Source organism: Bradyrhizobium sp. B039 (assembly GCF_038965675.1).
Classification (GTDB): Bacteria; Pseudomonadota; Alphaproteobacteria; order Rhizobiales; family Xanthobacteraceae; genus Bradyrhizobium; species Bradyrhizobium diazoefficiens.
In genome coordinates this window covers 3,917,118-3,973,756 of the sequence record NZ_CP152416.1, presented here as the reverse complement: position 1 = coordinate 3,973,756, position 56,639 = coordinate 3,917,118, and the positions used below count along the sequence as shown (strand labels likewise).

The window sequence follows — 56,639 nt, the reverse complement described above, 5'->3', positions numbered from 1 at the left end:
TGCCGACCATGTAGTTTCGATAGCCGTGCACCCGCAGCATCTCGGCGAGCGTCCCCGCCTCGCGCGCGATCTTGCCGCGATAGCCGGGATAGCCGGAATCGAAATTGGCAAGGCACCCGACGCCGACCGAATGGTGGTTGCGCCCGGTGAGCAGCGCCGCACGCGTCGTCGAGCACATCGCCGTGGTGTGGAAACCGCTGTAGCGCAGGCCCTCCGCGGCGAGCTTATCGATGGCCGGCGTCTTGATGGACGATCCGTAGCAGCCGAAATCGGAGAAGCCGACATCGTCGAACAGCACGATGAGGATGTTCGGCGCGCCCTCGGGCGGCCTCGGTGCCTGCGGCCACCAGGGTTTTGACTCCGCAACCGTCTTGCCGACGGTGCCGCGGAACGGCGTGCCGCTGCCTGCGCTCATCTGCCTCTCCCTGCTTGTTGCGTGAACCGGACGGTTGACCCGCGGTCTGACCACGCTTAAATTATAATCAGAATTATGATTATGATTTAAAACGGATGCAAGCGCGGATGCGAGCACGTTCTGAAGAGCCCGGATTTCGCGATTTCGACCTGCCGGGCGTCGCCCCGTCGCGCCAGAAGCGCAGCCGGGAGACGACGCTGGCGCTGCTGCGCGCCGGCGCCGACATGCTGCGGGCGCGCAGCCTTGCCGAACTCTCGATCGAGGCGCTCTGCGCCGAGGTCGGCGTCACCGTCGGCGCCTTCTACAGCCGCTTCGAGAGCAAGGAGGCCTACTTCAACGCCCTGATGGCGCTGGCCACGCGCGACGGCGAGCAGCGGCTGGGCGAGATCAGGCGCCCGTCACCCGACACCGGCCTCGACAAGCTCTGCCATGTCATCGTCGGCGGCATCATCGCCTGGATGCGCAACCACGAGGGCGTGCTGCGCGCGGCGCTTCAGCATGACGACACCCGCCCGGACAAATGGACGCCGTTCAAGGCGCTCGCCCAAGCCACCACGATGCGCGCCACCCCTCTCCTGTTGCCAGCCATGGGCAAGGGAATGGGCAAGGGACGCAAGGCCGCCAAGACCCGCACCATCGCCTTCGGCTTCCAGGTCGTGCTGGGCACGCTGGTGAACGCGATCCTCAACGATCCCGGACCGCTGTCGCTTTCGTCGAAAGAGATGGAGAGGCGGCTCGCCGGTTGCCTGTTGCTGCTGCTTCAGGCGGAGATGGGTCACCCGACGCCGAGATAGGCCTTCTGCACCTGCGGGTCCTCGGCGAGCGCGGCCGCGGTGCCCGACAGCACGCTTCTGCCGACCTGGAGCACGGACAGCGGACCCGGATTTCGCTTACGCTCCATCCGAGCCACGAGCCTCCCTGCTCGACCTCACTCAACTGATAACATCGCTCGCCCGCAGCAGCGTCGTGAAGCCGCCATAGATCATGCGCTTGCCGTCGAACGGCATGCCGTCCAATTTCAGCCGAGGGTCCGCCATCACCTTCTTGTTGACGGCATCGCGCGTCTCGCGGTCGCGATAGACGATCCAGGAGAACACCACGAGCTCATCCTCCTTCGCCATCACCGCGCGCGGAAACGATGTCAGCTCGCCATAGGGAACGTCGTCGCCGATGCATTCGACATAATCGAGCGCGCCGTGCTCCATCCAGACCGCGCAGGCGGTCTTCGCCAGCGCCTTGTAGGCCTCGATCTTGTCCTTCGGCACGGCCAGCACGAAACCATCGACATAGGGCATCACGGATCTCCTTGGGTTGTGTGTCCCAAGGACGATGGAGCGCACCGCGATCCGACGCCTCAGATGTGCTTTCAGATGAGGCAAACCGTCGCGAGCGGCGGCGCGGCGAGCGGGGCGCGGCCGCGGGGCGGGTCAATTATGGCTTGGGAAAAGCGCCTGAACTGGCTGGGGAACCTGGATTCGAACCAAGACAAACAGAGTCAGAGTCTGTTGTGCTACCGTTACACCATTCCCCACCGAAGCTCTTGATATAACAAGACTTTCTTCGGAAGTTTTGCAAACCGCAGCAAAAGTTTTGCAAGTCAGCGGCGCGCTGGCGCTCATATAGCCGCGTCGGCGTTCGCGGTCCAGCCCCTCTGTGACTATCGCGGCTCGTTCTCTTTACGTTCTCACCTTATGACTCGGCGCCATGTCCGCCGCCCGCATCATCAAGGCGCCACCGCTTTCCGGCGGCGATCGCAAATACCACGCCCGTGAGATCCGCAAGGCGGAAGTCACCTTCCGCACAACGTCTCGAGGACGCGCGACGACTCACGCAGCCGCGCGATCGGCAGGTCGCGCTCATGCGTAACTTCTGTACGGCAGTCCGTGCCAGCGAAGAAGCGCCGGCCGGATTTGATCGTCCTGCGTCAGGCCGGCGATCCGCAACCCGCCGCACCATCTCGCCGCATCAAGAAGGCCTCCTGACGATGTGCAATCTCTAGAGCGTCACCGCCAGCCAGGCGGCGATCAGCGCGCTGTTTCGCGTCGTCAATCGCTACGTCGGCAACCTGGCGGCGATGCCCTCGGCCTTCCAGGACAATCCGGCGCCCGTGGTGCGTGCCGCCGACAACGGCGAGTGCGAGCTTGCCATGATGCGCTGGGCATGCCGTCGCCGCCGAGCATCAAGGGGCCCCCCGTCACCAACGAGCGTAACACGACGTCGCCACACTGGCGTCGCTGGTTGAAGCCGGAGAGCCGTTGCCTGGTGCCGGCGAACAGCTTCTCCGAATACGCGCCGGAGCTGAACCTGGAAACGGGCAAGGCAGCGAGTTCGGCACCGGCATCAAATATGCTGTGGAGAACGATTGCCTTGAGTTACATGAGCGCGGGCCGTATGACCGGATACTTGCTGACGCTCCATAAAGCACGAAGCCGCCGCGCAGATCAAAATGTTCAGCCTCGATCGAACGAAGAACGATACTTCCACATTGCTGGATCTCCTCCGCGCGCTCGCCGCCCAAATGGTTTGCGTCGGGCACACTTGGAATTTGACTTTCACGTTCTTCGGCGGGGCTACGCAGACGCTAATCCCCGATATCGGCGTTCTTCTGTTTTTCGTGCTGTCCGGCTTCGTCATCGCATTCACTCTCCACGAGCGAACCAAAGCTGATGATTATTCCCTGCTGAACTATGCCGTCGAGCGCTTCGCCCGCATATACTCCGCATACGCGCCGGCGCTGATCTTGATCGCCGTACTGGACTATTCCGCCTGGGCGCTCGGAGTTGAGCGGTTTCGACTCGACAGCGCGGCAAGCTTTTTGAAGAACTTGGTGATGCTGCAGGGTTATCCTGGTAGGTGGGGCGGAGACACATTCGGCTCAGCCGGCCAGCTCAGCACGCTCGCCATCGAATTTCACATCTACTTCTTCGTCGGCGGCCTGTTCTTCTTCTGCAAAGGTCGCGACCAGATCGCTGGCCTCGTGCTGGCAATCGCAACCGCCACCGTTCCACTGTTCCATTTTGCTGAGAGGCCGGACGCGTCCCACGGCCTCTTCGTGCTCTGGTTGCTGGGCTTCGGCGGGTACTTCGTCGCGATCAATATGAGGATCGATCGGCTGGTGACAGTCGCCTGCGCCATCCTCTCTATCCTGTTGTTCTGGAAGTGGCGCGGCTCTCATGTGCGCGGCGACGAGTACGCGCTAGCTGCACAACCCTATTTGCGCTGTGTTTTGTGAGTCTTGCGATCGCAGCGCAGGGCCAAAACCGGCTCCGAAGATTTCAATCAATCGTCGGGTTCTTCGCAGGTTATTCCTATAGCCTGTTCTTAATCCACTTCACGATAGTGAAGATCGTCGTTTGGCACTTGACGTCGCCGCTCTGGGTGAGATTCGTGCTGGCGATCCTCATCTCAAATTTCGTCGCTTGGCTCTTCGCCATGGTCACCGAAGCCCGACACAAACAACTCGCTCGCTGGATACTGCGGAGAATGGCTTCGTTTCGAACCGTAACCGCTCGCCCCTGAAGACGACGGCAATCCGCCAGTAACGCTGTCGGAGGGCTTGGAGGTTAGTGGAGCCAGCTCATTCCCCACTTGGCCCCCTCAATAACCTCGATGAGCCGATCATGCGGCTCTTCGGAATGCCAATAATGAAACGTCCGGTAGAGAACGAATTACAGGACGGCCCCTGAGGCTATCCCTAAAATTGGCAATTCTCAGTCCCATCGGCTTCGCGGCGCGCTCTAACGGTTTGCCCGAGGGCCGGAAATTGGTTGACTGAACGTCTTGCGTCAATAGAGATCGAGAAATCTCACAATCCAACGTAGCAGCTGAACGGCTGGTGAATGCCCCATTCAATAAGCGTTGCATATCATAGGCGTAATCTGCCTATTGGAACCCGTATCCACGCCCTTCGTTGAAGATCAATCAAAAGGAGAGAACAGTGTTTATTCGTGCTGCAATTCTGGCGCTGGCAATCCTAGGATCAGTCTCATCGGCCATGGCCCAGTTTCCAGGCTCGCCAAGTGGCGGGTGTCCGCACGGCTATGATTTCAACTACTCCAATGGGCGGTGTTATCCTAACGAATACAAGGCGCCAGGTACCTATGCCCGACCGCAGCCGGACTATCAAGGCTATAGAGCCTATGGGTACGGATCCTGCCCCGATGGGTACGACTTCAACTATGACAACGGACGCTGCTATCCAAATTGGAGGCGCGCGCCCGGGCGATACCGCTACTGATCTGGCCACAACTCTGACACCGACCATAGGCTTTGGCGTTCAGCTTGGCGCCTGCGATATTCCGGAGGCGCTGCGCGATTTCATCGAAAGCCAGCTGGGCCGCGCGATCGGGGTGCAACTGGCGCTGCCGCTGCGAATCGCCGGCCGTGGCTAAGTGCACGGCCTGTGACGATCTCGGCTGCGTATGCGAGAACCACCCGGACTACCCATGGGACGGCCCGCGCGCATGCGGTTGCGGCGGCGCCGGCGCACCCTGCCCAGCCTGCAACATCCCGGCCGACGGCGACGCGCCGCGAATGCCGGACGGCTTCCGCCTGGAGGTCGATCGCGCTGGTTCTCGCGTGCGCGGTACAGCTTGGTCGGCGACACGCGCCAGCCAAGCCTTGGGGTGAACGCCTGCCCCCTACTCCAGCTTGATGTTCGCGGCCTCGATCACCTTCTTCCAGCGCGCCGTTTCTGCGGTGATGTAGGCTGCGAACGGCTCCGAATCCACCGCGACCGCAGCCGCGCCGAGCTCGGCCATCTTCTGTACCGTGTCCGGCTGCTGCATGAAGGCGCGGATCTCGGCCGAGAGCTTTTCGACGATCGGCTTCGGCGTGCCCGCAGGGACGAGGAAGCCGTGCCAGGCGACCGCCTCGAAGCCCGGTAGGAATTCGGCGACGGCCGGGACTTCCGGATCGAACGCGGCGCGCTTCGGCGTTGCTGTCGCAAGCATCGCGAGCTGGCCGGTCTTCACCTGCGGCAGCAGCAGCGGCACGTTGTCGAAGGCGAGATCGATCTGACCGCTGAGGAGATCGGTCAGCATCTGGCTGGAGCCCTTGTAAGGCACGTGCACCATCTTCGTGCCGGTCATCTGCTGGAACAGCTCGCCGGCCAGATGCTGCGAAGTACCGACGCCGGCCGAGCCGAACGAGACCTTGTCCGGATTCGCCTTCAGATAGGCGATTAGCTCCGGCACGGTGCGCGCCTTGATCTTGTTGGGGTTCACGACGAGAACGTTGGGCACGACGCTGATCTGGGCGACCGGCACCAGATCCTTGTCCGGCTGGTAGCTGAGCTTCGGCCCATAGAGCGAGGGGTTGATGGCGAGCGCCGACGTGCTGGCAAGCCCGAGCGTGATGCCGTCAGGCGCCGATTTCGCCAGCCGTGTCACGCCGAGGATCGAGCCGGCGCCGCCGACATTCTCCACCACGAAGGGCTTGCCGAGCTTGACCTGCAAATGGTTGGAGACCATGCGCGCGAAGATGTCAGCGGTGCCGCCGGCGGCGAAGGGAACGATCACCGTCACCTGCTTGGACGGATAGCCGTCCTGCGCCTTCGCCGGCGACGTCGCCAGCAGCATCACTGAGGCAAGAACAAGCCACATCGATCTCATCGAAGTTTCCTCTGTTTTCACTGTGTTATTGATTGGCCGCCGCGCGCGGCGGGTGTTTTAGAACGCGACCTCATACATCCCGTGGATCGCATCCCGGCCGAGATCGCGCGGGTTGTTGTCGAGCAGGCGGCGAATGGCGTGCGCCTCGTCGGCCATCACCCCGAGGTCGTCCTTGGGCACGCCGAGCGCGGACAGCCGCATCTCGATCCCGAGATCCCTGCAGAACTCGTAAGTCGCGTCGAACGCGCGTTTCGCATCGCCCTGCTCCGGCAGTCCGAGCGCCTGGAGCACTGCGCGCGTCTTCGCCTCGACCGCCGGCATGTTGAAGGCCAGCGTGTGCGGGAAGATCACCGCGCAGGCGAGCCCGTGCGCGACATGATGGCGCGTGCCAAGCGGATAGGCCACCGCATGGCCGGCGGTGGTGTTCACCGGTCCAAGGCAGTAGCCACCATAGAGCGAAGCCAGGGCAAGACCGGCGCGCGCCTCGCGGTCGCCGCCGTCGGCCACCGCGCGCTTGAGATAGCGCCCGACCAGCCGCGCTCCCTCGAGCGCATAGAGATCGATCGTCGGATGCGCCTTGCGGCTGGTATAGGCCTCGACGCAATGCGCGAGCGCATCGACGCCGGTGGCCGCAGTGACCTCCTTCGGCACGGTCATCGTCAAGTCCGGATCGACGATGGCGATGTCGGCGAGCATGAAACGGCTCTGCACGGCCTGCTTGTTCTGGCTGACGGGATCGGTGACGAGCGCACGGGTGCCGGCCTCGCTGCCGGTGCCCGACGTGGTCGGGATCTGCATCAGCGCCACGCTGCGGCCGGCCACCTTCTCTGGCCCGACGATGTCGGCAAAGGCCACGTCGGACGTGCAGAGCACCGCGACCAGCTTGGCGAGATCCATCGCGCTGCCGCCGCCGAAGCCGACCACGAGATCGGGCTTGGCCTCGCGCGCCATCGCCACCGCCTTCTCGAGATTGGGCAGGTCCGGCTCAGGCTTGACGTCGCCGAACACCTTCACCGCACCCGGCAACGCCAGCATGTCGATGCGGCGCGCATTGAACGCATCGGAAATCACGAGCGGCCGCTTGGCGCCGGTCCGCTCGGCGAAGCGCGCCGCGGCCGTGATCGTGCCGTTGCCGAATTCCAGGATGGTGGGACGAAGGATTTCGATGGGCGTGAAGGCGTTGGTCATCGTGCGGTCGATCTCATGATTTGGATGCGGAGGCGCCAGCGGCCAGCCGTTCGGCATAGTCGATGGCCTCGATCAGGCTGTGCTCGTTGGCGATGCCCTTGCCGGCAATGTCGAAGGCTGTGCCATGATCGACGGAGGTGCGGATGATCGGCAGGCCCAGCGTGATGTTGACGCCGGAGAGCTCCTGCCAGCGGCCGGTCGCGGGATCGACCTGGAAGCCGAGCAGCTTGACGGGAATGTGCCCCTGGTCGTGATACATCGCGACCGCCGCGTCGAACTGGCCGGCGCGCAGCTTGACGAAGATGGTGTCGCCGGGCACGGGACCGATGACATCGAGGCCGTCGGCGACCGCTTTGGCGATCGTCGGCGCCGACACGTCGATATCCTGCCGGCCGAACAGGCCGCCCTCGCCCGCATGCGGGTTGAGCGCGGCGACCGCGATCTTTGGTTTGGCAATGCCGAGCCGGCGCAGCGCATCGTTGGTGAGGTCGATCACCATGCGCAACCGCTCCGGCGTCAGACGCTTCGGCACGTCTTCCAGCGCGACATGGGTTGAAACATGGCTGACGCGCATGTTGCCATGGGCGAGCAGCATCACCGAGCTGCGCACGCCGGTCAGATGGGCCAGCATCTCGGTATGGCCGGGGAAATGATAGCCGGCCTTGTTGAGGGCCTCCTTGTTGAGGGGGGCCGTGACGATGGCCGCGGTCCGGCCCGCCTGCGTCAGACGCACGCCCTGCTCGATCGCCTTATAGGCGAAGCGGCCGCCATCGGCGCTGAGCACGCCCGGCTTGATCGGGTCGCCCTCGGCGTCGGCTTGCAGGTAGCAGAGGTTGAGCCATTCGCGATCGTCCGCCGACACCCGTGGGATCGCAACGTCGGTGCCGAGCGCGGCCTTCGCGCCGTCCAGCGCCGCGCCGCTGCCGATGATCAGCAGACGCAGATCGCCCGTCGCGATCCGGTCCTTCAGCCCGAGGCAGGCCTTGACGATGATCTCCGGCCCGATCCCGGCCGGATCGCCCATGGTGATAGCAAGATGACGAGAGGTCATGTCGGACTCTCCATTCTGAGCAGATGATTGGCCCGGAGCAGATCACGCCAGAGATCGCGGGTTCCGAACGCTCCGGACTTCGAGACGACGTCAACGCCGGCCCAGCGCCCGCCTTGCAGCACTGAACGCGGCAGCCCCGGCACGATGCGTCCTGTCACCTGAAGGGCATGCGCGCCAAGGGCAACGCATGCGGCCTTCAGGGTCTCGCCGCCGGCGACGATCAACGTGCCAGGTCGATCGAGCGCCGCGATCAGCGCCGTCATTTCGCGCGCGATCCGCCGCGCCGCCTCGACGCGCGTCAGGCCTTCGGCGAGAGAGAATTTGACCAATGCGATTCCGTCACCGGCCAGCTTGCGCTGGACACGCATCGCGCCCTCACCTTCCGCAAGGGCGATGGTCGCCTCGCCGCATGCGGCGAGCTGCGGCGCCGTGGCAGCCTGGTCCGAGCCGAACAGTCCCAGCACCGGCAGCTTCAACTGGCTCGGCGCGTCGGCACGATGGCTGCGGGCGAGCGCCCCGGCCAAGCCGCCGCTTCCGCACCACAGCACGGGCCCCGGCATGCGCCGTCCCATCTCCACCACACGATCGAGATCGATGTCGCTCTCGGCATCGAAGACCTGAACGCTGGCCTGCGCCAGCGTGTCGGCCTGCCCCTGCCGCGCCTCGATGCCCTCGAGCTGCAATTGGGCGAGGAGATTGTCGCCGACGCGATGCCAGTCGCCTTGCACAGTGCGCGCGAATTGCTGGCCATCGACGGTACGGCGTCCCTGATAGTCGAAGGCGGGCGCGACCACGCAAGATGCCCAATGGCCGCTGCGCAGGCAGGCGCCGAGCTCTGCCGCCCATGCGCCACGCAGGAGGCTATCGACCTTCTTGTAGCCGATCGTCGCCCCGTGGAGCTGCGGCGCCAGCCGCCCGACGATCTCGACGCTCTCGGCCTTGGAGCGCTCCCGCGTGCCGCTGTCGATCGCAAGGCTCCGGGAGCCCTGCGTCGCGGGCGCTTCCGGCCAGGTAACGTCGAACGATCCGCACAGGCCGACGAACTCCGCCGCGGTGTCAAGCGCACCGGTGAGATCGTCGGCAAGCAGGCGGACACTCGTCATCGGCGCACGCCTCCTGCGTCGAAAATCTTGCCCGGATTCATCAGGCCATTCGGATCGAGCAGATGCTTGATATCGCGCATCAGCTCGATGTCGAGCGGATCGGCGACGCGGGCGAGCCGGCCGCGATTGGTGATGCCGATGCCGTGCTCGGCGCTGATGGCCCCGCCTTGCGCCGCGGTTTCGTCGTCGACGATCTCGTTGATCTCGGCCACCAGCTCGGCCGTCGCATCCGGGTCCTGACAATGCGCGCGATCGATCAGTGCCACGACATGGATGTTGCCGTCACCGATATGGCCGTGCATGACGACGTTCGCATGTGGCACGGCGGCCTTGATCCGGGCCTCGACATTGTTGACGAAGGCCGCTTGGCGCTCCAGCGGCACGACGCTGTCATGCGACACCACGTAACCGCTGCGCTTGTTGCCTTCGGACACGCTGTGCCGGACCGCCCAGATCGCCCTCGCCTGCGCCAGGTTGGAGGCCAATATGGCGTCTTCGGCAAGCCCCGCCTCCATCGCCTCGGCAAGCACCGCGGCCAGCGGCTCGCTCAGGTCCACGCCTGCGAGCGTGTCGGTCAGCTCGACGATCAGATACCACGGCGTCGTCAGCTCGAAGGAGATCGTGACATGCGGCACCGTCTTCGCGATCGCCTCGATCTGCGACCGCGACATGATCTCGAGGCTGCCGAGCCGGTCGCCGACGGCACCGCGCAGGCGCTGCATGATCTCGAGCGCCTGCTCGACGCCCTGCAACTTCAATAGCGCCAAAGCCGAGCTGCGCGGTGGCGCGAACAGTTTCAGCACCGCTGCGGTGACGATGCCGAGCGTTCCTTCGGCGCCGATGAAGAGCTGCTTGAGCGCGTAGCCCGTGTTGTCCTTGCGCAGCGCGCGCAGGCCGTTGAAGACGCGCCCGTCGGGCAGCACGACCTCCAGCCCGAGCACGAGATCGCGCGTCGGCCCGTAGCGCAGCACGGCCGTGCCGCCGGCATTGGTCGAGATATTGCCGCCGATCTGGCAGGAGCCCTCGGCACCGAGGCTCAGGGGAAAATAGCGATCGACGTCCCGGGCCGCGTTCTGCACCTCGGCGAGGATGCAGCCGGCCTCCACGGTGATCGTGTTGGCGAGCGGGCTGACGTCGCGCACGGCCCGCATGCGGTCGAGCCGGATCACGACATTGCCCGCGCGATCGTCCGGCGTCGCCGCCCCGCACATGCCGGTGTTGCCGCCCTGCGGCACGATCGCGAGCCGCCTTGCCGCGCAGAACTTGACGACGGAGGCGACCTCGGCGGTCGAGCCGGGCTTCACCACCGCCACGGCGCGGCCGTGATAGCGCCCGCGCCAGTCCACCACATAGGGCTCCTGGTCGGGCCCGGACGCGATGACGTACTTGTCGCCGACGATATCAGCGAGCCCGGCCAACGCACCCTGGAAAGAATCGGACATCGGATCGCCTCGTCGCCCGCGCCAAGTCTAGACGGCGGCGGCAGCGAATGCAGCAGCATCCGCGAGCAGTTCTTTCATTTGAGCCGGCGGCAGCGACTCCAGCGGCGGCCGCAGCCGCTGCCATCCGGCGTGACCGGTGCGCTCGGCCACCAGCGCCTTCAGCGATGCCATCTGCGGGAACCGCGAGACCAGCTCGCGCGCCTTCACGATGCGCGCCTGCGCCGCCTTGAGGGCCGGATCGTCATCGCCGTCGCGAAAGTGCTTGTAGACGTGGGCAAGACTGCGCGCGACGAGGTTGGACGTCGCGGTGATGCAGCCTGCGCCGCCCTTGCGCAGCAACGGCAGCATCAACGGGTCCGCGCCGCCCAGGACCGCGAACCCGGGGAAGCGCTCCACCATTGCGGTCATGTTGGCGAAATCGCCGGACGAATCCTTGATGCCGGTGAAGACGGCCGGATAGGCCTTGCGCAGCCGTTCGATCAGCGCATGCGAGATCGGCTGCGCCGACATCTGCGGATAGTGGTAGAGCACGACTTTCAGGCGCGCATCACCGATGCGCTGCACCACTTCGCTGTAGGAGGCGTAGATGCCGTCATCGCTGACGTTCTTGTAGTAGAATGGCGGCAGCATCACCACGGTGTCGACGCCGACCGAAAGCGCGTGACGCGTCAGCGCGATGGTCTCGGTGAGCGCGGCAACGCCGGTGCCGGGCAGAAGCCGCTGCGGCGCGATGCCGGCGGCCACCACGGCTTCAAGCAGCGCGGTGCGCTCGGCCGCTGAGAAGGAGTTTGCCTCGCCGGTCGTGCCGAGCAGCGCGATGCCGTTGCAGCCCTCATCCAGAAGGTAGCGGCAATGCTCCACGAAACGCGCGTGATCGGGCGCGAGCTCGGCGTCGAGCGGGGTCAGCGCGGCGGAGAACACGCCATGAGGGTGCAGCGATGATGTCGACAAGCTTCCTCCGATCGTCAAATCGATATTGTTCGGAATGCGAACATTTGTTATTTACTGATACTGTCAGTAAAATCAGCGCACCCCTGCGTCAAGGGTGATGCTGTCATGACGGGGGCATTCGAGCATGGCCAAGGTCCAAAGGAAGGCCGCGAAGCGCAAACCTGAAGCTAGCCCAAAGAATCCCAGGAATTATGTCGCTTCCGTCGGCAAGGCGTTTGCCGTGCTCAGGAGTTTCACCAGCGAGGCCTTCGAGCTCACCTTGAGTGAAGTCGCCGCACGCGCCGATCTCGATCGCGGGACCGCGTTCCGGCTGATCCAGACCCTGATCGAGCTCGGCTATCTCCAGCCGGTTCCGCAAAGCCGCCGGTTCCGCCTCGGGCTCGCCTGTCTCGACCTCGGCTACACGGTGCTGTCGCACGGATCGCTGCGAGCCATCGTCGAGCCGCTGCTGCGCGACCTCGTGCCTGACGTGGGCGATGCGGCCTCGCTCGGCATCCTCGACGGCGGCGACGTGATCTATCTCGCGCGCGTCGGCGCCGGCCTCGACCGCCACAAGATGGATCGCCGGCCGGGTTCGCGCATTCCCGCCTACAGCGCCGCGCTCGGCCATGTCGTGCTGGCGCATCTGCCGCGGGACGAGCAGATCGAGCGACTGGAAGCGCGCCCTCGCGTCAAGCTGTCGGAGCGAACGCTGACCGATCTCGACGCCCTGCTCGCCCGGCTCGACCTGGTGAAGAAGAAAGGCCACGCCATCTCCGACGGCGAGAACGCCTATGGCTTGCGGACACTGGCCACGCCGATCTTCGACGCCCAGGGTGTCGCGATCGGGGGATTGAGCGTCACCATCGACGCGATGCGCATGGACATGCCGGCCTTTCGCGACCAGGCGCTGCCGCGACTGATGCAGGTGACGCGCCAGGTGCAGGATATCGCGATCAAGTCGGGATTGTCGGGCTGAGGGCGGCGGACTAGACGACGATGTGATCGAAGTCGGCGGCGATCCGGCTGTTCGGGAAGATCCTTGCCGCCTCGGCCAGGATCTCTTCGTCCTCGTAGCGTCCCGACATATGGGTCAGCACGAGCTGTCCGACATTGTTCGCGGCCGCAAAGGCGGCTGCTTCTGCTGCGGTGAGATGGCCGTAGTCGCGCGCGGTCGACGCGTCGCGATCGAGGAACGTCGCCTCGATCACCAGCATGTCGGCGTCAGCGACATATTGCGACAGCCCCGCGGTGGCCTCGGTGTCGCCGATCACGACGAGCTTCCTGCCGCCGCTCGGCGGCCCCAGGACGTCCTCCGGATCGATCGTCCGGCCGCCTTCGATCACGACCGGCCGTCCTTGGGCCAATTCGCCGCGCAAGGGACCGTCGGGCACACCGAGCGAGGCGAGGCGATCGGACAGAAGGTGACGGCGCGCGGGGCTTTGGAATACGAAGCCAAAGCTGTCGGTATCGCGATGGCGGACCGGAAAGCAGTCGATGGTGAAGTCGCCGGCATCGATGACCTGGCCTTCGGTCAGCGCTGCGAACTCCACGGGGATCGGCGCCCTGCCCGCGCCCCACAGGCCCGCCAGCATCCGGATGACGATGTCGAGTGTGCCCGGGCCGCCATGAATGGTCATCACATCGGAGGATTGCCGCAAGCCCAGCGTCGAGAAGAGACCGGGGATGCCGAGCACGTGATCGAGATGAGCGTGCGTCAGCAGGATGCGGTCGAGCCGCCGGAAGCCGGCGCCGCTGCGCAGCAACTGGCGCTGCGCGCCCTCGCCGCAATCGATCAGGATGCGCTTGCCCGCGGCCTCCACCAGGAGGGCCGGATGGTTGCGTTCCGCCGAGGGAACGCTGGCCGAGGTCCCGAGAAATGTCAGGGCGAACATGCTCGTCAGTGTCCAGAGACCGCCGCTCTCCCCGACAGCACCGGAGCGGCGCGCAAGGTGGACGGTCTCACCGCCCCAAATGCCACGCGAGCAGCAGCGCGTACAGACCCATCGACGCGGCGTAGAGCGCGCCAAGCAGTGCGTAGCCCGCGATCTGGCGACCGAGCGTCGCCTTCGGCGTCACCCACCAGTCCAACGCCCTGAAGGCGGCCGGCACCAGCCACCAGCCGAGCAGCTGGGTGCTCACGAGATTGCCGACGAAGAGCGACAGCCAGACCGGCACGCCGTGGCTGTCGATCAAGGGCGCGCTGACGAAATAGCCCCAGAGGTAGACCACGGGATAGAGCACCAGGAGGACGATGAGGTTGCTCTTCCAGATCAACGCAGGCCCCTGCTCCGGAGCCTGCGTCTTGCCGGCCGGGAACCAGAAATTGAAGCCGTAGCTCGCCCGCTTCACGTTCATGCCCGCGTTGAAGCGCGCGCCCTCCCTAAGCAGTGTCTGCCGCAACGGCGAGTCGAGCCATGCGCTGAGGTTGGCATCGCTGTCGAATGACAGGATGACGATCCACTCGTCGTGCAGGCCCGGAATGGGCCGCTCGATCTTGTGCCGCAAAAATCCTTTGAACTCGGCTTCCGCGGCCTGGATGCGCTGCTGCCAGGTGAGGAAAGCGTCCTCCAATCCTGCCGGCACCTTGAAGGAGATCACGGCGGAGACCGCGCTGTCGCGCTGCACTCCGGTGTCGGGCAGGATATGGACGTCCTCCGAGCCAACGAAGAAGCGTTGTATCTCCGCAATCAGCTTCGCCCGCACCTCGCTCTGAAGCCAGGCGCGCGCCGCCGCCGGACTCGCGAAGCGCACGATCGTCACCCAGTCCACATGCGCCGGCGGCTGCGGCGGCACCACCTCCTGGCTGAGAAAGCCGGGCCAGGTCTTGAGCACCTCGCCGACCTCGCCGTTCCACCGCGCAAACGCCGCAAAGCCGTCGTCGGCGATGCGCCGCTGGATGACAAGGGCGACCGGCTGGCCGGCCGTATCGGGTGATCCGTTCATCGCGTCCGCTTCAGCTCTTCTTGTAGAGACGCTTGCCCATCACCCAGGTCTCGTCGACGCAGCGATCGTCGCCGACCATCATGACGGCGAACAGCATGCTCGCGGCCTCATCGACCGTGCGCGGACCAGCACCGTCGGCGACCAGCGACTGGTGCCAGGGTTGAGCGACCGGGCCGCCGTTCGGATCGAGCGCGACGAAATCGGCCTCCTTGCCGGGCTCGAAATTGCCGAGCTTGTCGTCGATGTAGAGGCCTTCGGCGCCGCCGAGCGTGACCGACCAGAAGCCACGATAGGGCGAGAGCTTGTTGCGCTCGGCTTCCGCGAGGTCCTTGCGCGACGGATCGATGCTGCCGTCGAGCAGCGTGTTGTTGCACATGCCGACCTTGTAGGCGTCGTCGAGCACGGAGATCATCGAGAAGCGGTTGCCGCCGCCGACATCGGTGCCGAACGACATCTTCACGCGGTGCTCCGGATCGGTGGCGCGGCCGAGACGGAACAGGCCGCTGCCGAGGAACAGGTTCGAGCACGGGCAGAACACCACCGCCGCGCCTTTCTTGGACATGCGGCGGAATTCGTTGTTCGAGAGATAGACGCCGTGGCCGCCGGAGAACTTTGGGCCGACCAGATCGAACTTCTCGTAGACGCCGAGATAGTCCTGGCAGTCCGGGTGCTCGACCAGCACGCCGCTGCACTCGGCCGGATTCTCGGAGATGTGGGTATTGACCCAGCAGTCCGGATGCTCATGCTTGAGGCGCTGACACGCCTTCAGCAGTTCGGGCGAGGCGCCGAAGGCGAAGCGCGGCGTGATAGCGTAGAGGTTACGGCCCTTGTCGTGATACTGCGCGATCAGCCGCTTGCTGTCGCGATAGAAATTCTCGGGCGTATCGATGAATTCGGCCGGCGCGTTGCGGTCGATCCCGGTGAGACCCGCGATCACGCGCATGTTGCGCCGACTTGCCTCCTCGAACAGCTCTTCGGTCGCGACCGGTGAGGAGCTGGTGAAGGCCTGGCAGGTGGTGGTGCCGGCGGCGAGCAGTGCATCGAGAAAACGCTTCACGCCTTCGCGCGCGTAGTTGCGATCCTTGTACTTGATCTCCTCGGGATAGATCGACTTCTGCAGCCACGGCAAGAGCTGCTCGCCATAGGCACCGAGCACGCGGGTCTGAGGCAGATGGATGTGGCCGTCGATGAAGCCCGGGACGATGATGCGGTCCTTGATATGGGTGATCTCAACGCCCGGATGCGCGGCGGCGATCTTCTCGTACGGACCGAACGCCTTGATGACGCCGTTGGTGACGACCATGAGGCCGTCCTGATGAAAGCGCGCAGCCGCCTGCTCGTTGCCGATGTGCTTCCAGGGATCGTCGACGAAATCGAAGAACGTGCCGCGAATACCGACGGTGGTCATGAACTGGTTCCTTCCCTAAGTCTGTGTGGCGTGGCGCGCCGCGGGCAGCGAGATCGCGAGCAGCGTGCCCGCAACAGTGCAGAGGCCGAGATAAAGCCAGCCGATCGGCGCCTGCGTTGCTTCGGGCAGCACCGCCGCGATCGCCATGGCGCCGCTCACCGCGAGATAGCAGAGTGCGCTGATGAGGCCGCCGATCAGGCCGTGGTCACGCTCGAACAGGCCGAGCGCCATGCCGTACATCATCGGGCACAGGACTCCGCAGCCGCCGAGCACCAGCGCGCCGCCGATCGTGATCGACGCGAAATCGAGACCAATGGTCATGCCTGTTACGGTCAGGACCGCGGAGCCTGCAAGAAACAGCGCGAAAGCGCCAAACCCCAGCATGCGGGCCGGCATGAAGCGCGCGAAATGTGCGCAGCCGAGCTCGCCGGCGAGATTGACGCCGCCAAGGCCGAGCGCGACGAGGCCGTAGATCGCCGCCGAATAACCGAGGCCGGTCTGGTAGAAGAAGGGCGCGACGACGCCGAACGCCAGTTGCGCGCTCGCCGCCGCCGCAAAGACCAGCACGAAGGCCAGGAAGCCCGGACGGACCAGCGCCTCGCGGAGGATGCCGGCGGTCCGGCGCGGATCGAACGGTGCCCGCCGCTCCGCCGGCAACGTCTCGGGCAGCAACAGCACGACGATCGCGGCGACGATCGCCGCGGCAATGGCGATGATGACGAACACTCCGCGCCACGACGTCAGCTCGACGATGAAGCCGCCGGCCGCGGGCGCAAGCACCGGTGCAAGTCCCCAGGCCGCGCCAAGCAGGCCGGAGATTGCGGTGAGCTCGCGGCCACGAAAGCAATCGGCCGCGACCGCATAGGCAACGACGAGGCAGGTGCAGCCGCCGACGCCTTGCAGGAAGCGCAGCGCAAGCAGCAGCGATGCGCTGGTGGCGAGCGCGCAGGCTATGCTCATCGCGATGAGCACCGACAGCCCCGCGAGCAGGACGTTGCGGCGACCGAGCGTATCGGAGGCGATGCCGAGCGGCACCAGTGCGAGGCTCATGCCGAGCATGTAGGCGGTGACGGTGTTCTGCATCGACGCCGGATCGGCGGAAAGATCCACCACCATCTGCGGCAGGCCGGGCGTATAGGCATCGAGCGGAATCTGGCTGAACGGCACGACGCACAACAGGATCGGCACGATCCCGCCCTTCGCACGACCGGCGTCCGAAGTAAGTGCAGTCATGGGTAACGCCCCCTCGATGCCCGCGGGTTCCATCTTTTCGTGCGCGCAATGAGACGCGACGATGCGGGGTGCGGATATGGACGCGCGGAGCGTGCCAGAACTGTGTGTAAAAACTCTTAGGACTACTGGTTCAATGCAGACGGCTGACGTGCCGATCGTCGCTACCTGGGGGTCCAAACAAAAACGCGAAAACAACCCCATGCACAGTACAAATCAATGAGGAATTTCCTGCCGCGCGGGCTCGCGCCTTGCCCGCGAGGACGTTTGACACGTCGGGCAAGACAGGCGCAGGATTGCACGATCCCCAAAGCTGAATTCGCCGCCGAGCCGAACCATTAACCGTTCGGAAGGCATCGCTGCGTCTTCAAAGCAGGAAGCCTTGAAGAGCTCCGAGAAACTGTCGCGGCGATTGAAGCTGCGGCACGTGGGCGCAGCCCGGGATGACCTTGAGCTCGGCGCGCGGCAATCCGGCGGCCAATTCGCGCGACATCGGCGGCGGCGTCGCTTCGTCGCGCTCGCCCACGAGAACGAGGACCGGAACTTTCACCGCGGCAAGCTCGGCTCGGAGATCGAGGCTCGCCAATGCATCGCACGCGGCGCGGAACACGTCGGGATCCGCCCGCAGAAACGCGGCACGACGATCCTGCATCAACTCCGGATGCTGCGCCTGGAACTCGGGCGCAAACAGGCGACGCATCGCGACGTCGGTGATGGCCTCCAACCCCTTCTCGCGCGATGCCTTCGCCATGTTGCGAAACGCCTCGCGGCCGGGCTCCGAGAACGCTGCGCCGCTGTCGGCGAGAATGAGCTTGCTGGCGATCTCTTGATGCCGGATCGCCATCTGCAACGCGACGAACCCACCGTAACCATTGCCGAGCACGATCGCCGGCGCGCCGCCCGCGCCTTCGCGCACGGCCTCGGCCATCCGGTCCGCGACCGCAGCAAGGCCGCCGTCCACCGGGCGTGAACGGCCGAACCCCGGCAGCTCCGGCACGATGGTGCGAAACGACCTCTGAAGCTCAGGCACGATCGCATCGAAGCTCGCGCGATCCGACAACAGCGAGTGAAAGAGGAACAGCGGCGGCCCCTCGCCCGATTGCGCGGCGTTGACGGTCCCGTTGGCAAGAAGCCTGTCCATGTCCGGTCTTTCCCTCACTTCGTCGGTCGTTGGCGCGCCGCGGAGGCGCTGATTGATAAATCAACTGTCAGGGAATTCAAGCATTTGGCCCTTGACGTGAAATATCACGATTGAGATATTAATGCCAAGGAGACCAAACATATGATGCTTTTGCGCGAGAATATCTACGACCGTCTCAGGTCTGATATTTTAGCTTGTCGCTTCGCGCCGGGCGATGAAATGCGCGAACAGGACCTTGCCGAGCGCTATGAAGTGAGCCGGCAACCGGTCCGGGATGCGCTTCTGCGCCTGCAGCGCGAGCATCTCGTGACGGTGCAGCCGCGCCAGGGCTACCGGGTCACGCCGATCTCGCTGGCGGACGCCCGCGACCTCCTGCGCTTCCGTCTTGCGCTGGAGCCGGCCTGCGTTGCCGAGGCGATCGAGAGCGCGCCCGACAGTGTCCTGAAATCGCTCGATGAATTTCGCCGCTTCGCCGGCAACCACGAGGACTTCATCGCCTACAATCGCGCCTTCCACTCCGCGCTGGCGCATGCGTCCGGCAATCGCCGGATGGCGACGGCGCTATGCGACCTGATCGGCCAGGCCGACCGGCTGGTCCGCGTCAGCATCTCCAACCTTAGGGGGCACGACCCCGCGAAGCTCGTCGCCGAGCACGTCGCCCTGATCGACGCCATGCAGAGCCGCGAGACGCGAACCGCGGCGCGCATCATCAAGGCTCATATCGGGGCCACCGAAAAACGCGTTCTGCCGGCGCTCAAGCGCAACGCCGTCATCGTCGAGGAGAGGTCATCATGAACATTCCTTCAAAACCTGCGTCGATCGACGTCGAAACCCACGGCAATTTCATCGACGGGCGTGAAGTCGAAGCCGGCAACGGCGCGATGCTCGATGTCCGCAATCCCGCGACCGGCGACGTGATTGCCCGCATTCCCAATTCCACGGCGGAGGACATCGACCGCGCCATGAAGAGCGCGCGCGCCGCGTTCGAAGGCAAGGCCTGGGGCGGCTTGGATACGCGCGCCCGTGCCAGACTGGTCAACAGGCTCGCCGATGCCTTCGAGGCCAATCTCGACAGCCTGTACCGGCTGGAAACCCTCAACAACGGCCGCCCGGTCAACGAGACCCGCGCGCAGCTCTCCCGCCTGCCCGATTTCTTTCGCTACTTTGCGGGCGTTGCGCTAGCGCGCCGCGACTCCGTGATCCCCGTGGAAGGCGCGTATCTGAACTACACGCTTCGCACGCCGATCGGAATCGTTGCCAACTGCACACCGTTCAACCATCCGCTGATGATCCTGTGCAAGTCGCTGGCCGTGGTGCTGGCGACCGGATGCGTCACCGTGGTCAAGCCGTCCGAATATACGCCGCTGACGACCTTGAAGCTCGCGCAGATCTTCACCGAAGCCGGCCTTCCGCCGGGTGTCTTCAATATCGTGCTGGGCCTCGGCCAGAGCGCCGGCAAGATGCTGGCCGAACATGGCGACATCAACAAGCTGGTCCTGACCGGCGGCACCGAGGCCGGCCGCATCGCCGGCAGCGCGGCGGCAAAAGTGTTCGCACATCAGACCATGGAGCTCGGCGGCAAGACGCCGGTGATGGTGTTCGACGATTTCGACGTCGACCGCGCCGTCAATTACGCCGCGTTCGGCGCTTTCATCGGCGCCGGACAGACCTGCGTCTGTGCCTCGCGCCACATCGTCCAGGCCACCATCTATGACGAATTCGTCGAGAAGCTGCAGGCCAAGACCCGCACGATCCGCGTCGGCGATCCCTTCGATGCGAGCACCCAAATGGGCCCCGTGATCTCCGCCCGGCAGCGCGACCGCGTTCTCACCTACGCGGGCTACGGTCACGAAGACGGCGCGCGTCTCGTCACCGGCGGTGTTGCCGCGAAGGTGCCGGGCCACGACAACGGCTATTTCGTCGAGCCGACGGTCTTCGCCGACGTCACATCCGACATGCGCATCTTCCAGGAGGAGGTGTTTGGTCCCTTCACGTCGGTAACGCCGTTCAAGGACGAGGCCGACGCGCTCCGGCTTGCCAACGACTCGCCGTTCGGTCTCGCCGCCGCGATCCGCACGCGCGACGTCGCCCGTGCGCATCGTGTCGCCGCCTCGGTCAAGGCCGGCATCGTCTGGATCAACGATCACCATCGGCTCGATCCGGCCTCGCCCTGGGGCGGCGTCGACGATTCCGGCATCGGCCGCGAATGCGGCACCGAGAGCTTCAACGACCATTTCAACACCAAGAGCGTGATGGTCGCGACCCACGAGCAGCCGTTCGACTGGTATCGCGACACGGCCAATCAGAAGCGACTGAACTAGCAGACATTGCACGCGGCAGATCGCTCACAGAAGGCGGGCCGCATCGATCAGAATAACAGTCAAGGGAGAGCGTATATGTCGACATCGGTGAACGCAGGCAGCCGTCTTGATCGGCTGCCGATCGGGCCATTCCACCGCCGCATCATGCTGCTGATCGGCATCGGCATGTTTTTCGACGGTTTCGACATCTACATCGCCGGGACCGTGCTCAGCGTGACGCTGAAGACCGGCTTTTCGACCCTCGCCCAGAACGCGGCTTTCATCTCGGCGACCTTTGTCGGCATGATGCTGGGATCGTTCGGCACCGGCTTCCTCGGCGACCGCTACGGACGCCGCTTCACCTATCAGTTCAATTTGCTGCTTTTCGGCATCGCCTCCCTCGCCGCCGCGTTCTCGCCGAACATGGCCTTCCTCATTGCCTGCCGCTTCGTGATGGGGGTCGGCTTAGGGGCGGAGAATGTCGTCGGCTATTCGACGATGACGGAATTCGTGCCCGCGCGCACCCGCGGAAAATGGCTCGGCTTCACGGCCGTCTGCGTCGTCACCGGTCTGCCGGTCGCCCTGCTGGTCGCATCGGTACTCGTGCCGCAGTTCGGCTGGCGCTCCATGTTCGTGCTCGGCGGCGTCGGCGCGCTCGTCGTCTGGTACATGCGCAAGTCGTTGCCGGAATCCCCGCGCTGGCTGGAAGCGGTCGGTCGCACCGCTGAAGCGGAAGCGCTGATGCAGGCCATCGAGAAGGAGGCGGCGCAAGGCCAGCCCTTGCCTCCTCCCGCAGCTACGGCACCGGCCCCAGTGTCCCCCGATCTCGGCACGCTGTTCACTGCTCCCTTGCTGTCGCGGATGATCGTCGGCGCCGTCTGCCTGATCACGATCAACACCCTGCTCTATGGCTTCGTGACCTGGCTCCCGGTGTTCTTCGTCAAGCAAGGGCTCTCGATCGCAACCTCGTTCGGCTACTCGCTGCTGATGGCGCTCGGCGCTCCCGTTGGCGCGGCGATCGGCGCATTGACCGCCGACCGCTGGGGCCGGAAGCCGACCATCATCGGCGCGTCGCTGATCGCAGTGGCGCTCGGCGTCCTCTACCCCATGATCTCCGATCCGATCCTGCTGCCGGCCGTGGGCTTTGCGCTGACGGTGCCGATCTACGTCCTGGTCGCGCTTCTGTTCGGCATCTACATCCCCGAGCTGTTTCCGACCGAGGTCCGCCTGCGCGCTTCGGGCATCGTCAACACGCTCGGGCGCGGCGCCACGATCGTCACACCATTCCTCGTGGTGTCGCTGTTCGAGACGCGCGGCGTGGCCGGCGTGATGGCGCTGATGATCGGACTGCTGGTGGTGCAGATCATCACGGTCTGGGCGCTCGGCATCGAGCCGCGGCATCGCAGCCTCGAGGAGCTCAAGGCCGAGGAATCGGCTTCGCCGGTGCTCAAGGAAGCTTCCTGAGCATCACTGTTCGCTGGTCTGCGGGCGCCCCGGCATCGACGTCGGGACGATCGCATAAGAAGGCGTGGCGGGAAGCTCGCCCGCGGCCCATCCTTCGAGACGCCCGCCTACGGCGGGCCCTCAGGATGAGGTCGCGTTTTGCGGCGGGATGTCTGCCCCTCATGGTGAGGAGCCCGCCAAAGCGGGCGTCTCGAACCATGCAGGCCGAGTTCGTCCGGCAGTCTCCTGGCTCCCAAATGCGACCAGCCCCCGCCCCGACCGGCGGGCAGATCTGGTTCCCGTTGCGCTGCCTCCTCATCACGCTCCCAACATTGCATGTTCCATCCCCGGATCGGTTCGCCGAGACGATGAGATGCAATGGAGTTCGTGATGACCGCAGATGCCGCTGCCTTGAACTACGGCTCGATCAGCGCACTTCTGAGCGCTCTGCACGCCCGCAAGATCTCTGCGTCAGAGCTGCTCGAACATACGATCGCGCGCATCGAGGCCCTGGACGGCAAGATCAATGCCGTCATCGTTCGCGATTTCGATCGCGCAAGGGACGCCGCGCGCGCTGCCGATGCCGCGCTTGGCCGCGGCGAGCGTCAGCCATTGCTCGGCATCCCCGTGACCTTGAAGGAACCGTTCAACGTCGCCGGCCTGCCGACGAGATGGGGCTTTCCGCATTTCAGGGATTTCAAGCCGGAGGAAGATGCCCTCGTCGTCTCGCGGTTGAAGGCGGCGGGCGCCATCATCATCGGCAAGACCAATATCCCGATCGGGCTGCGGGATTTCCAGAGCTACAACGACATCCACGGGACGACGAACAACCCGTGGGACCTCGGCCGCTCGCCCGGTGGCTCCTCGGGCGGATCGGGCGCGGCGCTGGCCGCGGGCTTCGGTCCGCTCTCGATCGGCTCGGATATCGGCGGCTCGATCCGGGTCCCTTCGCATTTCTGCGGTGTGTTCGGACACAAGCCGAGCCTCGGCCTGGTCCCGCTGCGCGGATACAGCCTGCCGCCGGCGCCGCCCGTCCCCGGCCAGGGCGATCTGGCTGTCGTTGGACCGATGGCACGCACCGCCTCCGACCTTGCGCTGTCGCTCGACGTGATTGCCGGACCCGACGAGACGCGCGACGGGATCGGCTATCGCCTTGCGCTGCCGGCGCCGCGACATGACCAGCTGAAGAATTTCAGGATCCTCGTGATCGATACCCATCCGCTGATGCCGACGGGCGACGCGGTGCGTTCCGCGATCGGACGGCTGGCGAAACGGCTCGAACGATCCGGCGCGGGGGTCGCGCGCGCGAGCACGTCGCTGCCCGATCTCGCCGAATCCGCGCGGCTCTACATGAAGCTGCTCAACGCCGCGCGAAGTCCGCGCCTGACACCGGCCGCCCTCGCGGAGGCGCAAGGACTTGCCGCCGCACTCTCGCCGGACGACCGCAGCCTGCAGGCCGAGCGCGCCCGCGGCTGGGGCATGATCCATCGTGAGTGGCTGGCGACCGATGCGGCCCGCCTGCAGTTGCAGCAGCGGTGGCAGCTCTTCTTCCGCGAGTTCGACGCGGTGATCTACCCGACGGCCGCCGTGCCGGCCTTTCCGCACGACCAGTCCGAACCGTTCGACGCTCGGCAGCTCGACATCGATGGAAAGCACTACAACTACTCCGATGCGTGCTTCATCTGGGCTGATCCCGCATCGACCTGCGGCCTGCCGGCGACCGCCGTTCCGATCGAGCGCACGGCGACGGGCTTGCCAATCGGCGTCCAGATCATCGGGCCTTAACTCGAGGACCGCACGACGATTGCGCTGGCCGGGCTGATCGAGCGCGAGTTCGGCGGCTTCGTCCCGCCGCCGTCGCTCCCTGCCATGTAGTCCACAAGATGACAGAAGCCGGCGACGCTGGCAGCCGTCACGTTCTCCCGGCCGATTGCGCCTCGACCGCCTGCACGGCCACGCTCGCCACCTGCCGCAGCGCTTCGCGATCTGCGCCCGAAGACGCCATCACGCCCATGCCGACGGAGACCGCAGAGACGTAGCGCGCGAGCGCGGCGGGATCAGAGCTCGGCTTGAGATCACCTTCCGCCTTGGCGCGAACAAAACGGTCGCGGAGCTGATCTTCGTTCTGAGCGCGGCGGGCGGCGAGTTCGAAGGGGACATTCTCGGAGCCGCTGCCGCAGGCGATGCCGCCCTGCACGAGCAGGCATCCGGGCGGATTGGCGGGATCGGTCTGCTTGTCGGCGATGCCCATCAGCATCCGCTCGGCGACCTCGCGGGCGGTCGGCGCCGAGACCACGCCGTCCATCCAGACATTACGCAGCTTGGTGTAGCGGTCGAGCGCGGCCTTCAGCAGGCCTTCCTTGTTGCCGAAACAGGCGTAGAGGCTGGGCGGATTGATGCCCATGGCTTCGGTGAGCTGCGCGATGGTGGCGCCCTCATAGCCGTGGCGCCAGAACACTTCCATCGCTTGGTCCAACGCCGTTTCGGCGTCGAATTCCCGGGGGCGTCCCATGCCCATGTGCCTGTCTCCTCGGAATTCACGTTCTGCGTGAAGCTTAACGTCAAATCCTATCTATTTGTTCTAGCTTTATTTTCTCTTCCGCCTTCCAATGCTTGCGGTAAGCGGCTACAATTTTCTTAGCAAACGGTACATAAGTATCTTGCGCTGCGGTATCCAGCTCCACATCTGTAGTGAACACTACATATCTGGAGCGCGCAAATGCCCCCCTCCCAAAATACCTCTCGCCCTGGCCGTATCCGCCGCCTTCTCGGCGGCGCCGCCATCGTGGGCGCCCTCGCCGTGGCCGGTTCGATCGCGACCGGCCATTACTTTCGTGCTGCGCAGGCGACCGCAACGGCTGCCGCGGCCGAGCAGGCCGTCTCCGTCACGGTCGCGATGATCGAGCCACGGCCGACCGTGCTGTGGGATGATTTCTCCGGCCGGCTCGAGGCCATCCAACGCGTCGAGCTTCGTCCGCGCGTGGCCGGTGCGATCCTGTCGACCAACTTCACCGAAGGCGCGTTGGTGAAAGCCGGCGACGTGCTGTTCAAGATCGATCCGGCGCCCTACGCGGCCGAGGTCGACAAGGCCAACGCCCAGCTCGAGGCGGCGAAGGCGCGCGTGGTGTTCACCCAGAGCGAGCTCGAGCGCGGTGCGCAGCTCGTCGGCAACGCGGTCGTCACGCGGCGCGACTACGACCAGCGCGACAACGCCAATCGCGAGGCCATCGCCAACGTCAAGGCGGCGGAAGCGACGCTGCAGACCGCGAAGCTCAATCTCGATTACACCGAAGTGCGCGCGCCCGTGGACGGCCGCGTCGGCAAGATCGAGGTCACCGTCGGCAATCTCGTCGCCGCCGGCACCGCCTCCCCGGTGCTGACCTCGCTGGTTTCCGTCAATCCGATCTACGCGTCGTTCGATGCGGATGAAGAGGTCGTGCTGCACGCGCTGAACTCGATCGCGGACGCCTCCGGCAAGCGCGGCAATCTCGACCAGATCCCGGTGGAGATGGCGACCTCAGGCGGCCTTTCGGCGAAAGGCCATATCCAGCTCATCGACAACCAGGTCAACGGCCAGAGCGGCACCATCCGTGTCCGCGCGGTGTTCAGGAACGAGGACGGGCGTCTGATCCCCGGCCAGTTCGCCCGCGTGCGCATGGGCCAGCCGAAGCAGCAGACGCTGGTGATGATCGACGAGCGCGCGATCGGCACCGACCAGGACAAGAAGTTCGTGATGGCGGTCGGCGACGACAGCCGCGCGGTTTACCGTCCGATCACGCTCGGTGGTGCGGTCGACGGCTTGCGCATCGTCACCGCGGGCCTGAAGCCCGGCGATCGCATCGTCGTCAACGGCCTGCAGCGCGTGCGTCCCGGCGCCCTCCTCAAGACGGAGGTCGCGGCGATGGGCGCGCGGGGGCAGCAAGCGGCCAACCGCAGCAACCAGGACGTGGTGCAACGTTGACATCTTCCGTCATTCCGGGGCGCGCGTCGCGCGAACCCGGAATCTAGAAGTTACTGAACTCCGATCACCTCACCTCCGGATTCCGGGTTCGCGGGCTTCGCCCGCGCCCCGGAATGACGGTGGAGCTGTCCGGAGACGAGCAAGATATTGCCCAGGGGCAAGGCCATGAATCTCTCAAAATTCTTCATCGATCGTCCGATTTTTGCCGGTGTGCTGTCGGTCCTGATTTTCCTCGCAGGGCTCATCTCGCTGTTCGCGATGCCGATCTCGGAATACCCGGACGTGGTGCCGCCCTCCGTCCTCGTGCGCGCGACCTATCCCGGCGCCAATCCGAAGGTGATCGCGGAGACGGTGGCGACGCCGATCGAGGAGCAGATCAACGGCGTCGAAGGCATGCTCTACATGTCGAGCCAGGCGACCACCGACGGCGCGATGACGCTGACGGTGACGTTCCGCCTCGGCACCGACCCCGACAAGGCGACGCAGCTGGTGCAGAACCGCGTGCAGCAGGCCGAGCCCCGCCTGCCCGCCGTGGTGCGCCAGCTCGGCATCATCACCAAGAAGTCCTCGCCCGACCTCACCATGGTGGTGCATCTCTTGTCGCCCAACGGCCGCTACGACATGACGTATTTGCGCAACTATGCGGTGCTCAACGTCAAGGACCGGCTCGCGCGGATCGACGGCGTCGGTGACGTCCAGCTCTATGGTGCCGGCGACTATTCGATGCGGGTCTGGGTCGACCCGCAGAAGGCGGCCGAACACGGGCTGACCGCGAGCGACATCGTCAAATCGATCCAGGCGCAGAACGTCGAGGCCGCGGCCGGCGTGGTCGGCTCCTCCCCGAACGTCAAGGGAATCGACCTGCAACTGTCCGTCAATGCGGAAGGACGGCTCGCGAACGAGGAGCAGTTCGGCGACATCGTCGTCAGGACCGGCGCGCGCGGCGAAGTGGTGCGCTTGCGCGACGTCGCGCGCATCGAGCTCGGCGCGTCGGAATACGGCCTGCGCTCGCTGCTCGACAACAAGCAGGCGGTCGCGATCCCGATCTTCCAGGCGCCCGGCTCCAATGCGCTGCAGATTTCCGACCACGTCCGCGCCACCATGGCCGAGATCAAGAAGAACATGCCCGAGGGCGTGTCCTACCAGATCGTCTACGATCCGACCCAGTTCGTGCGCTCCTCGATCGAGGCGGTGATCCACACGCTGCTGGAGGCAATCGCGCTGGTGGTGCTGGTCGTGATCCTGTTCCTGCAGACCTGGCGCGCCTCGATCATTCCGCTGCTGGCGGTGCCCGTGTCGATCGTCGGCACCTTTGCCGTGATGCACGTGTTCGGCTTCTCCATCAACGCGCTCAGCCTGTTCGGCCTCGTGCTCGCGATCGGCATCGTCGTCGATGACGCCATCGTTGTGGTCGAGAACGTCGAGCGCAACATCGAGGCCGGGCTGTCGCCGCGCGATGCGACCTATCAGGCGATGCGCGAGGTCTCCGGCCCGATCATCGCGATCGCCATGGTGCTGATCGCGGTGTTCGTGCCTCTCGCCTTCATCTCCGGCCTGACCGGGCAGTTCTACAAGCAGTTCGCGTTGACGATCGCGATCTCGACCGTGATTTCCGCCGTCAACTCGCTGACGCTGTCCCCGGCGTTGTCGGCACTGCTGCTCAAGGGCCACAATGAGCCGAAGGACCGGCTGACGATCGTCATGGAAAAGGGCCTTGGCTGGTTCTTCCGCGGCTTCAACCGTGCCTTCACGCGTTCATCGGAGAATTACAGCGGCACCGTCACCAAGGTGATCTCCGGCAAGGCCGCGGTGATGGGTCTCTACGTCGTGCTGGTCGGCCTCACCGCCTTCCTGTTCCAGCAGGTGCCGAGCGGCTTCGTGCCGGGCCAGGACAAGCAATATCTGGTCGGCTTCTCGCGGCTGCCTGACGGGGCAACGCTCGACCGCACCGAAGAGGTGATCCGCAAGATGAGCGACGTCGCGCTGACCCAGCCAGGTGTCGAGAGCTCTGTCGCCTTCCCGGGCCTGTCGATCTCCGGCTTCACCAACTCGTCCAATGCCGGCATCGTGTTCTCGACGCTGAAGCCGTTCGACGAGCGCAAGGGTGCAGCCCTGAGCGGCAATGCCATCGCAGCCGAGCTGAACAAGAAATACGCCGGCATCCAGGAAGCCTTCATCGCCATGTTCCCGCCGCCGCCGGTCAACGGCCTCGGCACCATCGGCGGCTTCAAGCTGCAGATCGAGGATCGCGCCGGCCTCGGCTATGAGGCGCTGAACGAGGCGACCAAAGCGTTCATGGCGGCGATGCAGAAGGCGCCGGAGATCGCCGGCGTGTTCTCGAGCTTCCAGGTCAACGTGCCCCAGCTCTTCGCCGACATCGACCGCACCAAGGCGCTCCAGCTCGGGGTGCCCGTGACGGAGGTGTTCAACACGCTCCAGATCTACCTCGGCTCCTACTACGTCAACGACTTCAACAAGTTTGGCCGCACCTATTCCGTCCGCGTCCAGGCCGACGCGCCGTTCCGCGCCCGGGCCGACGACATCCGGCAGCTCAAGGTGCGCTCGTCCTCCGGCGACATGGTGCCGTTGTCCGCACTGCTCAAGATCCGCCAGAGTGCGGGTCCGGAGCGCGCGATCCGCTACAACGGCTTCCTGTCGTCCGACATCAACGCGGCGGCCGCGCCCGGCTTTTCATCGGGCCAGGCGCAGGAAGTCGCGACGCGGATCGCGGCGGAAGTGCTACCGCCCGGCTTTGCCTTCGAATGGACCGACCTGACCTATCAGGAGTTCATCGCCGGCAATTCCGGAATCTGGGTGTTCCCGCTGGCGATCCTGCTGGTGTTCCTGGTGCTGGCCGCGCTCTACGAGAGCCTGACCCTGCCGCTCTCGATCATCATGATCGTGCCGATGGGTCTGCTCGCGGCGATGTTCGGCGTCTGGCTCTCCAAGGGCGACAACAACGTCTTCACCCAGATCGGCTTGATCGTGCTGGTCGGCCTCTCCGCCAAGAACGCGATCCTGATCGTCGAATTCGCGCGCGAGCTCGAATTCGCCGGCCGCACGCCGATCCGGGCAGCGATCGAAGCGAGCCGGCTGCGGCTCCGTCCGATCCTGATGACGTCGATGGCGTTCATCATGGGCGTCCTGCCGCTAGTGCTCTCGACCGGCGCAGGCTCGGAGATGCGACGCGCGATGGGTGTCGCGGTGTTCTCCGGCATGATCGGCGTCACCGTGTTCGGCCTGTTCCTGACGCCGGTGTTCTATGTGCTGCTCAGAACCATCACCGGCAACAAGCCGCTGGTACATCACGGCAGCGACATCAGCGCCGCGCCGGTCCAGGGGCTTCATCACGAAGGCGCAGGCCACTAGATCAGTGATATCCCCGACACCAGCAGCAGAACGAGCACGGTCTTGCGAAAGACCGTCTCGTTGACGCGGTGAAAGGCGATCACACCGAGCGCGGAGCCGGCGAACAGCGCCGGCAGACTGACCGCGAGATCGACGAAGACCTTTGACGAAAGGTCCCGATGTCCGACCAGCAGCGCGATGGCGAAGACCTGCATCGCCGCGATGAACGGCTGCACCAGGCCACGCTGCTCGCTCTTGGGCATGCCGCGCATGTCGCACCAGATCGTCGGGATCGCGCCCGGCATCGCCGTCAGCCCGCCGACCAGCCCTCCCCCGAATCCGATCAGCGCCACCCAGTGCCGGCCGACGGCCTCGCCGGCCGTCACCAGCGTCGGTCGCAGCAGCATGTAGGCGGCATAGAGCGCGACGATGACGCCGAAGCCGCGCCTGAGCAGATGCGTATCGGTGGACTGCAACAGCGACACAGCGATGGGAACGCCGATCAATCCGCCGACGATCAGCAGCAGACTGCCTTCCCAGCGGATGCTGCGCCGAAGCGCCCACAGATTGGTCGCCTGCACGCCGATGCTGCACGCCATCATCAGCGGCACGGCCTCCAGCGGCTGAAACACCCGGAGCAGGATGGCGCCGGCTACGGCCGAGAATGCGAATCCCGACAGCCCCGAAACAAAGGCGCCGGCGAATACGGCAACGCTGAGCAGAGCCAGTGTCGTGACATCAGGCACGGACCGTCCTCCGGTCAATCGTAGGGAATTTGCGAGACGGCAGCGTCGACGTTTTCCGAGCAAACTTGCGGTTCGCGCGGAAACGACACATGCATCGCGTTCGCGTGAGAGCGTTCCAGCATCGCAAGGCCAACCAGTTGAAGCGTGACGAGTGCCACGGTCGCGGCGATTGCGACGATGTTGACGTTACGCACGCTCGAACGTGGGGTCGCCGGCGGCGCGCTCGCTCGCATCAGATCCGTGGGCATTGTCTGCAATATCCTCTTTGTTGCTGACCGGAATGATTTCATTCAAAGGCAATGGGTCGTGCGGCTGGTCCAGCAGATGGCGATAGCGCAGCAACGCGCGCCGCGCGTCGATCGCGCGCTGCGCGCGGAACGCCGCGCCGATACGCGCGACGATGTCGCGGAACTTGCGAGCCAGAACCGGTGACGTCGTTCGCATGACAATCTCCTTTCGACCTACACCAGAGATTGACGGGATTCACTTCCGCTCGCTGTGAGTTGCTTCACAAAAACACGAACGCGTCGAACAAGAGATCGTGTGACATCTCCTAGAGGGGCACGCGGCAAATCGCGTCATTCGATCGAATGACCCGCGATAACTTTCTAATGATGTGTCTGTTTGAACCTATGGCGGGCTGCAGCGACGCCGCCCGCGACGCGAAGGCGCGTCAGTGCAGGAGTGGATTGGAAAATCCCGCCACGAGCTTGACGAGATCCGCCTGACGAGAAACGCCGGTCTTGGCGAAGACGCGATGCAGATGCGTCTTCACCGTCGTCTCTGCGATGCCGAGCGCAATCGCCGTCTCCGGTACGCCGCCGACCTCGACGATCGACTGCAAGACCCTCAATTCCGCCGGCGTGAGGTCGAACGTGCGGTCGACGAGGCCGGCACACGAGCGGCCGTCGAGTTCCGCCTTCCAGACGAACAGGGCTCCGACGGCCGACGTGCGCTCCGTCGCGCCATCACGCAGCAGCGACGGCAGCGCGATGACGTTCGCGATATAGTAGGAACCGCCATCGGATCTCAGCGGGATTTTTCGACCGGCCGCCGCAGCTACGGCAACCTCGCCGGGGTCGCGGAAGATATCGCGCAGGGCCAGATTTGCCTCGGCGGATCGCGCCACGAGCCGGCCCGAGACCGACCGCAGGACGTCGGCCGCGGTCAAAATGGTTTCCGCGGCAGGATTGCTGTGGACGATATTGCAGGCGGCATCGAGCAGGATGACGCCGGCACTGAGCCGGTCCACGACATCGGCCAGCGCGATCGCTCGCTGCTGCTTTCGCTCGATCGCCCGGTTGATCAGCAGCGCCCGGCTGGTGTGCGCGACCAGCGACTGCATGCGCGCGCGCTGCTCCGCATTGAGCATCTCCCTGCCCGGGATCACCGTCAACAACATCGGACACGGCGACTTCGACTGCTCCAGCACCACGTTCGCCACGTCGACATAGCCCTGTGGACGCAGCCATTCCTGATAGAAGCGGCCGCGGCGATATTCCTCGAAATTCACGAGATCCGGGATGTTGCGCACCTCGCCGTACCGGGGGAGCCTGGCGAGAGGATCGTAGCGGGCGTAGGTCTCGGAATAGAGCTGGATGTAGTGCGGATCGACCCCGCAATAGAAATGCGTCGCGCCGGACTTGCTGACCGGATCCTTCGAAATCAGGCCGCAGGCCTGGCTGCCGATGAACGCATTAACCATGACGACGACGTCGCTCCACAACTCAGGGTGGAGACCCGCGTCATATATACTCTCGATCAACTCGTCATGTTTGGGAGGTCGGGGCATTGGAAGAGCCAGTGGTCAAACATTGAGACTGTGGAATGTTCTTCGTGCCCGGCGGCCTAGTTGAGTCTGTCACGGGAGCAAAAGGTTCAACTCCGATCGTGATTTGTGCCGATCAGCTGACGAACGGATTCGACAATCCCGCAGCGGGCAGCTTTCGAGGTCCGTGCATGGCAATGAATGGCATGAGTGATCAATATCACCAAGCGTACCACAACCGCGGCACGCGGCATCCTCCGATCGGAGGATGCGCCGGCCGGGCGGATGGAGCCCGGCCAGCGTGCGTCGTGTTCAAGCCGCCGGGGCTAATGCCGGCTCAGAACGCGACGCGAACGCCGCCCCTCGCGGTGCTAGTGCGGCTCTAGTCGGACATCATCATGCCCTCGACCGCGCCGAACGCGGACACGTTGCGGCTGGTACGGTAGTCGAAGCCGAATCCGGCGACGGCACCCACCGTGCTGCGGCTACCGGGCGTCACGAAAGAGAAGTTCTGGCCGAGCAGCACCGTGCTGATGGTGGTGTCGCCGACGCGCTGGAGCGCGATGACGCCGCCATGGATGTTGGCCTTGAGCTCGCCGCCGGCGAGGCTGGTCACACGGGACAGATCGACCTCGCCGCGCTCCTCGAAATCCTGCAGCGTGCGGCCGCCGACCGACAATCCCTGCGCCGAGTCGGTCTCGCTGTAGCCATCGAACCGGCCCGCGACGTAGCGCAGCCGCGCCGTCGGCGTCAGCAGATCGCCGTTGCCGTCACATTCATTTCCAGTCCCTCGGTCGCCGCCATCTCGCCCCACCGGCGCACAGGCACGTTGTCGGCAGCCCCCTCCAAACGGAGGAGGCTGCCGCTGCGAATTGGATTCGCTGAGCGCTAAAGTAGAAATGTCCGTCGTATTCGACTTGGACGGAGGCGACCGGGTCGCGGCTCAGAACGAACCGAGCGCGCTTCGCCCGGAACTGGTGCTGAGCCGTGACACCGCCTGCGCGGCTCACACCTAGTCCCAGCCCGCCCTCTCCGCGCTCTCGGCCCACACGGCGGCGCGATAGATCTCGCGCCCGCGGTTGTCCCTGACGCGGATCCAGGCGTCGCGATCGCGCAGGTCGTCACGCCAGACGAAGAGATGCCGCGCCATCTCGTCAGCCACCACGATGGTCGCCTTGGCATGTTCGAACACCATGCCGCCCGGGTCGATCTTCACGATATTGCCGACCAGGAGGTCGAAGAAGAAACGGTGCATTCAACACTCCGGCTTCAGCGCCGTTTCCGCACGCAACGCTGCGTCATGATCTACTAAATCCGGTCGGGGTGCGTTACAGCGCTTCGCCGCTCCTGACGTCGCTCGGCGTCGCGCCATAGGCCCGCCGGAAGCAGCGGTTGAAATAAGAGAGATCTCCGAAACCGACATCGTAGGCGATCGAACTCACCGGCCGCTCGGCGAAGTCAGGCTCGCGCAGCATGCGATGGGCACGCTTGAGGCGTTGCTCGGTGAGGAAGGACGAAAAGGTCTTGCCGTCGGCCTCGAACAGCCGCTGGAGATAGCGCGGGGTCACGCCGAGCTCTTGGGCAACATTTGCCACCGAGATATCCTGCTGCCAGCAATTGTTGACGATGAGGAATTTCGCCTTCTGGAGTCGCGCCGCCTTGATGCCGCGCCGTCCGGTCGATTCCCGGGCGTGATCCGTGGCGCCGAGAACGAGCGCCAGGAGATCATGCAGATGCGCGACGCCGAGCTGCCGCATCGCAGGCACCGCCAGCACCTTTTCGTGCACCAGCGCGATCGCGTAGTCGACGAGCAGCCGTAGCCCGGTGGTGCTCTCCGGGATGACGCGCATCACCGCATCGTCGACATCCACGATCATCGGGGCCAGCACGCGTCTCGGCACGCGCAGCGAGAAGCCGCTTCCGAGCGAGAGGCGCTCGAAGATCGTGACGTCCTCCGCGCTGGTCAGGACCGCCTCTCCCGCCCGAAGCCTCAAATCGTGTCCTCGCTCGGATATACCGAGAACGCCCGACCTGTTCACGATCAGGGCGAGACTGTCGTCGCCATCTGCAACCAGATGCTTCGTGCGAACGACCCGCGCTCCGCACAATCCCCCGATCAGCAACTGGGCTTCCGGCAAGACGTGGGACGTGAAGCTCGCCGCGGCCGGCTTTCCTTCCCTTGCCTCGACCTCCGCCTTCAGCACGCCGCGGCAGTAGAATTCGCGCAGGAGCGGTACGCGCTCGTCTTCGGGAATGTGGTCCGTTGAAACATTGAAAATTGAAAATTCATCCTTGCCGCTCACTGCAATCTCTCCAACCAACGAGCAGGCCCGGCCACGCGCTGTCGTCTCCCCGCACCCGCGTTCGGTGCCGGTGCGCATTGTTCCGTGGCGTACGCTGCCCTTCTCATTTCAAGTGGCGGCCATATACGAAAGTATCAAATGATACGCGTCATACGTTCGGAGGACACACGCACCTTGCTCATCACAATGGATTGAGATTGCGCGAACTCATGATCCGCGATGTGAATTGGATCACACCGCATCGCCGGCGCCGGTCTGCCGCCCAAACGGTGCCGCAAATCCGGCGGCGATCTTGACGAGGTCGGCCTGCCTGCCAGCGCCCGTCTTTTCGAACAGCCGGCTGAGATGCGTCTTCACCGTCGTCTCGGCGATACCGAGCTTGGCCGCAATGTCGGGAACCCCGCCGATCTCGACGATCGCCATCAGCACGCGCAATTCGGACGGCGTCAGCCTGAACGCCACTGCGATCGCATCGGGCACGAGCGATGACACCATCGTGGCCCTTTGAACGAAGAGCACGATGGCAGCTCCGTCACGCGGCAGATGGCGCTCCCGCCTCAGCGGAACGGCATGGAGCAGATAATGATGTCCGTCGGACGATGTCACGAGCTCGATCTGACGGCGACCGTTTGAATGAGTTCCTGCATCCGCGGAAAATTCGAACAGGCCGCGGAATATTTTGTCAGCTTGGGTGTTGCGGCCAACTATTCTGTCGCCGACCATTGCGAGGAGATTGGCGTCGACGAAGAGCTGACGGCACGACGCGTTGGCATGGACGACTCTCCCTTCTGCGTCGAGCAGGCAGATCGCCGTGCTCAGTCCGTCCAGGACATCGGCAAGATCGTCCACGGTATGCGAGCGCGCCCTGATCTGGCGACCCATGACCCGCGACCGCTGGATGTGAGGCGCGAGCAGGCGCATACGCTCGCGCATCGCGTCGTCGACGGTCCCGCGGGACCGGTGACGCAGCACCTGCAAGATCGTGGTGCGCGCGACCGTTTTCTCGAGCGTCACGGTTGCGAGGTCTATCGCTCCCTGCGGCTCCACCCACTCTCGGTAGAAGCTGCTTGCCTCGAAGTCGGACTGGGGCATGATGTCGGCCACGCCGACCGTCTGGCCCGCGGCGAAGTCGAGATGGCGGTCGAGCAAGGGATCAAGTTCGACATATCTGTCGCGATAGAGCTGGCGGAACCGCGTGTCCGTGCCAAAATGCTCGTGGATCTCGATCGAGAGCCTGGCTGCATCCCTGGACAGGATGGTCGCGGCACATCCACCGACGAAATTCGAAACCTGCTCCAAGGCGGCGCTCCGCAGCGCGGGATTGGCCGCTGCATCGTAGATCTCGCCGACGAGCGACGAGAACCGGTTTGCCTGGAGGATCGTCATCGGATGGACGATGGGGTCTGCGTGTTGCCCCGGTGGCGAGGGGGACGAGCGCGTCGGGAACTGAGGGAGGCAGGCCGGCCGATCGCCGCCTTGGACGGAGAAAAAATGCGACAGCGCAATGCTGGAATATCGAACATCATCCTTGCGTAACGTCAACCGCAGGATGCGGCTTGGACGTTTCCGCCAAAGACTAGGATTAATGCGAACAGCGACCGGACAGTGTGCGAAGAGTCACGCGCCCGCTCGCGGTTATCGCCTGCTGTCGCCCGCCCGCCTTGCGGACCGGCCTCTGCGACTTACTTCCGGTTCTCCTCGCAGAATTTCAGCGCGGCGAGCGCCTCGCCGGCGCGCGGGATCTGCATCTCGATGCTGTCCTCGTCATCGTCCTCGAAATCGAGCGTGAGACGCCTGGCCTTGGAGAGGCGATCCATGATCGCCTGGTCGAACTCGAAGATGCCGCGCACGGTGGTCTTGTCCATCACCTCCCACTTCGCCTTCTTCATGATATCGGCGTCATCGGTGGCGACGTCGGCCCGGAGGATCTCGCCGACCTTGTCCCACTCCCAGCCGTCGTAGATCATCACGATCACGATGGCCTTGTCGGAATAGGTGATGACGATGACGTAGTCGCGGTTCTCGTCCTCCTTGTCCTTGTAGCCGCGGCTCGCATTGCAATGCGTATCCTGCGTACGCTTCTCGATGGTCCAGTCGCCGACCTTGGATTGTTGCGCCAGCGCGGGCCTCGAGCTCAAGGCGGCTGCGCTCAAGGCGCCTGCGAGCATTCCGGCGGCGAGAAGGAATCGTCTCATGTCGGCCTCCAGCGTGTTCCCGAGGCCGAGATGACCACCTCTGCCGACGACCCGCAAGGGCTTCAGGCCGCGGGCAAGGCCAGCGGCAGGCGGCTTGCGTCCTAGGCTCGCCGCGGCACGATCGCGATCGGGGTGAAGGTGTAAACCTCCTCGCCGTTCTGGTTGAACATCGTCCATTTCACCAGCGCGATGCCCTGCGGCTTCGACTTCGACGGCGTCAGGCTCATCACTTGGCCGACCAGATGCAGGCGGTCATTGGGCCGCACCGGAATGGTCCAGCGCAGCCCGTCGACGCCCGCGCCGATCAGCGGATGCGGACCGAAGGGCCGGGTCTGGATCGCGAGGTTCATGGCAATCGCGGCGGTGTGCCATCCTGATGCAGCGAGCCCATTGAACAGGGTCCCCTTGGCGGCCTCGTGGTCGAGGTGCATCGGCTGCGGATCGAACTCGGCCGCGAAGCGCTTGATGTCGGCTTCGGTGACCTCGACCTCCGGCGATTTGAACCGCATCCCGATGCTGAGATCGTCGAACCACTCGACCTGCGCCATGATTTTGCCTCGCAAAGCAGGACCGCCCGCGAAGACGCGCGGCCCGAAGGAATTGAACTAAAAGCGCGATGTAGCGGGCCTGCCGCGCACAAACCAGCCCAGGGTTCCCCGCGAAACCCCTTTTCCGGTGCGACGAAACACGCCTGAAACAGATGGCCGGTTATCTGGTTGTCAAAATCATACAGGGACGGCCACCATGCAATTCCTTCTCAATCTGATCCTGGACTATTCCTGCTGCCAAAATCTCGTCGCCCAGCCGCCGCGGGAGGATGAGCTATGATCGAGCTGATCTCCGCCCTCCTCGCCCTTTGCAGCATCGGCGTCTTCGCGGCGCATGCGCTGGATGCCTATCGCACCACGCACTCCTGAGCGCCCTGCGCTAGAACGGCCGCCGGTAAAAATGCTCCGAATGCGTTGCCGGCGGAAACCTGTTGGCGAGCGCCAGCGCTGACTTTTCATCCGTCTCGAGCGCGATCTTCTGCGCGAGCATCACGTCGCCGGGCACGAGGAAGCCTGTCGGGACGAAGCACCATCCCATCGTTGCCATGCCGGCGTCGTCGATTTCGTGGACGTTGGCGGCCGTGCCGTAGTGGATGCGATACCTCTTGCCGGTATCGCAGCCGATCACGTCGAAATACCGGTGCTGCTCGAACTGGGCGCGCTGCGCCGGTGACAGCCAATCGGCCAGAAGCCGACGGCCGCGCGCATCCGGCGTGTTCTCGCCGAAGAAGCGACGGTAGAGTTCGCGCAGCGCATGCAAACGAGCACGCGCTGGCGCGCGGAACCGGAGTGCCGCGAACATGGGCAGCTCAGATCAACCGCCGACCAAGCGGGGATAGAACAGCGTTTCCTGCGCGGTCGGGTCGAACGATTTGATACGGGTCACTTCGCCGGGCCCGGTACGGAAGGCGGCGGTGAAGCCGGCTCCGGTCAGCTCCCGAAAGCGCTGTTCGGCCCGCGCCAGCGCTTCGGCATTGCCAGGATCAAACTCGTGGCGTGTGTCGCCAGTCTGGTCCATCACGATCTGGGTTGCCATGTTGAGTCTCCTCATGCCCAGCCCTGAATCTGATCAAAGCAAACCTCATGCCGTCAGTTCCTGATAGCAACAACTTTCTCGCGCCGGCGCATCACGCCTTGCTGAGCAAGAGCGTTTTCGAGCGAAGTGGATGCCGGTTCGCGTCAAGAAAACGCATCAAAACAAGCATCGAGAGCCCCGTTTGAAACGGGGCTCTCGTCAGCGCGAGGCGGCCGTTCCGCCCTCGTCGATCTGTCGTCCCATCAACGCAATTGCCTTCTGATAGACGCCGGCCGCATTCCAGGCCTCGATCGCGGCGAAATTCGGCTCGCCCGGCTGGTAACCGGCTCCCGCACGCCAGCCATGGGCCTTCAGGAAATTCGCGGTCGAGTTCAACGCATTGGCGGCAACCTCGAGATTGCCGGTGCCATAGGCCAGGATGTTCTTGGGCATGAACTGGGTCTGGCCGACCTCGCCATGCATGGAGCCGCGGGTCGCGCCCGACAGGGTGCCGCGGTCGATCAGCTTCAGCGCGGCATAGAGCTGGTCGGTGAAGAACTCGGGGCGACGGCAGTCATAGGCAAGGGTCGCGATCGACGACAGCATGTTCTGGTTGCCGCGCTGGCTGCCGAAGCCGGTCTCCATGCCCCAGATCGCGATCAGCGGCCCGGGCGGAACGCCGTAGCGCTGCTGGATCGAGGCGAACAGGGCCGCCTGCGACTGCTTGAGCTGCCGCCCCTTGGCGACGATCGTTGTGGCGCCGCGCTTGGCCAGGAACTGGTCGAGCGACAGCGAGAAGCTGCGCTGGCCGCGGTCGGCTGCGATGGTCGCGCTGGCGTAGTTCGTCTGCATCAGGGCCGAGATCGCGGTCGGGCCGATGCCCTTGCCCTGCGCCTCTGCACCGAACTCACGCTTCCAGCCTTCGAACCCGGCCGGCGAGCTGCCGCATTGCGCGGCGTTGGCCGCAGGCAAAGAGAGAAGCAGCGCGGCCGCGCCGATCACCGCCGTCGCCACAATCCTGCCCTTGATCATTGCTCGTTCCTCTCCTTAGGGCGCGACCGGCTCGCGCACGCGCATGATCCTACGTCGGTTGCGATCGCTCAAGTCCCGACAGGACCAATCGATCCAAGCAAAGCTCTTGACACCGGCAAGTCGCGACGTCCGCAAGTCACCCAGCCTCCGCTCCCAGCAGGAAATCCACCATGATGCTCTGGTGCTGCTGATACATGTCGGTACCGGTCCCCGTGACACAGCCGATCTTGCGGGCCGCGGCGATGAAGGGGGAGACTTCGGGCCTGGTGATGACGCAGCCGCAATAGGCGGCTGGCGCAAGGCGCGCGACGTCGACCGGCAGCGGGTCGCCGTCCTTCATCCCGGCGGGCGTCGCATTGGCGACGAAGTCGAAGCCGGCGGGGTCCATGGTGCCGGTCCGCACCGGCGCTTTGCCGAGCCCATTGAGCCTGCCGATCAGCGCGTCGCGGCGCTCGGCCATGCTGTCGTGAATGGCGAGCTCGCCGACGGCGGCCTCGACCAGCGCGAGCGCGATCGCCGAGCCGGCGCCGCCGACCAGAAGGGCGCGCATGCCGCTGGGATCGATCCCCTTTGCCCGCGCCGCGCCGACGAAGCCGAGGCCATCCACCATATCGCCATGCCATGAGCCGTCGGCGCGCCGGCGCATCAGGTTCACGGTGCGCAGGAAGTGCGCCCGATCGGTCGCACTCGTGCAGGCCTGGTAGCAGGCAAATTTGTGCGGGATGGTCACGACGATGCCGTCGAGATTTTTCAACCGCGCCGCCACCGAGAGGAAGTCGGGCAAATCCCCCGGGGCGACCTGAACGGGCACGAGAATGCCGTCGTGCCCCCGTGCGGCGAAGGCGGCTGACACGCCCGCGGGCGAGCGCACCTGCGCGATGGGATCACCGACGATGACGTGGAGACGCGTGGCGCCTGACGGGGCCGGGATCATGCCGCTCACACCGGAACCGGGGCGCCGCCCGCCTCCGCGGCCGTCCCGTAGGTCAATTCCAGTCCATCCAGATTGCCCTCCTTGCGCCACTTGTCGAGCAGCCGCAGGAACGCCACCGGCCCGCGCCAATATTGGCTGTTTCTTGCCGCGATCGGATCGAACACGCCCTCGTTGTTGTAATAGCCGGGCGTGCATTCGGCCAAGTAAGTCTGACGGCCGAGCGCGGCTTTCACGACCTCCTCGACCCAAGCGCTCTCGGCAGCGAGCGTCGGCTCCAGCGTTCTGGCGCCGCGCTTGCGCGCCTGATCGATCACATAGGCGATGTGCTGCGACTGCTCGTCGATGATGTGCGGGAAGTTGGCGCTCTGGCCGGCCTGCACCGTGACGATCAGGAAGCAGTTCGGGAAGCCGCGGCTGTAGAAGCCGTGCATCGTCCTGACGCCGTCGCGCCAGCGCTCGGACAGGCTCATGCCGTCGCGGCCATAGACCTCGAAGCCCATGCGGCGGGCGTAATCGGTGCCGACCTCGAAGCCGCTGGCATAGATCAGGCAGTCGAGCTCATAGGCCTTGCCATCGACGATCACGGCATTCTCCGTGATGCGCTCGACGCCCTGCCCTTTGGTATCGACGAGATGCACGTTGGGGCGATTGAAGGTGTCGAGATATTCGTCGTGGAAGCACGGCCGCTTGCAGAACGCCTTGTACCAGGGCTTGAGCGCGGCCGCGGCCGCCTCGTCCTTCACCACGGCATCGACGCGCGCGCGGATCTCCTCCATCTTGCGGTAGTCGGCCTGCTCGATGACCTTCAACGCCTCCTCCAGCGAGGTCACCGGCTGTGGCTGGCGGCGCGGCGCGAGCAGGATCTCGCCAAGCAGGCCGGTCCAGCCATCCTGGACCAGATCCTGCTCGAACGGCTCGCCCGAGATCACCGCGGTGAAATTGTCCATGCGCTCGCGCTGCCAGCCGGGCCCGAGGCTCTGCGCCCAGCTCTGATCCGTCGGCCGGTCGTCGCGCACGCCGATCGCCGACGGCGTGCGCTGGAAGACATAGAGCTCCTTCGCCGAGCGGCCGAGATGCGGCACGCATTGCACGGCGGTGGCGCCGGTGCCGATGATGCCGACGCGCTTGTCGGCAAGGCCGGCGAGACCGCCTTCAGCCGTACCGCCGGTGTAGGCGTAGTCCCAGCGGCTGGTGTGAAAGCTGTGTCCCCCAAAACTCTCGATGCCGGGAATGCCCGGCAGCTTCGGCCGGCTCAGCGGGCCGCCGGCCAGAATGACGAACCGCGCGCGGATGCGATCGCCGCGATCGGTCTCGACCAGCCAGCGCGCCTCCCGCTCCCGCCATTCCATGCGCGAGATGACGGTCTGAAACAGCGCGCGCTCGTACAGGCCGAAGTGGCGGCCGATGCGGCGGGAGTGTTCGTAAATCTCCGGCGCCCGCGCATATTTGCGCACCGGCATGTAGCCGGTCTCCTCCAGCAGCGGCAGATAGATGTAGCTCTCGGTATCGCAGGCCGCACCGGGGTAGCGATTCCAGTACCAGGTGCCGCCGAAGTCGGCGGCCTTTTCCACGATACGAAAATCCGCGATGCCGGCCTCGCGCAGGCGCGCGCCGCAGAGCAGGCCGCCGAAGCCGCCGCCGACGATGAGCACTTCGGTCGCTTCGCTGACGGCCTCGCGCGCAAATCCGGGATCGGCCCAGGGATCGTCGAGATAGCGGCCGAAATCGCCTGATACCTCGACATATTGCGCCTTGCCCTCGGCGCGCAGACGGCGATCGCGCTCGTCGCGATAGCGCGCGCGAAGTGCGGAAAGATCGACCGTAGGTGCGCCGGCTGCGCCGGTCTTGTGTCTTTCCGCTGACATCCATTTCCTCCACGACAGACGCTGCTTCGCCGGCAGCTCTCCTCACGTTAGCCCTGAAAAAGTGACGCATGCAATCACGTCTGCCGTTTTTTGCGTGAACGGCGCGTGACGTTCCGGTAACCTCGCGCGCAAATCACAAGCGCCATGCAACGACATGGCGATCCGGAGGAAATGATGCAGGGATTGATGATGGACATGCCGCTCCTGATCAGCGGCCTGATCCAGTACGCCGCCGACTATCACGGCGAGGCGGAGATCGTCGCGCGCGAGATCGAGGGCGACATCCATCGCTACACCTATGCGGACGCTCACCCACGCATCAAGCGCATGGCGCTGGCCTTGAAGCGTCTCGGCATGAAGCAAGGCGACCGCGTCGGCACGCTGGCCTGGAATACCCACCGCCATTTCGAGATGTTCTACGCCGCGCCGGGCATGGGCTATGTGCTGCACACCGTCAATCCGCGCCTGTTTCCCGAGCAGCTCGTCTACATCATCAACCACGCCGAAGACCGCCTGCTGTTCGTCGACCGCGCCACGCTGCCGATCGTCGAGGCGATCGCGCCGCAATTGAAGACGATCGAGGCTTACGTCGTGATGTCCTCGCGCGAGCGGATGCCGGAGACGAAGCTTGTAAACGTCCATTGCTACGAGGAGCTTCTCGGACGAGAGAACGACGCCGGCTTCACCTGGCCGGAGTTCGACGAAAAATCCGCCTCCACCATCTGCTACACCTCGGGGACGACGGGAAATCCCAAGGGCGTGATCTATTCGCACCGCGCCGCGATCCTGCAGACCATGACCTGCTGCAATTTCGACTTCCTTCCGGGACACATCGAAGGGGTACGCGAGGTGATGATGCCGATGGCGCCGCTGTTCCACGGCAATGGCTGGAATATGCCGTTCACCGCGCCCTACACCGGCTCGAAGCTGGTGCTGCCCGGCCGCAACTATGAGCCGGACAAGCTGTATGAATTGCTCGAAGGCGAGAAGGTGACGCTGTCGGCGGGAGTGCCGAGCTTCTGGCTGATCCTGCTCGACTGGCTCGGCCGCACCGGCAACAGATTCTCCACCCTGCGTGCAACGCTGTCGTCGGGCTCGGCCCCGCCGCGCGCCATGGTCGAGAAGCTGAAGCGCGACTACAACATCGACTACATCCAGGCCTGGGGCATGACCGAGGCTCTGGGCTGCTCGATGCCGGGCCTGCGTCCCGGCTCGGAGCACCTCAGCGACAAGGAGAAGTTCGACCGCCGACAGGTCTCGGGCCGGGCCTGTTTCGGCACCACCTTGCGCATCGTCGACGACGGCGGCGTTGAGCTGCCGCGCGACGGCAAGACCGTCGGCCACCTGCGCGCCCGTGGTCCCTGGGTCGCCTCGGGCTATATGAAGCTCGACGAAGGCCTCGACCGCGACGGCTGGCTGATCACCGGCGACATGGCCGTGATCGACCCGCAGGGCCACGTCACGCTGACCGACCGCTCCAAGGACGTGATCAAGTCCGGCGGCGAGTGGATCTCCTCGATCCAGCTCGAGGACGTCGCCTTGTCTCATCCCGACGTGCTGCAAGCTGCCGTGGTCGCGATTGCGCATGAGAAGTGGCAGGAGCGCCCCCTGCTCCTCGTGGTTCGCAAGAAGGGCGCGACCGTCGACGGCAAGGCGCTGCTCGACCACATGCGCCCGAAGATCGCGAGCTGGTGGATGCCTGACGCCGTCGAGTTCCTGGACGAATTCCCGATGACCGGCACCGGAAAGGTGCTCAAATCGGCGTTGCGCGAGAAGTTCAGGGAATACCGCGTCGCTTGAAGCGGCACGCGATCACGCTGAAGTCCGCGCCGTCCATCGATCAAGGAGACGTAAGATGCTTTACCCGATGTCGCCCAAAGTCGTCGAGCTCAAGCGCAAGCTCGAAAGCTTCATGGACCGGCACATCTATCCCAATGAGGAACGGTTCTACCGCGAGGCCGAGGAGCTCGGGCCCTGGAAGGTCTATCCCGTCGTCGAAGAACTGAAGCCGCTCGCGCGCGCGGAAGGCCTCTGGAACCTGTTCCTGCCGGAATCGAGCCACGGCGCGGGCCTCACCAATCTCGAATATGCCCCGCTCTGCGAAGTGATGGGCCGTTCGCATCTTGCGCCCGAAGTGTTCAACTGCTCGGCGCCCGACACCGGCAACATGGAGGTGCTGGAGCGCTACGGCACGAAAGAGGACAAGGAGCGCTGGCTGAAGCCGCTGCTCGCGGGTGAGATCCGCTCCTGCTTCGCGATGACCGAGCCTGCGGTCGCCTCGTCCGACGCGACCAACATCGAGAGCTCGATCGTGCGCGACGGCGACCATTACGTCATCAACGGGCGCAAATGGTACACCACCAACGCGACCGACCCGCGCTGCAAGATCTGCATCTTCATGGGCAAGACCGATCCTGACAATCCGGACCGCCACAAGCAGCAATCCATGATCCTGGTGCCGATGGATACATCAGGCATCGAGGTGAAGCGTCCTCTCCCCGTGTTCGGCTTCTACGGCGTGCCCGACCGCGCCTCCGAGGTCGTCTTCACCAATGTGCGGGTCCCGAAGGAGAACATGCTGCTCGGCGAAGGCCGCGGCTTCGAGATCGCGCAGGGGCGCCTCGGCCCCGGCCGCATCCACCACTGCATGCGCCTGATTGGCTTGTCTGAACGCACGCTGGAAAAGATGTGCCGCCGCGTGCGCAGCCGCGTCGCCTTCGGCAAGCCGGTCTCCGAGCAGACAGTGACGCAGGAGCGCATCGCGGAATCCCGCATCATGATCGAACAGGCCCGGCTGCTGACGCTCAACGCCGCCTACGCCATGGACACGGTCGGCAACAAGGTGGCGAAAAGCGAGATCGCGATGATCAAGGTCGCCGTGCCCAACATGGCCTGCCAGGTCATCGACTGGGCGATCCAGGCCCATGGCGGCGGCGGCACCTCGAACGATTTCGGCCTGACTCAGGCCTATGCCACCGCACGTTTGCTGCGCCTTGCTGACGGCCCGGACGAGGTACACAGGAACCAGATCGCACGGTTCGAGCTGAAGAAGTATTCAAATGCCTGAGGGGACGTTGGCCTCAGCAAGCATCGAAGCCAACGCATTGAGATCGGAGTCTAATCGAAGCTTGGCGGCTCATCGATGGATACCGGCACATTCTTCTGCTTCGTAATTGCTTCGAGCATTGCGTTGAAGATTATGATCGGCAGGTAAAACATAAGCATGATCGTATTCCTCCTGCTGTGACAACCTTGGCTCGCGGGGCCAAGTTCCTCAAATTGACACTCGCTGGCCGCGGAACATTCTCTTGGCTTACTTGACTACCGATGAAACCGGGTCTCAAAGAGTATCAGGAACGCATCGCGTCAATCGCATGAGCGATCAACACCATTGCGCTCGCAGCGATGATAAGCACAAGCAACCAACTCACGTCCGCCTCCAACGCTGGAAGTGAACGCGCTCATCCATGCACAGTCAAAAACCATCGGTCTGGAACCGCTATTCAGCGGCTCGCTGATGTTTCGCGGCAACAAGAGCATCCGCAGTCGGCCCTATCGGCAGAATGCCAAAAGGAGCAACGCGCCGACGACGCAGGCTGCTAGGACTAAAAACCAAACGCCCATACGCTCCCCCGACTCACACACGCGAATCAGGATTAGCCCTACGATTTGGCATTGAAACGCTTATTGCCGGCTTTTCCCCAAGCCAGGCGCGATCCATCTGCTCGATGCGCTAGTCCAATACCTCCACCGTCGCGGAGCGACCGGCGACCAGCGACATGTTCTCCGGCACCGGATCGAGCGCGATGCGCACCGGAACACGCTGTGCCAGCCGCACCCAACTGAAGGTCGGGTTAACATTGGCGAGCATGCTGGCTCCCTCGGCGCGGTCGCGGTCCTCGATGCCGGCGGCGATGCTCTCGACGCGGCCTGACAGCGTGACCTTCTCGCCCATCAGGCGGACCCGCACCTTGTCACCGGTGCGGATGCGCGCGAGCTTTGTCTCCTCGAAATAGCCTTCCACATGCAGCGTGTCGGTATCGACCAGCGCCATCACGCCCTTCCCGGCCGTGACGTAGGCGCCGGGGCGCAGGTCCATGTTGGTGATCACACCGTTCACGGAGGCATGGACCTCGCTGCGGTCGAGGTTGAGCTGCGCCAACGCACGATCGGCCACGGCTTGATCGAAGGCCGCCTTGGCCTGGAGCTGGGTGGCGAGAACTTGCTCCTGCTTCTGCTGCGACACCGCGTCGGTCGTCAGCGCGTTGTAACGCTTCAGATCGGCATTGGCCTGATCGAGCGTCGCCTGATGACCCGCAACCGACGCCTCGGCCTGGCGCAGCGCCAGCGCGAAACGTTCGCGGTCGATCCGGAACAGCACGTCGCCGCGGCGGACCTTCTGGTTGTCCTTGACCAGCACCTCGGTCACGAATCCGGACACGTCGGGCGCGACCTGGACCACGTCGGCGCGGACGCGGCCGTCGCGGGTCCAGGGCTGCTCCATGTAGTAGACCCAGAGCTCGCGGCCCACTGCGAGCGCGGCGACGACAACGATGACGGTCAGCGCGAGGCGGCCGAGCCAGGCAAAATTGCCCTTCATGAAAGATACTCCGAGAGGTAGACGACGCCGCCGAGAAGGCAGACGAAGATCGAAAAATCGAACAGCGCACGGTGCCAGACCAGCCGGTAGAGGTCGAAGCGCTGCATGAGCCGGCGCAGAATCGCGCTGAGGACGTAAGCGACAATGATCCACAGCAGCAGCGACGGCACGAGCACGCCGTAGATGTCGATCACATATCTCATGCCGCAACACTTTCTGCGCGCGGCCGATAAGCCGGCGCGTCCGGAAACAAGCCACGCCTGATGCCGACGAGACCTATCAGGGCGTCTTCGCGCGCGCTGTCATTGGGATCCTTCACCGCCTGGGCCAGCGCCCGGTCGACGCTGGTCAGCAGCTCGGCCGGCATTCCGTCGCCGGCGTAGCCGCGACAGGCGACGGCGAGCCGATCGAGCATGTCGTCGATGACGGCAATGGTGGATGCCGCAAGCCCGTAACGCGCGCGGCGCAGGTCGATGATGTTGATCCCGATACGAAGCTGGACGAGGCTGTCGGTATCGCGGCGATCGCTCTCCGACAGAAACGCGATACGCTGCACCAGAAGCCCGAGCCGGTGCAGCATGAGACCCGCAAACTCCGCGCGGTCGCGCTTGCCGCGCCGTTCGGCGGCGACCGCGATCGACTTCCAGTTCGACAGCACCAGGCGATTGGCGATCCATTCCGCGCCGACGCCGCGCGCGATCCGCGTCACGATCTCGGCGACGACGATGCCGACGAAGAAGGCAACGGCGGAATTGGCGTAGGACGCAAAGTCCGCGCTGTAGGTCGACTGGATTGCAAGCAGGGTTGCAGTGTTGGCCGCGAGCGCCGTCCCGGTTCCCGCCGTAGCCGGACGGCCGATCAAGAAGCCGTAGAGCAGAAAGGTCGGCGCGAGTGCGACCACCAGGACCTCGATATGGGAGATCGCAGGGACCACCGCGAACAGATAGACCGCAACGACGACGATGGCGACCAGCGACCACCGACCAAAACTGCGAATGAAGCGCGCGGGCTCGTCTTGCGCGGCGAAGAACGAACATGCGACCGCCGCCATCATCGGCGCCGACGCGCCGTCCGGCCAGCCGGTCCCGATCCAGAACGCGCAGCAGATCAGGATGGCCACGACCGCGCCGGCCGCCGACCACAATGCAAGGCCGCGGTCGCGGTGGCGGACGGGCGCGGCACCGGCCTCGGAATGAAAGGCCAGGTCGATCGTTGCAACATCGCGGTTCTCTGCAATCGCCTCGGTCAGCGCACGGCAATCGCGCGAGAGGTCGACCAGCTCGCGCAACCGCAACAACAGGCTGGTGGTGATGATCCGTTCCCAGTCGGCGCCGTCATCGAGCACCGCCTGCTGCTCCGAGATCGCGGCCCGGATTCGCTCGGCCGGCTGGCGCGCGCCGACATCGCTCGCGATCCATTGCGCGAGATCCTCCAGGAGCCGTTTCAGCCCGGGTTGCCGCCGCAAGGCCTCCTCGCCGAGCGCCGCCAGCCGGTCCTCCAGTGAGGCGATCACCGGCAACAGCGTCAGCATGCGCAGCCGGATTTCACCGAGGCCGGTCACCGCATTGCGATCGGTCAGCCGGTCATAGGCGAGATGGGTGGAGAGCGTGTCGATCTCGACGATGTCGGTCGCCAGCTTGAGGCGCTTGGCGCGATGCGTTTCGCTGGTGCCCTCGCGCAACAGCACGACCTGGCTGAGACGGCGCGCGTCCGCCAGCCAGGCGTCGACCCGGTGAGCCACAGCAGGCGCGACGCTGCGGGGAAATACGATGGTCGAGACCAGGCTGGCACAGATGATACCCAGCGAGATTTCCTCAAGCCTTGCCACCGCAGTGTCAAAGATCGCGCCGGGCTCCGACACCGAGGGAAAGCCGATCAGCGCGACCGTGTATCCGGCCAGCATGAAGACGTAGCTGCGCGGCGTGCCGTCGAGCAGCGAGAGATAAAGACAGAGCCCGACCCAGAGCGCGATGGCGAGGCAGAGGAGTTCCGGCGCATCGATCAGGTTCGGCACCAGCGCGACCGTCATGGCCGCGCCAGCCAGCGTGCCCATCACCCGGAAGAACGCCTTCGAGCTGGTCGCGCCCGCCAGCGGCTGCGAGGTGATGTAGACTGTCGCCATCGCCCAATAGGGCCGCGGCAGGTCCATGGCGAGCGCGATGACGAGCGCCAGCATCGACGCGGCGAACGTCTTCAAAGCGAAAACGTGGTCCGCGTGGCGGACCAGGAACGGCTCGTCTGCGCGCATGACTATTTCGACTCTGCAAACGTCCTGGCAAACATCTTGGCTTCATGCAGGCGACCGGCCCGCTGCTCGATGCGCTGGAGCGTCTCGAAGGTTATCGCAAGTTCATCCGCGCCGATATCCTTGAGCAGGCTTGCCCGCACCCTACGCAGCACGCGATTGGTCTCCTCGACCTTCGCCTCGCCCGCCTTCGTCAGATGTAGCGTTTTGGCACGCCGGTCGGTCGGGTCCTCGCGGCGCTCCACCAGGCCTTCGGCCTGGAGCAGGTCGATCAGACGCACCAGCGATGGCCCCTCGATGCCGAGCTCGTCGGCAAGCACGCCCTGACGCACGTTCTCACCCTGGCGCGACAGCAGCAGCAGCGGAATCGCGGTCGCATAGGACAGGCCGTGATCGGACAAGGCCTGATCGGACTCGCGCCGCCACATCCTGCCGAGGCGCGTGATGAGCCGGCCGATTTCGGCATGGATAAAGCCTTGCGAGGGTGCCATGCAAATTAGATAGGACGCGAACTATTAGCCTGCAACTATATAACCCGACGTAGCGCGATCGATCACGCAAATGCGAACGGGGACGACGCAGGATGGGACCGGGTTCCGCGACTGAGATGCGAGAGGAGATAGCGGGCGAGAGCGCGCTGGCGCTCATCCCGACCTTCGTCGTCGTAGCCGTGGATGCCACGGGAATGGGAATCATCCTGCCGCTGTTGCCATTCTATTCGCAGCGACTTGGCGCCACGCCCTTCCAGCTCGGCGCGCTGATCTCGGTCTATGCCGTTTGCCAGCTCGTTGCCGGCCCCGTGGTCGGCATGCTCTCGGACCGCTACGGTCGCAGAAAGGTCCTGCTGGTCAGCCAAATCGGGACGTTCATTGGATTTGTGCTGCTGGCATTGGCGGGCAACCTGACAATGGTGTTCCTGGCGCGCATCGTCGACGGCCTGACATCAGGCAACATCTCGGTCGCTCACGCCTACGCCGCCGAGCACAGCGCGCCGGCAACGCGCAAGCAGGCGCTCGGCATGACCAGCGGCGCGATCGGAACCGGGCTGCTGCTCGGCCCCGCGCTGTCGAGCTTCCTCGTGCACTATGGCCAGACCGCGCCAGTCTGGGCTGCGGCGGCGCTCTCGCTGATCAGCATTTTCGCGACCATCGCCCTGCTCCCGCCCGATCATCCGGCCTCCGAGCCGCTCTACCAGCATCGCGTGCCTGAGCCGACGCTGACGCGCAGCCTGCTCGGCATGCGCTACGCCTGGCGACTGCTCGGCCTGCTCATCGTCTTCTTCTTCGTCAATTCGATGTTCCTGTCGCAGATCGGCCTGTTCCTCTCGGCGCGGTTCTCTTGGGACGGGCATCCCTTCGGGGCACGCGAGCTCGGCTGGATGTTCGCCTATGCGGGCTTCATCAACATGATGGTCCAGGGACTGTTGATCGCGCGCGCGAACCTGATCGCTTCCGACCGCGCCATCGTGATGGCAGCGTTCGCCTGCATGGGCCTTGGATTCGCGGGGTTGGCGGCCGGCAACAATGTCAGCCTGCTCGCGATCTATCTGACGCTGATCATCGTGGGCACCATGTTCGCCCGCAGCACGCTGACCGCGGAATTGTCGCGCTCGACCGCGGTCAACCGTCAGGGCATGATCATGGGCCTCAATCAGTCCCTGATGTCGGGCGCAAATATCAGCGCCCCGCTCTTGAGCGGCGCGCTGATCGGTCATCGGCTGTTCGCGACCTGGGCGCTGGCGATGGCTGCGATTGCAGCAATCGGCGCGGCGCTGGCCGGCCAGTTACTGGATACGCCGCGGACGCGCTAACTTAGATCAAGCTGAGCTCGCAGTGCCCACCTCTCCCCAGCGGGGAGAGGTGAAAACCACCCTCGCCTCAGTTCACCACATAGACATCCGGATCGGCGCTCGAGCTCGGCTTCTTGTAGGCATTGCGCAGGGCCGGCGACATCGGGACGTTGTAGTTGAGGCCGTTCGGCGGCGTCGGCGATTCCAGCCACTTCCTGTAAAGCACCTCGATCTCCGGGCTTGCGTAGAGCTCTGCCGTGGCGCGATCGGCGAGTGCCTTGAACGGCGCGTCCTCCCGCCGCAGCATGATCCCGTAGGGCTCCGGCTTCGAGAACGTCTCTTCGCTGATCATGAACAGCGCCGGCTCCTTGGAGCGCGCAATCGCGACCGCGAGCTGGACGTCATCGAGCGCGTAGGCCTGGGCGCGGTCGGTCTCCAGCAGCAGGAAGGCCTCGGCCTGGTCCTTGGCCGGCATGATGTTGATGCCGAGAGTGCGCTCGGTGTTGACCTTGGCGAGCTGGGTCAGGTTGACCGACCCGGCCACTGCCGTGACCGCCTTGCCCTTGAGATCGTCGATGGTGTTGATCTTGGCGGCCTTCTTCGCAGCAAACCGCGTCGCGCTGAGGAAGTGCGTGTTGGTGAAGGCGACCTGCTTCTGGCGGTCGGCGTTGTTGGTGGTCGCCGAGCAATGCAGGTCGAGCGTGCCGTTGACCATCAGCGGGATGCGGTTCGACGACGTCACCGCGAGAGTCTCGACGGCGATGTCGGGCATGCCAAGCTGCTTCTTCACGGCGTCGACGATCTTCAGGCAGATGTCCATGGCAAAGCCGACCGGCTTCTGGTTTCCGTCCAGATAGCTGAAGGGAACGGACGCCTCCTGATAGCCGAGCGTGATCTTCTTCGTCTCCTTGACCTTCTGGAGCGTGCCCGACAGGTCTTCGGCTGAAGCTGCGCCCGCAAGACATGTCAGGGCCAGGATAACGGTGGGTAAGCGCATCGGCTGCTCCTCAAGGGGGTCGTCGACTCGTGTCGAGACGCGATCGCGGCGGTGATAGCCCAGACATGCGCCAGCCGCCAGACGAGGCCGCGTCTACCAGCTATCGCGACTTTCGATATGACGCGCGGCAGTTGTCTCTGGCGGAGCGGCTCGGCCCGGGCACCGAGATAGCCCTTACGCGTCGATGCTCCGTTGGACCAGGATGCGCTCCGCGCTGTCGTTCCAGACGTCCATTTTGGTGATCTTGCCGTTCCGCACCACGAAGCGATCGATGTAACGGTTGCCCTCGAACGGTGTACCGTCCTTCCACTCGCCGTAAAGCGTGCCGACGCTATAAACGATGGTTTCGCCATCGCCGGGGCAGACGTCGAATCGGTCCATCTTCTTCTTGACCCAGCGGTAGCGCTTGGCGTTGAAGCCTGTCGGGCCGCGCGGATGATCGAACTCGCGTCCGCCGGTGAAGGTAATCACCGTACCCGGCGCCATATAGGCTGCCGCAGCATCGGGATCAGGGATCATCGATGCCGTAAGATAGGCTTCCACAATCGCGGCATCGGACAACGGAGCGGTTTCGGCTCGTGCGGCAACGGACATGCTAATTCTCCCGGGTTTGCGGAATACTAACGCCACTCCCGCGAACTCCGTGCATATATTTTGAACATTTCCTTCGCTAGACTGCCGACAATCTGGAGCCGCCAATCTCGGCCGATTGCCTAAATTCCGCCCGCAAGTGCCATGACCAGTCAGACCGCCTTCGACCTGATCTTCCGGAACGCGCTGTTGCGATCATCCGCCGCACCCGTCGATATCGGCGTGAAGGGCGGCCGCATCGCCGCGATCGAGCCAGGGCTGACCTGCGAGGCCGTCGAGGTCGATGTCGGCGGACACCTCGCTTTGCCCGGCTTCGTCGACACCCACATCCACCTCGACAAGGCCTGCCTGCTCGGCCGCTGCGGGCACAATCACGGCAGCGTCTCGGAGGCGATCCGTGCCGTTGCCGGGATGAAAAAGGACTTTACGGTCGAGGACGTCTATGCGCGCGGTGCCCGCGTGCTCGAGCGCGCGATCGTGCACGGCACGACGCGCATGCGCACGCATGTCGAGATCGACCCGCGTATCGGCTTGCGTGGCTTCGAAGCTGTCAAGGCGCTCAAGCGCGACTATGTCTGGGCGATCGACCTGTCGCTCTGCGTCTTTCCGCAGGAGGGCCTGACCAACGACCCCGGAGCTGAGGACCTGCTGATCCAGGCGCTGCGCGACGGCGGCGAGACCATCGGCGGCTGTCCCTATATGGACACCGACCCGAATGCTCACCTCGAGCGCATCTTCAATCTCGCGCAGGAATTCGACGTCGACGTCGATCTCCATCTCGATTTCGACCTCGACCCATCCTGGTGGCACCTCGACGAGGTGTGCCGGCAAACCGAGCGGCGCAACTACGGGGGACGCGTGGCGGTTGGTCATGCCACGAAACTCTCCGCGTTGCCGCCGGAGCCGCTGAAAGCTGCCACCGCGCAACTGGCGAAAGCCGGCGTTGCCGTCACCGTGCTGCCCGCGACCGATCTCTATTTGATGGGGCGCGAGGCCACCCACAACGCGCCGCGCGGACTGACGCTCGCCCACAAGCTCGCCGGAGACGGGGTGTTGTGCTCGGTCGCGACAAACAACGTGCTCAATCCGTTCACGCCGTTCGGCGACGCCTCGCTGCTGCGGATGGCGAATTTCTACGCCAACGTCGCCCACGCCTCGGTCAGCGACTTCGACATCTGCCTCGATCTCGTGACCGAACTGCCGGCACGGCTGATGAACCTCGGCGATTACGGCATCAAGGTCGGCAATCCCGCCGATCTCATCGTGCTCGACACGCAAGACAGCCGCTTCGCCATCGCCGAGCTTCCTGATGTCATGATGGGCTTCAAGGCTGGCCGGCAGACTTTTGCGCGGCAGCGGCCCACTCTGTTCAGCCCGGGACGCTGAGCAGCCCTCGCCTTGCCGTGCCTTGCGCCCGCCCCGCGGCCCGCGCAACACTCCGCAGATCATCCAACGGAGGAACCGGATGGCCTTCGACACACTCTTCCTCAACGCACGCTTCGACGGCGGCACCCGCCATCACATCGCGGTCAAGGACGGACGCATCGCCGCAATCACGTCCGTTGACCAGCCACCCGCCGGTGCCGAGACGATCGACCTCAAAGATGCCCTCGTCGTTCCCGGCTTCGTCGAAGGCCACATTCATCTCGACACCAGTTTCTATGGCGACGCCTGGCGGCCGCACAAGCCGTGCACCGACGGATTCAACGTGCACGAACGCGTCGCCTTCCAGGCGCAAAACATGGCCGAGGCCGCGCCGATGGACGTGCGGGCGCGCAACCAGCTCGATCTCTGCATCGGACACGGCACCACGCAGATGCGCAGCCACGTCATGGTCGACGGCTCGGTCGGCTTGAAATCGCTCGAGACGATCCTGCGCGTGCGCGAGGAATACAACGGCCTGATCGACATCCAGCTCGTCGCCTTTCCCCAGAGCGGCATCCTGTCGAGCCCGGGCACGGCGCAACTGCTCGACGAGGCCATCGGGCTTGGCGCCAACCTCGTCGGCGGGCTCGATCCCGCGAGCTTCGATCGCGACGTTGAAAAGCATCTCGACGTCGTGTTCGGCGTCGCCAATAAGCACGGCGTCGACATTGACATCCATCTGCACGACATGGGCACATTGGGCGCCTTCGAGATCGAGCAGATTGCGGCACGCACGCGCGCGCTCGGCATGGAGGGGCGCGTTGCAGTCAGCCACGCCTACGGGCTCGGCGACATCCCCGCGGATTACCTCAAGAAGGTCGCCGACATCCTCGCCCGCTCCGGCGTCGCGATCATGACCAACGCGCCGGGCGCGCGGCCGTTTCCGCCGATCCTCGCCTTGCGCAATGCCGGCGTGACCGTCTTCAGCGGCAACGACAACATCCGCGATTCCTGGTGGCCTTATGGCGACGGCGACATGCTGCGCCGGGCCACGACGCTCGGCTACCGTTCCGGCTTCAACGTCGACGAGGAACTGCGCGCCGCATTCAACGTCGTCACCGCATCGGGCGCAAAGGCGCTCCGGCTCGAAGGCTATGGCCTGCGAATCGGCGCGAAGGCCGATTTCGTGGCGCTGAATGCAGAACACGTTCCCGAGGCCGTCGTCGCGGTGCCGCAAGGGCGCTCCGTCTACAAGGACGGCAGGCTCGTCGCCGCGAACGGCAGGATAGTAGGGAAATCCGGCTGACGACCGGCCGCTTTCCGTTCGATTTTACCGCCAAGATTTCCCAACTTCCGAATACGGTAGAATCCCGGATAGTAGATTCTCTCCGATTCCCGATAGGTGCGCGCATTGCAAGTCCCGCGGTGCCGGTCATAGTAGGGCCTGCACTGAAGTCTGCATTCAACGGGGAAGCATGGACATGTTCAGCGCATTCAGCAGCCATTCCGTTCGAGCGAGAACACCCAGCGAGGTCGCCGTGAAGCGGCTCGACGGCATCGGACACGTCCTGTCGGACCTCGATCTCGCTGATGTCCAGACTCAGGATGACCTGACGCGTGCGCTTATGGCGCTCGACACGGCCGACAAGTGCATTCGGGCGATCCGCGCAGAATTCCGGACCGAAGCCGCGAGCGATCGGCTGGTCCGCAAGGCCGAAAGCCTGATGGCATTGATCGAACGCACCCGCGACGAGCTCATGGGCGTTGGCGCGGCATAGTCCTGAGCCGGCGTCGCCCTACTTCGCGCGATTGATCTTCGCGAGGATCCGGTCGGCCTCGATGCGCCAGTCGGCGCTGCGGGCAAACTCCCCGGTGCCCCTGGTGCCGAACAGCCCTTCATCGGCGAGATCGGCGACCCAGGCCTGCCGCTCGGCCGTGCCCTGCGCCGACCACGGCGTCAGTCCCGCTTCGCGTACCGTCTCGGCAACTTCGCGCACCTCCTCGGCACGCCGGCGGCCATGCTCGATCACGCGCTGGAAGAAATAGGCGCCCTGCTTCTCCCAGTTGATGGCGGGAAACGTTTCTGCGAGCGAGGCCAGCACGGCATCCTCCACGCCATAGGCGCGCGCGGTGGTGAAGCTTTCGATGACCATGGCCTCGAGGCCCTTGATCATGATGCTGCGGCACATCTTCACCGCGGAGGACACGCCGAGCTTGTCGCTCGCGACCTTCGCCGCAAAGCCGATGGCGTTCAGCAGCGGCTCCAGCTCCCTGGCACCGGGGCCGCCGAGCAGCAGCGGCACCTTGATGCGATACGGCGGCACCGAAGTCATCACCGCACCCTCGACATAGCGCCCGGCAGCACCGTCGATCAGCGCCGCGGCGCGCTGCTTGGCGCCGGGCGAGGCCGAGTTGAAATCGAGGAACCAGGTGCCCTGATTGATCGCGGCGGCGCAGGCCTTTGCGACCGGAACGGCCTGGCTTGCCGTGACCGCAGAGATGATGAAATCGGATCTCGCGGTCAACTCGGCGTGAGACGCCACAAGGCCAACGCCGAATTTCGCTGCATGCTGTTTCAGCGCAGTATCCTGCTCGCCCCCGAGCTTGATGTCATAGGCGGCAACCTTGATGTCCTGCTGGCGCAAATCCTCGGCCAATATCCGGCCGACCTCGCCATAGCCGACCAGCCCGATCTGCCATCGTCTCGGATCCGACATCAGTTCAATCCTCGCGTCGTCTCGTCGAACAGCTCCTCGACCGCATAGCGGCGCGGGATCAGCGCCTGCTGGAATGCATAATCGACGATCAGCTCGAGCGGCTTCCTGTTGGCTTCGATCCCGAACGGGACAAGGTCCGGCATTGCGGCAGGCCCCACGTGCTCCTTGCTCCGCTTGAGGAGATCATAGACGCCCGCGACCACATCAGGCCGCGATTTCGCAAGCTGTTCGGTCACGACCACGAGATGATTGACCGGCACGACACCGCGGCGGGCGTACCATGTGGCGGATTCCGTCGCAGGATCCGGGAACAGCGGCTTCAGCCTGGGATCGTTGGAGGTCTCGCCGAGGACGACATCCAGTTCACCGTCGATCAGCATCTGCAGGATCTTCTTGTCCTTCGGCGCGCGC

At 64.7% G+C, this 56,639-nt stretch carries 52 protein-coding genes, 1 tRNA gene and 2 pseudogenes (2 of these 55 cut by a window edge); 17 read left to right on the top strand and 38 right to left on the bottom strand.

All coding sequences use genetic code 11. The features are described from left to right. Positions 1-415: the 5' portion of an arylsulfatase gene (locus AAFG50_RS18375; RefSeq protein WP_028170948.1), read on the bottom strand. Its footprint begins 1,874 nt before the window's first position; the window shows 415 of its 2,289 coding nt (coding positions 1-415); its start codon is at positions 413-415; the stop codon falls past the left edge of the window. A 107-nt stretch (positions 416-522) separates the two neighbouring features. On the opposite strand from AAFG50_RS18375, the gene AAFG50_RS18370 reads away from it, so the two are divergent. After that, a complete protein-coding gene (locus AAFG50_RS18370) occupies positions 523-1,209 on the top strand; it encodes a TetR/AcrR family transcriptional regulator (protein WP_039185093.1) in 687 nt (228 codons plus the stop codon). Here AAFG50_RS18370 and AAFG50_RS18365 read toward each other — a convergent pair. From AAFG50_RS18365 to AAFG50_RS18355, 3 genes are all read right to left on the bottom strand, one after another. Next, a complete protein-coding gene (locus AAFG50_RS18365; RefSeq protein ID WP_231166696.1) occupies positions 1,191-1,316 on the bottom strand; it encodes a hypothetical protein in 126 nt (41 codons plus the stop codon). The genes AAFG50_RS18370 and AAFG50_RS18365 overlap by 19 nt on opposite strands. 31 nt (positions 1,317-1,347) lie before the next feature. Next, on the bottom strand, positions 1,348-1,710 hold the full coding sequence (locus AAFG50_RS18360; RefSeq protein ID WP_028170946.1) for a DUF1428 family protein: 363 nt from the start codon (positions 1,708-1,710) through the stop codon (positions 1,348-1,350). 162 nt (positions 1,711-1,872) lie between these two features. Then, positions 1,873-1,946, bottom strand: a tRNA-Gln gene (locus tag AAFG50_RS18355). 492 nt (positions 1,947-2,438) lie between these two features. Here AAFG50_RS18355 and AAFG50_RS18350 point away from each other — a divergent pair. From AAFG50_RS18350 to AAFG50_RS18340, 3 genes and pseudogenes are all read left to right on the top strand, one after another. Continuing rightward, a pseudogene (locus tag AAFG50_RS18350) lies at positions 2,439-2,734 on the top strand (SOS response-associated peptidase); the annotation flags it as partial. Positions 2,735-2,861: 127 nt separating this feature from the next. Next, positions 2,862-3,647 (top strand): acyltransferase family protein, encoded by a 786-nt coding sequence (locus AAFG50_RS18345; RefSeq protein ID WP_028170945.1) that lies wholly within the window; start codon positions 2,862-2,864, stop codon positions 3,645-3,647. Between the two features lie 946 nt (positions 3,648-4,593). Next, positions 4,594-4,806, top strand: coding sequence for a hypothetical protein (locus AAFG50_RS18340; protein WP_131234174.1), 213 nt, complete (start codon positions 4,594-4,596; stop codon positions 4,804-4,806). 249 nt (positions 4,807-5,055) lie between these two features. Here AAFG50_RS18340 and AAFG50_RS18335 read toward each other — a convergent pair whose 3' ends face one another. Genes AAFG50_RS18335 through AAFG50_RS18310 form a run of 6 tightly spaced genes read right to left on the bottom strand, consistent with a single transcriptional unit; the run spans position 5,056 to position 11,762 of the window. Next, positions 5,056-6,027 carry a tripartite tricarboxylate transporter substrate binding protein gene (locus AAFG50_RS18335; RefSeq protein ID WP_028170943.1) on the bottom strand — a complete coding sequence of 324 codons (972 nt, stop codon included), beginning with the start codon at positions 6,025-6,027 and terminating at the stop codon, positions 5,056-5,058. A 57-nt stretch (positions 6,028-6,084) separates the two neighbouring features. Further along, positions 6,085-7,215, bottom strand: coding sequence for an iron-containing alcohol dehydrogenase (locus tag AAFG50_RS18330; RefSeq protein ID WP_028170942.1), 1,131 nt, complete (start codon positions 7,213-7,215; stop codon positions 6,085-6,087). 13 nt (positions 7,216-7,228) lie between these two features. Next, positions 7,229-8,266, bottom strand: a complete 1,038-nt coding sequence (gene pdxA / locus AAFG50_RS18325) for a 4-hydroxythreonine-4-phosphate dehydrogenase PdxA (RefSeq protein WP_028170941.1) — start codon at positions 8,264-8,266, stop codon at positions 7,229-7,231. Next, positions 8,263-9,369, bottom strand: coding sequence for a four-carbon acid sugar kinase family protein (locus AAFG50_RS18320; RefSeq protein WP_028170940.1), 1,107 nt, complete (start codon positions 9,367-9,369; stop codon positions 8,263-8,265). The genes pdxA and AAFG50_RS18320 overlap by 4 nt, the downstream gene beginning before the upstream one ends. Then, on the bottom strand, positions 9,366-10,811 hold the full coding sequence (locus AAFG50_RS18315; protein ID WP_028170939.1) for an FAD-binding oxidoreductase: 1,446 nt from the start codon (positions 10,809-10,811) through the stop codon (positions 9,366-9,368). Before AAFG50_RS18315 ends, AAFG50_RS18320 begins: the two co-directional genes overlap by 4 nt. Positions 10,812-10,838: 27 nt before the next feature. Continuing rightward, positions 10,839-11,762: a dihydrodipicolinate synthase family protein gene (locus tag AAFG50_RS18310; RefSeq protein WP_028170938.1), complete on the bottom strand. Its 924-nt coding sequence runs from the start codon at positions 11,760-11,762 to the stop codon at positions 10,839-10,841. Positions 11,763-11,886: 124 nt separating this feature from the next. On the opposite strand from AAFG50_RS18310, the gene AAFG50_RS18305 reads away from it, so the two are divergent. Then, the gene (locus AAFG50_RS18305; protein ID WP_028170937.1) at positions 11,887-12,720 is read left to right on the top strand and encodes an IclR family transcriptional regulator; all 834 of its coding nucleotides are present in this window, start codon (positions 11,887-11,889) and stop codon (positions 12,718-12,720) included. Positions 12,721-12,730: 10 nt separating this feature from the next. Here the strand turns inward: AAFG50_RS18305 and rnz are convergent, their stop codons facing one another. The 5 genes from rnz to AAFG50_RS18280 form a co-directional block, all read right to left on the bottom strand. Further along, positions 12,731-13,636: a ribonuclease Z gene (rnz, locus tag AAFG50_RS18300; RefSeq protein WP_028170936.1), complete on the bottom strand. Its 906-nt coding sequence runs from the start codon at positions 13,634-13,636 to the stop codon at positions 12,731-12,733. Between the two features lie 67 nt (positions 13,637-13,703). Further along, a complete protein-coding gene (locus AAFG50_RS18295) occupies positions 13,704-14,687 on the bottom strand; it encodes an antibiotic biosynthesis monooxygenase (protein ID WP_011086660.1) in 984 nt (327 codons plus the stop codon). A gap of 10 nt (positions 14,688-14,697) precedes the next feature. Then, on the bottom strand, positions 14,698-16,095 hold the full coding sequence (gene guaD, locus AAFG50_RS18290) for a guanine deaminase (RefSeq protein WP_028170935.1): 1,398 nt from the start codon (positions 16,093-16,095) through the stop codon (positions 14,698-14,700). Between the two features lie 15 nt (positions 16,096-16,110). Next, on the bottom strand, positions 16,111-17,328 hold the full coding sequence (locus AAFG50_RS18285; protein ID WP_028170934.1) for a multidrug effflux MFS transporter: 1,218 nt from the start codon (positions 17,326-17,328) through the stop codon (positions 16,111-16,113). 364 nt (positions 17,329-17,692) lie between these two features. Continuing rightward, complete coding sequence (locus AAFG50_RS18280; protein ID WP_028170933.1) at positions 17,693-18,466, bottom strand: alpha/beta fold hydrolase; 774 nt, start codon at positions 18,464-18,466, stop codon at positions 17,693-17,695. A 144-nt stretch (positions 18,467-18,610) separates the two neighbouring features. Between AAFG50_RS18280 and AAFG50_RS18275 the strand changes: the two genes are divergently transcribed. The 4 genes and pseudogenes from AAFG50_RS18275 (at position 18,611) to AAFG50_RS18260 (ending at position 24,084) form a co-directional block, all read left to right on the top strand. Continuing rightward, entirely contained in the window at positions 18,611-19,261 is a 651-nt protein-coding gene (locus AAFG50_RS18275; RefSeq protein WP_028170932.1) for a GntR family transcriptional regulator, read from the top strand. After that, entirely contained in the window at positions 19,258-20,787 is a 1,530-nt protein-coding gene (locus AAFG50_RS18270; protein ID WP_028170931.1) for an aldehyde dehydrogenase, read from the top strand. Before AAFG50_RS18275 ends, AAFG50_RS18270 begins: the two co-directional genes overlap by 4 nt. Before the next feature lie 75 nt (positions 20,788-20,862). Then, on the top strand, positions 20,863-22,230 hold the full coding sequence (locus AAFG50_RS18265; RefSeq protein WP_028170930.1) for an MFS transporter: 1,368 nt from the start codon (positions 20,863-20,865) through the stop codon (positions 22,228-22,230). 357 nt (positions 22,231-22,587) lie between these two features. After that, positions 22,588-24,084: pseudogene (locus AAFG50_RS18260) on the top strand (amidase). Between the two features lie 37 nt (positions 24,085-24,121). Here the strand turns inward: AAFG50_RS18260 and AAFG50_RS18255 are convergent. Beyond that, positions 24,122-24,727, bottom strand: coding sequence for a TetR/AcrR family transcriptional regulator (locus AAFG50_RS18255; protein WP_028170928.1), 606 nt, complete (start codon positions 24,725-24,727; stop codon positions 24,122-24,124). Positions 24,728-24,928: 201 nt separating this feature from the next. Here AAFG50_RS18255 and AAFG50_RS18250 point away from each other — a divergent pair, with 201 nt between their 5' ends. Together AAFG50_RS18250 and AAFG50_RS18245 are read left to right on the top strand one after the other, a co-directional pair. Next, positions 24,929-26,170, top strand: a complete 1,242-nt coding sequence (locus AAFG50_RS18250) for an efflux RND transporter periplasmic adaptor subunit (protein WP_028170927.1) — start codon at positions 24,929-24,931, stop codon at positions 26,168-26,170. A gap of 165 nt (positions 26,171-26,335) precedes the next feature. Continuing rightward, positions 26,336-29,539, top strand: a complete 3,204-nt coding sequence (locus AAFG50_RS18245; RefSeq protein ID WP_028170926.1) for a multidrug efflux RND transporter permease subunit — start codon at positions 26,336-26,338, stop codon at positions 29,537-29,539. Here AAFG50_RS18245 and AAFG50_RS18240 read toward each other — a convergent pair. From AAFG50_RS18240 to AAFG50_RS18175, 14 genes are all read right to left on the bottom strand, one after another. Further along, positions 29,536-30,264: a sulfite exporter TauE/SafE family protein gene (locus AAFG50_RS18240; RefSeq protein WP_028170925.1), complete on the bottom strand. Its 729-nt coding sequence runs from the start codon at positions 30,262-30,264 to the stop codon at positions 29,536-29,538. The genes AAFG50_RS18245 and AAFG50_RS18240 overlap by 4 nt on opposite strands. Positions 30,265-30,450: 186 nt before the next feature. After that, a complete protein-coding gene (locus tag AAFG50_RS18235) occupies positions 30,451-30,708 on the bottom strand; it encodes a hypothetical protein (protein ID WP_028170923.1) in 258 nt (85 codons plus the stop codon). Between the two features lie 229 nt (positions 30,709-30,937). Then, the gene (locus AAFG50_RS18230; RefSeq protein WP_028170922.1) at positions 30,938-32,056 is read right to left on the bottom strand and encodes a helix-turn-helix transcriptional regulator; all 1,119 of its coding nucleotides are present in this window, start codon (positions 32,054-32,056) and stop codon (positions 30,938-30,940) included. Between the two features lie 358 nt (positions 32,057-32,414). Beyond that, positions 32,415-32,846: an autotransporter domain-containing protein gene (locus tag AAFG50_RS18225; protein WP_028170921.1), complete on the bottom strand. Its 432-nt coding sequence runs from the start codon at positions 32,844-32,846 to the stop codon at positions 32,415-32,417. 198 nt (positions 32,847-33,044) lie between these two features. After that, complete coding sequence (locus AAFG50_RS18220; RefSeq protein ID WP_028170920.1) at positions 33,045-33,287, bottom strand: hypothetical protein; 243 nt, start codon at positions 33,285-33,287, stop codon at positions 33,045-33,047. Positions 33,288-33,360: 73 nt separating this feature from the next. Next, entirely contained in the window at positions 33,361-34,335 is a 975-nt protein-coding gene (locus AAFG50_RS18215) for an AraC family transcriptional regulator (protein WP_028170919.1), read from the bottom strand. Between the two features lie 231 nt (positions 34,336-34,566). After that, positions 34,567-35,721 carry a LuxR C-terminal-related transcriptional regulator gene (locus tag AAFG50_RS18210; RefSeq protein WP_028170918.1) on the bottom strand — a complete coding sequence of 385 codons (1,155 nt, stop codon included), beginning with the start codon at positions 35,719-35,721 and terminating at the stop codon, positions 34,567-34,569. A 296-nt stretch (positions 35,722-36,017) separates the two neighbouring features. Next, entirely contained in the window at positions 36,018-36,530 is a 513-nt protein-coding gene (locus AAFG50_RS18205; RefSeq protein WP_011086643.1) for a hypothetical protein, read from the bottom strand. A gap of 101 nt (positions 36,531-36,631) precedes the next feature. Then, positions 36,632-37,078, bottom strand: a complete 447-nt coding sequence (locus AAFG50_RS18200) for a MaoC family dehydratase (RefSeq protein WP_028170917.1) — start codon at positions 37,076-37,078, stop codon at positions 36,632-36,634. Positions 37,079-37,457: 379 nt separating this feature from the next. Next, complete coding sequence (locus AAFG50_RS18195) at positions 37,458-37,880, bottom strand: hypothetical protein (RefSeq protein ID WP_011086641.1); 423 nt, start codon at positions 37,878-37,880, stop codon at positions 37,458-37,460. 12 nt (positions 37,881-37,892) lie between these two features. Then, positions 37,893-38,114 (bottom strand): hypothetical protein, encoded by a 222-nt coding sequence (locus tag AAFG50_RS18190; RefSeq protein ID WP_008137329.1) that lies wholly within the window; start codon positions 38,112-38,114, stop codon positions 37,893-37,895. 198 nt (positions 38,115-38,312) lie between these two features. Continuing rightward, positions 38,313-39,125 (bottom strand): lytic murein transglycosylase, encoded by an 813-nt coding sequence (locus AAFG50_RS18185; protein WP_028170916.1) that lies wholly within the window; start codon positions 39,123-39,125, stop codon positions 38,313-38,315. A gap of 136 nt (positions 39,126-39,261) precedes the next feature. Continuing rightward, complete coding sequence (locus tag AAFG50_RS18180; RefSeq protein WP_028170915.1) at positions 39,262-40,059, bottom strand: shikimate dehydrogenase; 798 nt, start codon at positions 40,057-40,059, stop codon at positions 39,262-39,264. 5 nt (positions 40,060-40,064) lie between these two features. Then, positions 40,065-41,924, bottom strand: coding sequence for an NAD(P)/FAD-dependent oxidoreductase (locus AAFG50_RS18175; protein ID WP_028170914.1), 1,860 nt, complete (start codon positions 41,922-41,924; stop codon positions 40,065-40,067). 174 nt (positions 41,925-42,098) lie between these two features. Between AAFG50_RS18175 and AAFG50_RS18170 the strand changes: the two genes are divergently transcribed. Next, complete coding sequence (locus tag AAFG50_RS18170; RefSeq protein ID WP_028170913.1) at positions 42,099-43,724, top strand: long-chain fatty acid--CoA ligase; 1,626 nt, start codon at positions 42,099-42,101, stop codon at positions 43,722-43,724. A 55-nt stretch (positions 43,725-43,779) separates the two neighbouring features. Continuing rightward, positions 43,780-44,991 carry an acyl-CoA dehydrogenase family protein gene (locus tag AAFG50_RS18165; RefSeq protein ID WP_028170912.1) on the top strand — a complete coding sequence of 404 codons (1,212 nt, stop codon included), beginning with the start codon at positions 43,780-43,782 and terminating at the stop codon, positions 44,989-44,991. Positions 44,992-45,657: 666 nt separating this feature from the next. Here the strand turns inward: AAFG50_RS18165 and AAFG50_RS18160 are convergent. From AAFG50_RS18160 to AAFG50_RS18145, 4 genes are read right to left on the bottom strand one after another with little or no spacing between them, the layout of a single operon-like run. Continuing rightward, the gene (locus AAFG50_RS18160) at positions 45,658-46,524 is read right to left on the bottom strand and encodes an HlyD family secretion protein (RefSeq protein WP_011086635.1); all 867 of its coding nucleotides are present in this window, start codon (positions 46,522-46,524) and stop codon (positions 45,658-45,660) included. Next, positions 46,521-46,727, bottom strand: a complete 207-nt coding sequence (locus AAFG50_RS18155; RefSeq protein ID WP_028170911.1) for a DUF1656 domain-containing protein — start codon at positions 46,725-46,727, stop codon at positions 46,521-46,523. Before AAFG50_RS18155 ends, AAFG50_RS18160 begins: the two co-directional genes overlap by 4 nt. Then, positions 46,724-48,772 (bottom strand): FUSC family protein, encoded by a 2,049-nt coding sequence (locus AAFG50_RS18150; protein ID WP_028170910.1) that lies wholly within the window; start codon positions 48,770-48,772, stop codon positions 46,724-46,726. The genes AAFG50_RS18155 and AAFG50_RS18150 overlap by 4 nt, the downstream gene beginning before the upstream one ends. 2 nt (positions 48,773-48,774) lie before the next feature. Next, positions 48,775-49,260: a MarR family transcriptional regulator gene (locus AAFG50_RS18145; RefSeq protein WP_028170909.1), complete on the bottom strand. Its 486-nt coding sequence runs from the start codon at positions 49,258-49,260 to the stop codon at positions 48,775-48,777. Positions 49,261-49,376: 116 nt separating this feature from the next. Here AAFG50_RS18145 and AAFG50_RS18140 point away from each other — a divergent pair, with 116 nt between their 5' ends. Then, positions 49,377-50,579: an MFS transporter gene (locus tag AAFG50_RS18140; RefSeq protein WP_231166695.1), complete on the top strand. Its 1,203-nt coding sequence runs from the start codon at positions 49,377-49,379 to the stop codon at positions 50,577-50,579. Positions 50,580-50,646: 67 nt separating this feature from the next. Here the strand turns inward: AAFG50_RS18140 and AAFG50_RS18135 are convergent, their stop codons facing one another. Then, positions 50,647-51,555 carry an amino acid ABC transporter substrate-binding protein gene (locus AAFG50_RS18135; protein ID WP_028170907.1) on the bottom strand — a complete coding sequence of 303 codons (909 nt, stop codon included), beginning with the start codon at positions 51,553-51,555 and terminating at the stop codon, positions 50,647-50,649. Between the two features lie 174 nt (positions 51,556-51,729). After that, positions 51,730-52,149, bottom strand: coding sequence for a nuclear transport factor 2 family protein (locus tag AAFG50_RS18130; RefSeq protein WP_028170906.1), 420 nt, complete (start codon positions 52,147-52,149; stop codon positions 51,730-51,732). Between the two features lie 141 nt (positions 52,150-52,290). On the opposite strand from AAFG50_RS18130, the gene AAFG50_RS18125 reads away from it, so the two are divergent. The 3 genes from AAFG50_RS18125 to AAFG50_RS18115 all read left to right on the top strand — a co-directional run bounded on the left by AAFG50_RS18125 (position 52,291) and on the right by AAFG50_RS18115 (position 55,289). Further along, positions 52,291-53,532, top strand: coding sequence for an amidohydrolase family protein (locus AAFG50_RS18125; RefSeq protein WP_028170905.1), 1,242 nt, complete (start codon positions 52,291-52,293; stop codon positions 53,530-53,532). Between the two features lie 79 nt (positions 53,533-53,611). Further along, entirely contained in the window at positions 53,612-54,817 is a 1,206-nt protein-coding gene (locus tag AAFG50_RS18120; protein ID WP_028170904.1) for an amidohydrolase family protein, read from the top strand. 175 nt (positions 54,818-54,992) lie between these two features. Further along, complete coding sequence (locus tag AAFG50_RS18115) at positions 54,993-55,289, top strand: hypothetical protein (protein ID WP_028170903.1); 297 nt, start codon at positions 54,993-54,995, stop codon at positions 55,287-55,289. An 18-nt stretch (positions 55,290-55,307) separates the two neighbouring features. Here AAFG50_RS18115 and AAFG50_RS18110 read toward each other — a convergent pair whose 3' ends face one another. Together AAFG50_RS18110 and AAFG50_RS18105 are read right to left on the bottom strand one after the other, a co-directional pair. Beyond that, complete coding sequence (locus AAFG50_RS18110; RefSeq protein ID WP_028170902.1) at positions 55,308-56,231, bottom strand: DUF1932 domain-containing protein; 924 nt, start codon at positions 56,229-56,231, stop codon at positions 55,308-55,310. Continuing rightward, on the bottom strand, positions 56,228-56,639 hold the end of the coding sequence (locus AAFG50_RS18105) for an ABC transporter substrate-binding protein (protein WP_028170901.1). 458 nt of this gene lie beyond the right edge of the window; the window shows 412 of its 870 coding nt (coding positions 459-870); its start codon lies beyond the right edge, outside the window; its stop codon occupies positions 56,228-56,230. The genes AAFG50_RS18110 and AAFG50_RS18105 overlap by 4 nt, the downstream gene beginning before the upstream one ends.

Coding starts and splice junctions, on each gene's coding strand:
- AAFG50_RS18370 (WP_039185093.1), top strand. CDS start 523: ATGCGAGCACGTTCTGAAGAGCCCGGATTTCGCGATTTCGACCTGCCG.
- AAFG50_RS18365 (WP_231166696.1), bottom strand. CDS start 1,316: ATGGAGCGTAAGCGAAATCCGGGTCCGCTGTCCGTGCTCCAGGTCGGC.
- AAFG50_RS18360 (WP_028170946.1), bottom strand. CDS start 1,710: ATGCCCTATGTCGATGGTTTCGTGCTGGCCGTGCCGAAGGACAAGATC.
- AAFG50_RS18345 (WP_028170945.1), top strand. CDS start 2,862: ATGTTCAGCCTCGATCGAACGAAGAACGATACTTCCACATTGCTGGAT.
- AAFG50_RS18340 (WP_131234174.1), top strand. CDS start 4,594: ATGACAACGGACGCTGCTATCCAAATTGGAGGCGCGCGCCCGGGCGAT.
- AAFG50_RS18335 (WP_028170943.1), bottom strand. CDS start 6,027: ATGAGATCGATGTGGCTTGTTCTTGCCTCAGTGATGCTGCTGGCGACG.
- AAFG50_RS18330 (WP_028170942.1), bottom strand. CDS start 7,215: ATGACCAACGCCTTCACGCCCATCGAAATCCTTCGTCCCACCATCCTG.
- pdxA (WP_028170941.1), bottom strand. CDS start 8,266: ATGACCTCTCGTCATCTTGCTATCACCATGGGCGATCCGGCCGGGATC.
- AAFG50_RS18320 (WP_028170940.1), bottom strand. CDS start 9,369: ATGACGAGTGTCCGCCTGCTTGCCGACGATCTCACCGGTGCGCTTGAC.
- AAFG50_RS18315 (WP_028170939.1), bottom strand. CDS start 10,811: ATGTCCGATTCTTTCCAGGGTGCGTTGGCCGGGCTCGCTGATATCGTC.
- AAFG50_RS18305 (WP_028170937.1), top strand. CDS start 11,887: ATGGCCAAGGTCCAAAGGAAGGCCGCGAAGCGCAAACCTGAAGCTAGC.
- rnz (WP_028170936.1), bottom strand. CDS start 13,636: ATGTTCGCCCTGACATTTCTCGGGACCTCGGCCAGCGTTCCCTCGGCG.
- AAFG50_RS18295 (WP_011086660.1), bottom strand. CDS start 14,687: ATGAACGGATCACCCGATACGGCCGGCCAGCCGGTCGCCCTTGTCATC.
- guaD (WP_028170935.1), bottom strand. CDS start 16,095: ATGACCACCGTCGGTATTCGCGGCACGTTCTTCGATTTCGTCGACGAT.
- AAFG50_RS18285 (WP_028170934.1), bottom strand. CDS start 17,328: ATGACTGCACTTACTTCGGACGCCGGTCGTGCGAAGGGCGGGATCGTG.
- AAFG50_RS18280 (WP_028170933.1), bottom strand. CDS start 18,466: ATGGACAGGCTTCTTGCCAACGGGACCGTCAACGCCGCGCAATCGGGC.
- AAFG50_RS18275 (WP_028170932.1), top strand. CDS start 18,611: ATGCTTTTGCGCGAGAATATCTACGACCGTCTCAGGTCTGATATTTTA.
- AAFG50_RS18270 (WP_028170931.1), top strand. CDS start 19,258: ATGAACATTCCTTCAAAACCTGCGTCGATCGACGTCGAAACCCACGGC.
- AAFG50_RS18265 (WP_028170930.1), top strand. CDS start 20,863: ATGTCGACATCGGTGAACGCAGGCAGCCGTCTTGATCGGCTGCCGATC.
- AAFG50_RS18255 (WP_028170928.1), bottom strand. CDS start 24,727: ATGGGCATGGGACGCCCCCGGGAATTCGACGCCGAAACGGCGTTGGAC.
- AAFG50_RS18250 (WP_028170927.1), top strand. CDS start 24,929: ATGCCCCCCTCCCAAAATACCTCTCGCCCTGGCCGTATCCGCCGCCTT.
- AAFG50_RS18245 (WP_028170926.1), top strand. CDS start 26,336: ATGAATCTCTCAAAATTCTTCATCGATCGTCCGATTTTTGCCGGTGTG.
- AAFG50_RS18235 (WP_028170923.1), bottom strand. CDS start 30,708: ATGCGAACGACGTCACCGGTTCTGGCTCGCAAGTTCCGCGACATCGTC.
- AAFG50_RS18230 (WP_028170922.1), bottom strand. CDS start 32,056: ATGCCCCGACCTCCCAAACATGACGAGTTGATCGAGAGTATATATGAC.
- AAFG50_RS18220 (WP_028170920.1), bottom strand. CDS start 33,287: ATGCACCGTTTCTTCTTCGACCTCCTGGTCGGCAATATCGTGAAGATC.
- AAFG50_RS18210 (WP_028170918.1), bottom strand. CDS start 35,721: ATGACGATCCTCCAGGCAAACCGGTTCTCGTCGCTCGTCGGCGAGATC.
- AAFG50_RS18205 (WP_011086643.1), bottom strand. CDS start 36,530: ATGAGACGATTCCTTCTCGCCGCCGGAATGCTCGCAGGCGCCTTGAGC.
- AAFG50_RS18200 (WP_028170917.1), bottom strand. CDS start 37,078: ATGGCGCAGGTCGAGTGGTTCGACGATCTCAGCATCGGGATGCGGTTC.
- AAFG50_RS18195 (WP_011086641.1), bottom strand. CDS start 37,880: ATGTTCGCGGCACTCCGGTTCCGCGCGCCAGCGCGTGCTCGTTTGCAT.
- AAFG50_RS18190 (WP_008137329.1), bottom strand. CDS start 38,114: ATGGCAACCCAGATCGTGATGGACCAGACTGGCGACACACGCCACGAG.
- AAFG50_RS18185 (WP_028170916.1), bottom strand. CDS start 39,125: ATGATCAAGGGCAGGATTGTGGCGACGGCGGTGATCGGCGCGGCCGCG.
- AAFG50_RS18180 (WP_028170915.1), bottom strand. CDS start 40,059: ATGATCCCGGCCCCGTCAGGCGCCACGCGTCTCCACGTCATCGTCGGT.
- AAFG50_RS18175 (WP_028170914.1), bottom strand. CDS start 41,924: ATGTCAGCGGAAAGACACAAGACCGGCGCAGCCGGCGCACCTACGGTC.
- AAFG50_RS18170 (WP_028170913.1), top strand. CDS start 42,099: ATGCAGGGATTGATGATGGACATGCCGCTCCTGATCAGCGGCCTGATC.
- AAFG50_RS18165 (WP_028170912.1), top strand. CDS start 43,780: ATGCTTTACCCGATGTCGCCCAAAGTCGTCGAGCTCAAGCGCAAGCTC.
- AAFG50_RS18160 (WP_011086635.1), bottom strand. CDS start 46,524: ATGAAGGGCAATTTTGCCTGGCTCGGCCGCCTCGCGCTGACCGTCATC.
- AAFG50_RS18155 (WP_028170911.1), bottom strand. CDS start 46,727: ATGAGATATGTGATCGACATCTACGGCGTGCTCGTGCCGTCGCTGCTG.
- AAFG50_RS18150 (WP_028170910.1), bottom strand. CDS start 48,772: ATGCGCGCAGACGAGCCGTTCCTGGTCCGCCACGCGGACCACGTTTTC.
- AAFG50_RS18145 (WP_028170909.1), bottom strand. CDS start 49,260: ATGGCACCCTCGCAAGGCTTTATCCATGCCGAAATCGGCCGGCTCATC.
- AAFG50_RS18140 (WP_231166695.1), top strand. CDS start 49,377: ATGCGAGAGGAGATAGCGGGCGAGAGCGCGCTGGCGCTCATCCCGACC.
- AAFG50_RS18135 (WP_028170907.1), bottom strand. CDS start 51,555: ATGCGCTTACCCACCGTTATCCTGGCCCTGACATGTCTTGCGGGCGCA.
- AAFG50_RS18130 (WP_028170906.1), bottom strand. CDS start 52,149: ATGTCCGTTGCCGCACGAGCCGAAACCGCTCCGTTGTCCGATGCCGCG.
- AAFG50_RS18125 (WP_028170905.1), top strand. CDS start 52,291: ATGACCAGTCAGACCGCCTTCGACCTGATCTTCCGGAACGCGCTGTTG.
- AAFG50_RS18120 (WP_028170904.1), top strand. CDS start 53,612: ATGGCCTTCGACACACTCTTCCTCAACGCACGCTTCGACGGCGGCACC.
- AAFG50_RS18115 (WP_028170903.1), top strand. CDS start 54,993: ATGTTCAGCGCATTCAGCAGCCATTCCGTTCGAGCGAGAACACCCAGC.